Consider the following 57,671-nt stretch of genomic DNA (forward strand, 5'->3'; position numbering starts at 1 on the left):
TCTGAATTTGCGGTGGTTGGCTTGTGGACCAATCCTTTACCCACCTTCCTGATTTTGACCACAACTTTCATGATTAACAGTCGCCACATCATGATGGGTGCAGCGTTTACGCCTTATTTACGTCATTTACCTAAACGTCAATTACTGCCTGCTTTATTTGTAATGGTAGATGAAAGTTGGGCTTTGGGCATGGCAGAAATCAAACGGCGCGAGCAACTCGGTCTACCTGCTTTCAATTTGCCCTATTATTGGGGAACGGCAGCATTATTGTATGCCATATGGATAATGTGTGGCTATTTCGGTTCAATCATTGGTCCCATGCTGGGCAATATAGACCAATATGGTTTTGGTATGGCATTTCCTGCTGTATTTTTGGTGTTGATACGCGGTATGTGGCGCGGTTTTCAGGCAGCCTTACCTTGGCTGATAAGCCTGATTACCGCAAGCATTGTATACTTGCTTATTCCAAATGGTAGCTGGTATGTAATTGCAGGCACGCTGGCTGGTTTGCTGTTTGCTTACTTTTTCCATTGTGAAAAACAAGGAGAAGCTGCATGATAACGTGGACATCGTTTTTAACCATTTGTGGCATGATGCTGGTAACGTACACAACCCGTTTACTTGGTTATTATGCATTGCGTAACCGCAAACTCAGTCGCCGCACAGCCAATATGATGGAAGCTGCACCAGGTTGTGTCTTAATTTCCGTCATCGCACCACATTTTGTTTCCAACAAACCACATGAATTGATTGCCATTTTGGTAACGGTTTTTGCTGCCAGTCGCTTATCCATGATGCCAACGGTATTGTTGGCGGTAGGTACATCAGGGCTACTCAATTATTTGATGTATTGAAAAAACCTTTACACAAATTTTAGACTGCCTGAAAATGTTTTCAGGCAGCCTCAATGATTGTTTCAAATGAACAGTTCAAACATTACCAATATTGCGTGAATTCTGCTGCATCGGTGTTTTTCGGTCTATCTTCATGACAAGTTGCCGTACCCACCATCAATAAAGCAATGATTTTCTCCTTTTCGGTACAAGCAAAGGCTTCTTTCAATAAAGGCGAATTGACCCATAAACCACTTAACCAAACACTGTCAAAGCCTTGTGCTTTGGCTGCCAATTGCGCAGCATAAGCGGCACACCCTGCACTCAAATGCTGTTCCCACTCGGGTTTCTTATTGGCTTTAGGACTGGCAATCACAGCAATAACCATCGGTGCCATATTGCCAACACGCTGTGCTTTTTTCATGGCTTCTTCGCCAAAATTGAATTGGTTTACTGTATCGGTCAAAATGGTACAAAAACGCTGCATACCTGTTTCGCTGCGAATGACCACAAACCGCCAAGGCGTTAAATGTCCATGGTCAGGAACTTGTGTGGCTGCCTGAATAATGGTGTCCAGTTGCAATTCATCGGGAGCAGGTGCTGCCAAATTTTTGGTAGAACGGCGTGTGGTGAGTAAATGTAAGGCATTCATGTTTTTCCCTTTTAAAATGATGATGTGTGTTTTCAGGCAGCCTTGATTGAACAAGCAATCAAGGCTGAAAAACATTTAACGCGCATAATGCGTCAATAAAGTATGCTGCAAGCCAATTTTTTCTGTGCCTTCGGCTACCTGAACGCGTGTGTAACTGCCATCGCCGTGCATTTGCCACGCTTTGCTGTTGTCGGACAATGCCAAAGTTAGACCTTCATACAATACACGGGCTTTGATGGTTTCGTCCTGAATGGGCGTACACGTTTCAATGCGATTGAAAAAATTGCGTCCCATCCAATCCGCGCTGGAAATGTACACATCTTCTGCACCGTCATTGTAAAAATAGTAAACGCGGGAATGTTCCAATAAACGCCCAATAATGGAGCGTACACGAATGTTTTCTGATAAACCTGCTACTTGTGGTCGCAAAGCACACATACCACGTACAACCAAATCAATCTGCACACCTGCTGAACTGGCAGCATAAAGGGCTTTAATCACAGTCGGCTCAATCAGCGAATTCATTTTTGCCATAATTTTAGCTGGTCGACCCGCACGGGCGTTTTCGGTTTCGCGCTCAATCGCTGCCATGACCATTTTATGCAAAGTAAAGGGACTTTGATACAGTTTTTTCAGGCTACTGGCTTGTCCAAAACCCGTGATATCCATAAACAAATAATTCACATCACGCGCTATATGCAAGTCAGCAGTAAACAAACCAAAATCGGTGTAAAGTCGTGATGTACTTTGATGATAATTACCTGTTCCCAAATGAGCATAATGTTTGAGTACATCATTTTCACGACGAATCACCAACGCCATTTTGGCATGCACTTTGTAACCAAATACGCCATAAACCACATGTGCGCCCGCATCTTCCAACTGCGTTGCCCAGCTCACATTATTGGCTTCGTCAAAACGCGCCATCAATTCCACTACCACCGTAACCTGTTTGCCTGCACGTGCAGCAGCCAAAAGTGCACGCCCCAATGCTGAATTTGCGCCTGTGCGGTAAATCGTCATTTTTATGGCGACGACATCAGGGTCTTGTGCTGCTTCTTGGATAAAGCGTACTACGGGGTCAAAACTTTCATAAGGGTGATGCAAAAGAATGTCGTTTTTGGCAATTTCGTCCAAAATGGAATCAGCATCACGCAAATTTTTGGGCAGATGCGGTTTATATGGTTCAAATTGCAAATCAGGACGATTAACCATATCAGGCAAAGACATCAAGCGTACCAAATTCACAGGCCCGTCCACACGGTAAATTTGGTGTGCTTTCAATTTGAATTGTTTGCTCAAAAATGCTTCCAATTCAAGCGGACAATCGTCCACCAATTCCAAGCGCACACCATCACCGTAATCACGGTCAAACAATTCACTTTGAATGGCAGCACGCAAATTGTCCATATCCTCTTCATCTACGGTTAAATCGCTGTCGCGTGTTAAACGGAATTGATGACAACCTGTAACCGTCATGCCACGAAATAATTGATACACAAATTCGTGTAAAATAGACGATAAAAACACAAAAGCATCTTTGCCTTGCGACACATTTTCAGGCAGCTTCACAAGGCGTGGCAAAATGCGCGGTGCTTGTACAATCGCCAAACCCGAATCGCGCCCAAACGCATCTTGCCCTTCCAGTTGCACAATAAAATTCAATGATTTATTGGAAATGCGTGGGAAAGGGTGCGACATATCCAAACCAATCGGCGTTAAAATCGGCAACAATTCACGTTTAAAGTAACGTTCAATCCATTCACGTTGTGCCTCTGTCCAATCGCAGCGGCGCACAAATTCAATGTTTTCGCGTGCCAATTCAGGCAGCAACACTTGATTGAGCAAGGCATATTGGTCACGAATCAAACGTTGTGCTTTCTCGCTGACTTTCATAATGGTTTGTATTGGCGTCATGCCCGAATCAAAAATTTGATTGGGACTTTCACGCTGTGCCCGAATCAATTTTGCCATACGAACTTCAAAAAATTCATCTAAATTTGACGAGACAATGCATAAAAAACGCAGTCGTTCCAATAAAGGCAAAGACACGTCCTGCGCTTGCGCCATCACACGGCGATTGAATGCCAATAAACTGGTTTCACGACAGAGAATGCGGTCGGATTGGGTCATAACATTTCCTCAAATCAAAATCTTATTTTTGTGGCATAAATTCCATAGTAGCACCTTGTTCACCCGATAAAATCAATTTGCCATTTTCAAAATGATACTGCTTCATATTCAACAATTGTTCTGTGAAAGCATATTCAATATCCATGTTCTCACACAACATTCGAGTGCTAAACATATGACTGAATGTGATAGCATGACCCATACCTTGTGTTACCTGAAAACCAATATTGTTGCAGCCCACATAAGCATGACCATTGGGTAAATCACTTAAATCCAAATTGACAGTATGTGAAACATTAACAGGCAATATGGATACAGCATCTGACACACCATCGGGAGCATGATGAGCAAAGTAAGCCTTCTCTAAAATCCAATTTTTCTTCAAATTCAGAGTATTGGGTAGCACAATGCTGCTTTTTTCATAGTCAGGTGAAGCAGCACAAGCTGCCAATGCCAAGATGCTACCGCCAATCCATAATGTTTTTTTCATGTTTCTTCCCGAGAAGACACCAAGCCCAATGCTTTTCAGGCAGCCTCAATCATTTAGGCTGCCTGAAAAGCATCATTCAATGGTCAAAGTAGAAAAAGATTTCACAGTATCATCAACCGCTTTTACACGCACCAAAAAATCTTCCAATAAAGCCAAAGGCAAGGCACTTGGACCATCACAACGCGCTTTATCGGGATTGGCATGACTTTCCAAAAATAAGCCTGCCAAACCTGTTGCCATGCCAGCCAAAGCCAACTCCAACACTTGACTGCGGCGACCACCCGAAGCTGCCGCACCTGCCGCACGTTGCTGTAAAGAATGGGTAACATCAAAAATCACAGGCAAATTACCGCTGACTTTTTTCATTACGCCCAAACCCAACATGTCCACCACCAAATTATCGTAACCAAATTGACTACCACGCTCACACAAAATTACTTGTTCATTGCCTGCTTCTTTGAATTTTTCAATGATGTTGCCCATTTGCTCAGGACTTAAAAACTGCGGTTTTTTCACATTAATCACACGCCCTGTTACCGCCATTGCGGAAACCAAATCGGTTTGACGCGCCAAAAATGCAGGCAATTGCAACACATCGCACACTTGGGCAACAGGCTCACATTGATAAGGCTCATGCACATCGGTAATCACAGACACACCAAATTCACGTTTGACTGCTGCAAAAATCTTTATACCCTCGTCCAAACCAACACCGCGATATGAATGCACAGAAGAACGGTTGGCTTTATCAAAAGAAGCTTTAAATACAAAAGGGATACCCAATTTTTCGGTAACATAAACATAATGTTCACAAGCTTTCAGCGTAGAATCCAAGTCTTCCAAAACATTGATGCCACCGAATAAAGTAAAAGGGAGGTCATTGGCAATATGCTGATTTTGAATAGTAATGTTCATGATTTTTCCTTAATTTTTAAGGTTCCAGGCTGCCTGAAACCGATTATTTCAACCGTTCTGCCAACCACAACACCGCCTGTTTGGCACATTCCTGTTCCGCAAGACGACGACTACTGGCTTGGGCATAAGTGATGTGTCCCAACTCCCCCAAATCACAAGAAACCTTAAACCATGCATCGCTACCTTCTCCTGTTTGTTGCTCAATGCGGTATTTGGGTAAAGCCAAACGATGTGCTTGCAACATTTCTTGCAATTGGGTTTTATTGTCTTTAGCTGTGATTTCAGTATTCACATTAGCAATGCGTGGCGCAAACAGACGAACAATAACCTGTTGCGCCACAGCAAAATCGCTATCTAAACTAATGGCAGCAAACAAGGCTTCCAAAGCATCTGCCAAAATGGAAGCACGGTCGTGTCCGCCACTTTTGCTCTCGCCCGCCCCTAAAAGCAAAGCCTGTCCCAAACCCAATTCCCGTGCAATTTCAGCTAATGTGGCTTCACGCACCAACTGCGCACGCAAGGGCGACAGTCTACCTTCGGGCAGCTTGGGAAACGCATCATACAACATTTTGGCAATCACATAATCCAAAATACTGTCGCCAATGAATTCCAAACGTTCATAATTGTCAGCAGAATGACTGCGATGGGTTAAAGCCTGATTGAGCCAATGACTGTGTTTAAAATGATAGCCCAATTTGTGTTGAAGTTGCTGCACATATTGGTCGCGTGGTTTGTGTCTCATAAAGCTGCCTGAAATATCAAGTATTCAAGAATTATACCATGCACATGGTTTTAAGGCTGCCTGAAAGGTTTCAGGCAGCCTGTTTTTACTTTATTTTAATAACAACATCAATAATAAAATCAAGGCAATGACACCGAGCCACATATTTTGTCTGCGCTGGCTTTGAATCAAATGCACATAGGCTTGGCGCATTTCTTGTTGTTTGTTTTCATCCAATAAAGTATGAATTTTGCGCGGCAATGCAGGCAAAATGTCCGCCCAATCAGGGGCTTCTTCTTTGAGATTTTTCCACAAGGCTTTGGGTCCAACTTGTTCATTCATCCAACGCACCAAAAAGGGTTTAGCGGTATCCCATAAATCCAATTCAGGGTCAAGTTGCCGTCCCAATCCTTCTATATTCAGCAAGGTTTTTTGTAATAACACCAACTGCGGCTGAATTTCCACATTAAAACGGCGACTGGTTTCAAACAAACGCATCAATACCATACCAAAGGAAATTTCCGATAAAGGTTTATTGAAAATGGGTTCACAAACGGTACGAACAGCCGCTTCCAATTCTTCTGCACGCGTGTCGGGCGGTACCCAACCACTTTCAATGTGTGCGGTAGCAACACGGTGGTAATCGCGGTTGAAAAATGCCAAAAAGTTAATTGCCAAATAGCGTTTATCGTAGTCGGTTAAGCTGCCAACTATGCCAAAATCCAACGCGATATAACGACCGTCTGGCGCAACCAGAATATTGCCAGGGTGCATATCGGCGTGGAAAAAACCGTTTTTGAATACTTGGGTAAAGAAAATTTCTACGCCATAACGCGCCAGTTGTTTCAAATCTATACCATTGTTTTTAAGGCGTTCAATATCGGAAATCGGTATGCCGTTCATCCATTCTATGGTTAGCACTTCACGCGAGCAATGGTCAAAAAATACTTTTGGCACAATGAGTTTATCGCTGCCTGAAAAATTGCGTGCCAATTGACTGGCATTGGCGGCTTCACGCATCAAATCCAATTCATCATGCAGGTATTTGTCAAATTCCACCACCACTTCACGCGGTTTCAGGCGTTTGCCATCGGAAAACAGCCGCTCAATCCAAGCTGCGCCAAAACGCATCAATGCCAAATCTTGTTCTATGACTTTTTCTAAATGAGGACGCAAAACTTTAACCGCCACCGTCTCCCCGCTAAATAGCTTAGCACGATGCACTTGTGCAATAGACGCGCTGGCAATTGGTGTACTTTCAAATTCAGCGTACAATTGACCAATGGGCTTACCCAAAGATTGTTCTATTTGATGGCGCGATAAATCGGCATCAAAAGGCGGCACTTTGTCTTGCAATAAAGCCAATTCACGCGCGTATTCAGGTGGCAACAAATCAGGGCGTGTGGACAAAACCTGTCCCAATTTCACAAAAATGGGTCCCAAACTTTCCAAAGCCAAACGCAAACGAACGGGCAATGGTTTATCTTGATGTTGTTTGGACTTGGGCAAAGATTGCAGGAGTTTTCGCACATAAATCGGGCGAACATGGTCAAACACCATATCTGCCAAACCATAACGATAAACAGTTTTGCTGATGACAGTAAAACGGGACAACCATTTCATAATTAAGCATTCACAAAAGGGCAAATAAAGCACAATTATACGGCAAAGCAACAGGCTGCCTGAAAGATTTTCAGGCAGCCTGTTTGGGCTTTAAACCGACATCAAACCTTCGTTTTGCAATAAGGTAAACAATGGTACGTGGTTTTCACGGATTTTTTGTCCGCCGTCTAAATCAGTAAATTCCAAAATCGCACAGGCTTCTACCACATTGCCACCCAATTTGCGAATCAATTCCACGCCCGCCAACATCGTACCACCTGTTGCCACCAAATCGTCCACCAACAACACACGTGCAGCCGGCTTAATTGCATCAGTATGAATTTCTACTGCCGCTTCGCCGTATTCCAATGCATAACTTTGCGACACAGTATCAAACGGTAATTTGCCTTTTTTGCGAATGGGTACAAAACCCACATTCAATTGATAAGCCAACGCTGCACCAATAATAAAACCGCGTGCGTCCAAACCTGCCACCACATCAATGTTTTGCCCCATATAACGGTAAGTGAGTAAATCCACCAATAAACGGAAATATTCGGGACTTTGCAACACAGGCGTGATGTCGTGAAACAAAATACCGTCTTTGGGCCAATTGGGAATTTTGCGGATTTTGGCAGCAAGGGCATCAACGCCCATTACATCAGGGTGAAACAACATAGTGGTTTCCAATTCTCAAAAATGCGGATTTTAGCGAGAATTGCCGAAAAAGGCTATAATTACCCCCTTTCAGGCAGCCTGATACATCACAAATCAAAATTTAAGGAATAAACATGTGCCAACTTTTGGGCATGAACTGCAACACCCCTACCGACATCGTGTTTTCATTTGAGGGTTTCCGCAAACGCGGTGGCTTAACCGACCACCACACAGATGGTTTTGGCATCGGTTTTTTTGAAGAACGCGGTTTGCGTTTGTTTTTAGACGACAAGCCCAGCATTGAATCACCAATTGCCGATTTGGTACGCACCTACCAAATCAAATCCAAAAACGTGATTGCCCACATTCGCAAAGCCACGCAAGGTCGTACCACATTGGAAAACACCCACCCTTTCCAACGTGAATTGTGGGGGCAATATTGGTTATTTGCCCACAATGGCAATTTACGCGGTTTTACGCCCCATATCGGACAATACTATCGCCCTGTGGGCAACACGGATTCGGAATGGGCATTTTGTTTTATTTTGGAACAACTGCGCTTGCATTTTACCGAAAAACCTTCGCATGAAGTATTGTTTGATGTCATCAATGAATTGTGTTGCAAACTTCGTGAATACGGTTTGTTTAACATGATTTTAAGCAATGGCGAAGTGATGTTTGCTCATGCCAGTACGCTGTTGTATTACACCATTCGTCAAGCACCTTTTGGTGAAGCCCATTTGATTGATGATAATGTAGCGATTGACTTTGCCCAAATTACCACACCGAACGACCGTGTTGCCGTGATTGCCACCCTGCCCTTAACCCACAATGAGCAATGGACACAACTGGCATGCAATGAATTACTGATGTTTGAAGACGGTAAGCCCATACGCCAAAGCCTACCTGAAAACCCACAGTATTTAAGTCAAAAAGAAGGTTTAGCAATTGCACGCGCTGCAGGCGTCAGCATTTAATGAAACAAAATTGATGGTTTCCAGGCTGCCTGAAAACCTTTATCCCTGAACATGAAACAGTAATCCCCATACCATGAACACCGAAAATCAAAACACCAATGACACCCCTGAACTTCGCCACCGTAGCATCAAATCTTTTGTGTTGCGACAAGGACACATGACTGCCGCGCAACAAAAAGCGATTGATGACAACTGGACACGCTTTGGCATAGACTTTCAGGCAGCCCTAATGGATTTAAACCAAATCTTTGCTCGTCCTGCACCCAAAATCCTTGAAATCGGCTTTGGCATGGGCGTAGCAACCGCTCAAATTGCACAAAGGCTGCCTGAAAAAGATTTTCTGGCAATAGACGTACACGGACCTGGCGTAGGCAATTTGTGCAAAATCATGGCAGAAGAAAATATTCACAATATTAAAGTGATGCGTCATGATGCCGTTGAAGTGGTAGAACAAATGCTACCTGACAACAGTTTGGACGGCATACACATTTTCTTCCCCGACCCTTGGCATAAAAAACGCCATCATAAACGCCGTTTGATTCAAATCCCATTTGTTGAGAAATTATTGCCCAAATTAAAACAAGGCGGCTACATTCATTTGGCAACCGATTGGGAAGAATACGCGGTACAAATGCTGGAAGTGTTAAACCATTTTTCAGGCAGCCTAAAAAATACCGCCACCGATTACGCCACCACGCCCGATTACCGTCCTGAAACCAAATTTGAAGCGCGTGGCAAACGCTTGGGACATGGCGTATGGGATTTGGTATTCATCAAATTGTGATGATGCTGCCTGAAACCATGCACAACACCCCATATTTTGTTATGATGCCACCGTTTGATTTTTAAGGATTAAGCCATGAATAAAACCTTAACCGCTCTTGCCGCATTCAGCTTACTGCTGTCTGCCTGTTCAGATAATCAAAAAAAACAAGCTGATGTTGCCGCCGCATCCGCCACCGCTATGGCTTTATGTCAGCACAGTACTTTACCCGACCAAGTACGCGCCGCCGTACACAAAGGCATTCGTGAAGCAGGTCATCAAGCTGCCATGCAAGACAACAATCAATGGTTAGACGGTAATCAAAGTGCAGAAATGGCAATGCAAATTGATGTGCATACCCTCAATCAACAAACAGCAGGACAAGCATGTCAAGCCAAAGTCAGCATAGTCTTGCCTGCGGCAGTGTTGGAAAAAGCTGCGGTCAATGCCCCCTTGTTTCAGGCAGCCTTACCGTTGGAACATCTGGCACAACGTACCCAAAATGGTAACATTCAATTTGCCAACAATACCTTAACTTTCCCATTAAATTACATCGCACAAGAACAAAACGGTCAATTCTCGTTCACACCCAATGATGCCAATCTCAATACCAGTATCAAAATATTAAGCGAAGCACTGTTACCTTATGCGGTTAAAGACACCATTATCTTTAACGGACGTAAAATGAGCCGCCAAGCCGCTTTAAAAGAATTAAGTAACCCCAAGCTGATTGAAACCGCTTCTGAACCTGAATCACAAATCGCTGAGGTACCAACCGTTCATGATACTAGCCAAGCAACACCCACTCCAACTGCTTCTGCTCCCATGCCCGAAATGCTGACACCCGAAATCCCCAAAGTACGCATCAGCCGCAACGAATTGGAAGAAGCGCGCAATGCCAACCATGAAGCGGGACAATCCATTAGATCCGCTTGGCGAAAAATTCCTGTTGAAATTCAAGAATCTTTGGTACAAGAACAACGCAACTGGGAAAGCAAAAAACAACAAAACTGCCGTAATGCAGGTGCCAAAGGCAGCGATGCCACCGAACGCCAATATTTGCAAATACAATGCGACACACGCATGACACGCGAGCGCATGCAATACCTCAATGGCTTTTCCATTGAATAAAGCAATTGTGGTTTTCAGGCAGCTTTCATCACATAACAAGGCTGCCTGAAAATGCAAAATACCCATTCACTCAAACCCATCTGAAACCATGTCTGATATTCTCAATCAAATCCTTGCCACCAAAGCACAAGAAGTGGCGGTAGCGCGTACCGTTTTACCCTTAAACGAACTCAAAGCACAAATTACCGATGCACCGCCTGTACGCGGTTTTGTTTCTGCCATTCGTGCGAAACACGCACAAAATCAAGCTGCCTTGATTGCCGAAATCAAAAAAGCCAGCCCATCCAAAGGTTTAATCCGTGCCAACTTTAATCCTGCTCAACACGCCCAATCTTATGCAAGCGCAGGTGCAGCCTGTTTATCGGTCTTAACCGATGAAGTGTATTTCCAAGGCTCGCCCGACTATTTACGTCAAGCACGTGCGGCAGTGTCTTTACCTGTATTGCGTAAAGATTTCATCATTGATGAATACCAAATTTACCAAGCACGTACTTGGGGAGCAGATGCCATTTTACTGATTGCTGCTGCTTTGGAACGCGATGAATTATTGCATTTGGAGCAAGTGGCACACGATTTGGGCATGGACGTGTTATTGGAATTGCATAATGAAACTGAAGCAGAAAAATGTGCAGATATGACCACACCCTTAATTGGCGTAAACAACCGCAATTTACGGACATTTGAAGTGAATTTGCAGCAGACCATCAATTTGTTACCACGCATTTCAGGCAGCCAAAACATTGTGGTTACTGAAAGCGGCATACGCGATTCAAATGATGTCGCATTCATGCGTGCCAATGGTGTACACACTTTCTTAATCGGCGAAACCTTTATGCGTGCCTCCGATATTGCCGCCGAAGTAGGCAAATTGTTTCAGGCAGCATGAACGTGAATAAACCGTTTTACACGCTGTTGCTATCAGGTTTACTGTCTGCTTGTGGTGGCGATAAATCCCAGAGCAACAACCCTAACCCATCTAACGCTTCCAATGTTGCGATTGCATCGGCTGTATTGAATGTGGCACAAGGACAAGACATTTTGCAAAGCAGCAAACAAGCAATGCACAACATCAATGCTTCCGATATTGCCGCTGTTCAACAACAGGCTTCCATGCCCATATTGTCTTTACCCCATAACAGCACATCAGCAATTCAGGCAGCATCTGATACCGAACTACCCAAGCTGCCTGAAAGTTGTGAACGTTATTATCAACGCGTTACCACCTGTTTTACCCAACAAAACGATGCTGCCGCATTATTGGCAATGACCCAAGAACAACGCACTGAATTGGCACACGACCAACCTGATGAAGCCACCTGTCAAACACTCAATAGCAGTTTTGACCGCGTGGCATACCATTTGGCTTGTGAATAACATTCAGGCTGCCTGAAACATCGTTTAACCCAACACGTCCTTTTTCCACTCATCACGCAATGAAATTGGCTTTTTTCATTCTCAAATTACTTTCCCATTTGCCCCACCCCATTTTGCGTGGCATAGCAAAGATCTTGGGTTGGCTCTCTTATCACTTGGTTACTTCACGCACCCAAGTGGGTTTAATCAATTTAGCTGCCTGTTTTCCAGAAAAAAACCTTGCTGAACGCAAATGCATTTTGCGCGAACACTATTATCAAATGGCATTGTCCGTTTTAGAATACAGCCGCTATTGGTATGCCGATGCCCAAACCTTAAAGCAACAAGTACAATACCGCGACAAACATTTTCTTGATGAGACTTTGGCGCAGGGCAAAAATGTAATAATGTTGTATCCCCACTTTACCGCTTTTGAAGCAGCCGTTTATGCACTCAATCAAGATGTACCTTTGATTAGTGTCTATTCCCACCAAAAAAACAAAGCATTAGATGAACAAATTCTCAAAGGTCGTCATCGTTATAATAATGTGTTTTTGGTTGGGCGTACCGAAGGCTTACGCGGCATCATCAAACACATCAAAAACAGCAATGCACCATTTTTGTACTTGCCCGACCAAGATTTTGGTGCAAAAGACAGCGTATTTGTCCCATTTTTTGGCATTCCCACCGCCACCATCACAGGCTTATCGCGCATTGCCAAACTCACACAAGCAGCCGTGATTCCCACTATTCCCACACGTCTGCCTAACGGTACAGTTGAATTGCGCTTTTATCCCGCGTGGGATAATTTTCCCAGCAATGATGTCATCGCAGACACCACGCGCATGAACGCCTTTATTGAAGCGCGTGTACGCGAACAACCAGAACAATATTTCTGGTTGCACAAACGTTTCAAAACCCGTCCACAAGGTATGCCACCGTTTTATGACTGACACCCAAATCCTGATTGTAGAAGACGAAACTGCCATTCAAATTCTGTTACAATTTCAGTTGCAACAGGCAGGTTTTATAGTAAAAACCGCCAACAATCTTGCCCAAGCATGCCGTGATGTGGACGAAAAGTTGCCCGACTTATTGCTCTTGGACTGGATGTTGCCCGATGGCAATGGCACAGATTGGGTCATGCAACTGCGTACCCACTCACGCACACGCGAATTGCCGATTATCCTTTTAACCTCCCGCAGCGAAGAAAACGACAAAGAACACGGTCTCAATCAGGGTGCGGACGACTACATTACCAAACCTTTTTCATCACGCGAACTCATCGCACGCATCAATGCCCTGCTCCGCCGCCGTGCACCACAAAAAACCAGCGAAATCATACAAATCGGTACTTTATCCTTGCTGCCTGAAAGCCGCCAACTCCGTTCAGGCAGCCTAATTGTGGAATGCGGCAACAGCGAATTCAAATTACTGCATTTTCTGGCAACCCACCCCAGTCGCACTTACACACGCCGTGAATTGCTGGATTATGTATGGGGCGACCACGTTTTTGTAGAAGAACGAACCGTTGATGTACAAATCGGACGCTTACGCCGTTTGTTGCAACAACTGAATGCCGAACACCATTTACAAACTGTACGCGGTAGCGGCTACCGTTTCTGCTTGGATTAACCATGTCTGCCCCTAAATTACCAGACCCAATCCGCAGCACATCACTCTACGGACACATCACATCACACAGCATGCTTTGCCTGATGTTCGCCCTATTGAGTTACGCACTCGGTGGCGCAGTCTTAGCGTGGGCAAGTATTGCCTTATACCTTGCTTTGTGGCTTGCACATCATCTGTACCACACCGCCATTTTGCTACACCACATCAACCCAAACACCACACCAAACACCCTGCTGCCTGAAAAAAACACGCTATGGGGCAATCTTTTTGCTGCAATCAATCGCCGTGAACACCATCATCACAAACAACGCCAACGACTGCATCGCACACTCTCTCTGTTTCAGGCAGCCGCAGAAGCCATTCCCAACGGCATCATTTTACTCAACCGCAACCAACGCATAGAATGGCTGAATCACACTGCACTATCCCATTATCAACTTCACCCCCAGCAAGCATTAGGCAGCAGCCTGAAAAAACAATATCCACACCATGACTTATCTGACTTATTGAACAACAGCGACAAGCAAAACGAAATACGCATCAGCCAAATCCAAAGCAATGGCATCAATCAGCATCTTCGTCTGGTTCGCCTTCACCTTCACAATAAAAAACAACTCATCATCAGCGAAGACATCAGCCAAGCCGAACAACTCAATGCCACCCGCACCGCTTTTGTTGCCAATATTTCCCACGAATTGCGTACACCCCTAACCGTTATCAATGGCTTTTTAGAAACCTTGCACGACACCCCAAACCTACCAAGCGAACAACAACAGCAATTCATCGTTTTAATGCAACAGGAAAGTACACGTATGCTGCATTTAATCCATGATTTGCTAACCCTTTCTAAATTGGAAAACCACCAAATTAAACCCGAATTGCGTCCTTTAAATTTAAGCCAAATGGCACAACAACTGCTTCATGCCGCTCAAAATCTTTCAGGCAGCCTACATACCATCACATTGGAAAACGAACACGAAATTTGGATAAATGCCGAAGAACGCACACTCTACCAAGCCCTATCCAATCTGGTTTTCAATGCAGTTCGTTACACGCCACAAGGTGGCACCATTAGCCTGATATTGCAACAGCAAAACAACCCCAATCCCTACAAATTGCCTTTGGTGCGCTTTATCGTTGCCGATAACGGTATGGGCATCGCTGCCGAACATCTGCCCCATTTAACTGACCGCTTTTACCGTGTGGACACAGGTCGCAGTCGCGAAAACGGTGGCACAGGACTGGGTTTGGCGATTGCCAAACACGCTTTGGCACAAAATGGCACGGTTTTGGAAATTCAAAGTGAAGTGGGCAAAGGCAGCCAATTTTCTGCCGTATTTCAAACGATTTTGCCACCCATAAGCAGACAGGCTGCCTGAAAAGTTTTTCAGGCAGCCTGTTTATGGAAATGGTCTCAATTATTGCAATAAGCCGCTCATTTGCGCCAAAAACAATAAAGTAAAGCCCGTTAAAAATACCAAACCAATGTATGCCAACCACAACAACCAAGGCTGAACAGCATGATTGTGTTTGCCTTTAATCGCCAAAGACAAATTCAAATAAGCAAAAATGGGCGTACTAACAAATGACGCTATCATGGCAAATTTCAACATAACCATTACCGCACCTTTGAAAAACAAAATCACCGCCATACCACTTAATGCCGCTGCAATTACCCAAATCATGAATTGACGATTGCTGCTTTTCACTTCTTCACGGCGCAAAATCAAACGCAACGCTTCCATATTGCTGCGTGAATAACCGTCAACCACCGTTAAAGTGGTACCATACATACACGCAAACGCAATAAACGTTACCAAAAAACGCGACCATTCACCAATCGTTGCTGCATACATATCGGTTAATTGCCCAATGTATGCACCACCAGCCATTTTCAATTCGGTACCCGAACCATATTGCACCAATGCACCCAAAGCCAAAAACACAATAGCAAGAATTGCGGTGCTGATGTAACCCACGTTAAAATCAAAAATACCATCTTCGTAGCTGACTTTTTCCAATTTGCGTTTAGCACTAACCCACAACGAATTGATAGCAGAGATTTCAATCGGCGCAGGCATCCACCCCATCAAAGCCACAATAAACGCCAATGCCCCCATATTCCAAGGACTGGGTTCAATAAAATCAGGCTGCATCACCGCACCACGCGATGCCGCAATAGCAACAGCAGCAACTGTCGTAATCGTCAAACTAATCATAATCCATTTAGACAAACTGTCCACAGCACGATACGGTCCAATCAATAAAATCAAAGTAGTAGAAATCAAAACCGCAATGGACAAACCATTCATGGACAAACCCACAGGCAAGATGTAACCCAAAATGGCGGCACACAGCATAGCAACAGCTGCGGTATTAATAACGGTGGCAAACAAATTCAAGATGAAAAATACCCACAAATAAGCCCGACCTTTATCAGCATAGCCCTCAATCAAACTTTTACCTGTTTCCAAAGTGTACTGCGGCCCAAAACGGAAAAAAGGGTATTTAAACAGGTTTACCAAAACAATCAGTAAAGCCAGTTGCCAACCATAAAGCGCACCCGCTTGCGTGGAAGCGATGATGTGCGAACCACCTACGGCCGCCGATGCCATCATGATGCCAGGACCCATTGCACGCAGACGGGTTTTCCAATCAATATGATGCGTGGTGTGTGCTTGTGTCATTTTTTGCCTTTCAGAAATCATGTCAAAAATAATAAAATCAATATTTATCAATAAAATCAAGCCATCAATCTTACGAATACAGGTTTTAAATTGTAAACAGATTTTGGCAGAAAAGAAAAGTTTTGTAAAATAAAATCTTGCTGCCTGAACAGTATAGAACGACTGGCAAACTGCTTCACTTCGGGTTAAGATGTGTTTTTGGTTTATTTTTTGTAAAGACAGATTATGAATCCTTTACCCATGTTGGCTTCTGTAGATTTAGGTTCCAACAGTTTTCGCCTGCAAATTTGTACCAACAACAACGGTCAGCTTCAAGTCATTGAGAACATCAAACAAATGGTTCGCTTGGCGGGTGGCTTGGATGAAAACAAAAACTTGGACGAAGCTTCAAAACAACGTGCTCTAACATGTTTGGCACAATTTGGGGAGCGATTACGCGGTTTTTCGCCTGAAAATGTGCGTGCGGTTGCCACCAACACATTTCGTGTTGCCAAAAACATTGCGGCATTTCATACACAAGCAGAAGAAGCTTTAGGCTTTCCAATTGAAATCATCGCAGGACGCGAAGAAGCCCGTTTGATTTACACAGGCGTGGTACACACGTTCAATGCCAGTGGTCAGAAAATGCTGATTATTGATATTGGGGGTGGCTCAACCGAATTCATCATTGGCAATGCCCTGCAACCCACATTAACCGAAAGTCTGCCTTTGGGTTGTGTCAGTTATTCCAAACGTTTTTTCAGCCAAAAAACCAGTACAAAAGAGTTTCAGGCAGCCATCAATGCGGCGCGTGGCGAAATTCAAAGGATTGCCAAAAGCTACAAACGTGAAGGCTGGGACATTGCTTTGGGTACATCAGGTACAGCAAAAGCCATTGCTGCGGTCATTGCCGCAGAAAATTTAGGACAAGGCATCAGCTTGAATGCCATGAAAACCTTGCAGCACAAAATCATTCATGCAGGTAGTGTGAAAAAAGCCAAATTATCAGGCATCAAGCCCGAACGCATTGAGGTATTCGCAGGCGGTTTAGCGGTTTTAACGGCTGCATTTGAGGAATTAAACATCAAAGAAATGGTGTTCAATGAAGCTGCTTTGCGCGATGGCGTGTTTTACGATTTGATTGGACGCAATTACGAAGACGATATGCGTGAACAAACCGCATTGCAATTTCAAGAACGTTACCACGTTAGCAAAAATCAAGCTGCACGCGTGGCAAAAACCGCAGAACGCTTTTTCAACAGTTTAACTTTGGGTTCAAACACGCAAGAATTAGCAGAATGGCATAATTATTTACGCTGGGCTGCGATGCTGCATGAAATCGGTTTAGACATCGCCCACACAGGCTATCACAAACACAGTGCCTATATTTTGGCACAAGCCGATATGCCAGGGTTTTCACGTGATGAACAAAATACTTTATCGCACTTGGTATTTGGACAACGCGGCGATTTGAAAAAAATGAATGATTTGCCCAAATTAAGTGAAACTGAATGGCATGCCATTTTTGCTCTGCGTTTGGCGGTTTTGTTCCATCGAGCGCGTTTACCCTTAATGCTGCCTGAAAACCTGAAATTGGCATATATCTCAAACGGTGAAACGATTTTGTCTTTACCTAAAACATGGTTAGATGATAATCCACTTACTGCCGCCGCGTTGCAAGCTGAAAATGAACAATGGCAAAAAGTGGGACGAAAATTGATTATGGTTTAAACAAAAAAACATCAGGATACATTCCTGATGTTTTTTTGTTTCAGGCTGCCTGAAAACCCGGAACCTGTATTCTTAACATTAGTAGATGTAGATTGATTTTTCGGGATTTTTTGCGAATACAAGGCAAATTTTCATACCAATAGCGGGACTATTGACATAAAAATACAACGCGAAACGCGATAGGCGCAGAAAAAACAATAAAAGCACACTATCAAGGTTATGAATACAGGTTCTTAAACAACACCCAACAAAGTCATCAACTGCCAAATTGCCCACCCTGCCACCATCGAACCTGCGCAAAAACGCACAATACGCCGATGCAGAAGCGTTTGTAATTGCACCGCAAAAAAACCCATTGCCAACAGATTAGGTAAAGTTCCCAAACCAAAAGCCGCCAAATACAAAGCCCCTTGTATGGCAGAACCGCTCCCCAAAGCATACAGCGAAGCATTGTAAACCAAACCACAAGGCAACCAGCCCCACAATACGCCCACAGCAAAACAAGCAGGTACAGAACGAATGGGCAACAATTTATTCAATAAAGGATTGAATTTTCGCCACAAGGGTTTACCCAAATTTTCTATTTTTGCGGCAAAATGGGATACACCAGCCAAATACAAACCTGTAAACAAAAGCAACAAATCCGCCAATCCCGCCAACCACAGTTGCCAATAATGGGTTTGTTGCAAAATGCCACCTGCTTGCGACACAACCCCCATCAATGTGCCAACCACAATATAACTACACATTCTGCCCACATTCAGCAATAAAATCAGCCAAATGCGCTTGATATGTGGTGGCAGTTGCAAAGCAAATGCAGTACTCAAACCGCCACACATGCCCACACAATGTGTGCCACCAAAAAATCCCAGAATAAACAGCGTAAACAAAGTCATACCGTCTTGCATGCTGCAACACCTATTCTTAAAAAAACACCATTTTACGCCGATTTGTGTATCATAGGTTTTCAGGCAGCCTATCAAAGTAGATGATGTCTTGATGACAAAGATACTGTTACAATTTACCCCTAACTTGGGGCGCGAATATACAAGGCTGCCTGAAAAAGGGTAACTGTTCAAAATAAACGACAATCGGTACAATCACCTTTTTAAACAACATCAAAAGGACAACAAAATGCACCACAAACTGATTATTCTCGGTTCAGGTCCAGCAGGTTATACTGCCGCTGTTTACGCCGCACGCGCCAATTTACAACCCGTCATCATCACAGGCATGGCACAAGGTGGGCAACTGATGACCACTACCGAAGTAGACAACTGGCCTGCTGATGCCGATGGTGTACAAGGTCCTGAATTGATGGAACGCTTTCTCAAACACGCCGAACGTTTTGGCACACAAATCGTGTTTGACCAGATTCATACCGCCCAGCTACAACAACGCCCATTCAAACTTATCGGCGACATGGGCGAATACACTTGCGATGCACTGATTGTGGCAACAGGCGCATCTGCCAAATATCTGGGTTTACCCAGCGAAGAACAATTTGCAGGCAAAGGCGTTTCCGCCTGCGCCACTTGCGATGGTTTTTTCTATAAAGGTCAAGAAGTTGCTGTAGTAGGCGGTGGAAATACCGCCGTAGAAGAAGCCCTGTATTTGGCAAACATTGCCAGCAAGGTAACTTTAATCCACCGCCGTGATAGCTTCCGTGCCGAAAAAATCATGGTGAACAAACTGATGCAACGCGTGGCAGAAGGCAAAATTGAATTAAAACTGAACGCCACGATTGATGAAATTTTGGGTGATGACAAAGGCGTAAACAGCGTACGCCTGAAAAACAACAATGGCAGCCATGAGACCATAGCCGTACAAGGTGTGTTTATCGCAATTGGACACAAACCCAATACCGACATTTTTAAAGGTCAACTGGATATGGACGAAACAGGCTACCTGAAAACCAAAGGTGGCAGTAGCGACAATGTGGGCGCAACCAATATTGAGGGCATTTGGGCAGCTGGCGATGTGAAAGACCACACTTATCGTCAAGCCATTACCAGCGCAGCTTCAGGCTGCCAAGCCGCTTTAGACGCAGAACGTTGGTTGGACAATCAATACTAAAAACCAAATTACCAATAATGGTACAATAAGGCTGCCTGAAAGCATGAGTTCTGTTTTCAGGCAGCCACCTATGCAATCCAATTTATCATACGCCTTATGACCGATATTGAAGCCTTTATCAACCGATTGGGTAAAAATTTAAAACACCAACTCAAATGGGCACGCCGTCAAAACATTGAAGCATGGCGCATTTATGACCGCGATATTCCACAATTTCCCTTTGCCATAGATGTGTATGGTGAACACATTCATTTGCAGGAATACGATACGGGCTGGCTCATGCAGCCAGAAGATTACCAAAAATGGTTGAACGATGTGTGTTCAGCAATTTGTTTTGTCTGCGGTTTTCCACTAGAACATATCCACATCAAACAAAGAGCCAGACAAAAAGGTACGGCACAATATGAAAAAACAGGGCAAACAGGTTTGGATTTTGTGGTAAATGAGAACGGTCGCCGTTTCTGGGTTAATTTAGACAAATATTTGGATACAGGCTTATTTCTTGACCATCGTAATACCCGTAAAAAAATAGGCGATATCGCACAAGGCAAACGTTTTCTTAATCTGTTTGCTTATACAGGCAGCTTTACGGTTTATGCGGCTACGGGTGGGTCAATATATAGTGAAACCGTTGATTTATCTAACACTTACTTGGATTGGGCAAAACGCAATTTTGAACTCAATCATGTGGATTTCACACAACATCACATTGTGCGCGCCGATGTGTTCCAATATTTGCATGAAGCCAAGCAACAAGGCAAACAGTTTGATTTAATTGTCATGGATCCACCTAGTTTTTCCAACAGCAAGAAAATGCAAGATATTTTAGACATTCAGCGCGATCAAACACGTTTAATTGAAGGTGCAATGGCCCTGTTGGATCAACAGGGCGTTTTGTATTTTTCCAATAATTTGCGTGGCTTTACCTTGGATACAAGGCTACCTGAAAAATACCAAATTAAAAACATTTCCACACAATCGGTTCCCGATGATTTTCGCAATAAAAAAATTCATCAATGTTGGACAATCCGCCCAAATTAAGTTCAAGGCTGCCTGAAAATCATTGTGTTAAAAATGGTTCAATCATTTTAATTTATGTCATATTGTTGTCATATTCAGACTTTATACTTCACGCCATTCTGATGTTTAATCCATAAGGAAAAGCTCATGAAGCAAACCAATCAAGTCGCCCCCATGCACAAAACCAATGCCGCTTTTGCCATTTTATTATTTGGCATGGTTGGCTATTTCATCTTTTGGGGCTTGGACTACACCCACCACAATCACAGTATTTTGTTTCTGCTCGCCACCCTGTTTGGTGTGTTTATGGCATTCAATATTGGTGGTAATGACGTTGCCAATTCTTTTGGCACATCGGTTGGTGCAGGTACCCTAACCGTACCGCAGGCTTTATTGGTGGCCGCGGTATTTGAAGTCAGCGGCGCAGTTATTGCAGGTGGAGAAGTAACCCAAACAATACGAAGTGGCATTGTGGATTTGGACAATTTGACCATGCAGCCTTTGGATTTGGTGTACATCATGATGTCGGCACTTTTGGCTGCCGCATTATGGCTTTTGTTCGCCACCAAAAAAGGGCTTCCTGTCTCCACCACACACGCGATTATAGGTGGTATCGTGGGTAGTTCTCTGGCTCTTGGCTTTTTGATTGCAAATAATGGCGAATCACCTTGGGGCTTGGTGCAATGGCATAAAATCGGTACGATTGCAATTTCTTGGGTCTTGTCTCCCTTATTGGGTGGTGCAGTATCCTACTTCTTGTTTTCTCTGGTAAAAAAACACGTTTTGGATTACAACACTGCCGTTGAAGAAGAAATCAAATCCTTAAAAGCCGAGAAAAAAGCCTACAAAGAACAACATCGTCAACGTTTTGAAGCATTAGATGAAGCTGAAAAAATTGAAGCAGCTTCCGCTATGGCGCGTGATGCCCACATTTACGGTGAAGCTGATTTTGACCCCAATGAATTGGAATCCAGTTATTACAAAGGTTTATACGAAATTGACAGCCGAAAAAACAGCATAGATAGCTATAAAGCCCTGTCATCTTGGGTACCTCTCATCTCGGCAACAGGTGGTATCATCATTGCCTCTATGCTGATATTCAAAGGTTTAAATAATTTGAATTTAGGCATGAGTACGCTGACAAGTGGCTTAATCATCATGATGATAGGTGCAATGATTTGGTTGGCAACTTTCATCTACGCCAAAACTTTAAAACGCAAAGACCTTGCCAAATCCACATTCCTGATGTTTTCTTGGATGCAAGTGTTTACCGCAGCAGGCTTTGCATTCAGTCATGGTGCAAACGACATTGCAAATGCAATTGGTCCTTTTGCCGCAGTCATGGACGTTCTGCGTACAGGCGACATTGGCTCATCTGCTGCTGTTCCACCCGTAGTCATGCTGACATTTGGCGTGGCTTTGGTTGTTGGTTTATGGTTTATTGGTAAAGAAGTAATACAAACTGTGGGGTCAGGTTTGGCAGAATTGCACCCTTCTTCAGGTTTTACTGCAGAATTGGCAGCCGCATCGGTTGTAATGGGCGCATCCGTATTGGGCTTACCTGTATCCAGTACACATATTTTGGTTGGCGCAGTATTGGGCATTGGTTTGGTCAATAAAAATGCCAACTGGAAAATGATGAAACCCATTGGCTTGGCTTGGGTCATCACACTACCTGCTGCCTCTGTATTATCTGTAGTGTGTTTCTTGATTTTACGCGCAGCATTCTGATGAACTGTTTTCAGGCAGTCCTCATCATCATTCTATTGATGGCTTGTGGCTGCCTGAAACTTGGTTTCTGTTAAAAAAATCCATAACCGAACCTTCAAAAAAACTTTGTAAAATGGCTTGTGCCGCAACTTGATCTAATACGGCTTTTTGCTTACGACTCGATACTCTGGCTTGTTTAAGCATTTCTTGTGCCAATACAGATGACAAACGTTCATCAGTAAAAAAAATCGGCAAACCAAAACGTCCATTTAAGCGATGACCAAATTTACGTGCCAAGCGGCTTAAATCGTGTTCACTGCCATCAAGATAAGTTGGCAAACCCACAATAAGATATTGCGGCTGCCACTCCTGAATTAAACGGGCAATTTGGGCAAATTTTTCATCATTATTGCTGCCTGAAATTGTGGCAAGTGGTGTGGCAATACCCAAAGCACAGTCTCCTTGTGCCACGCCAATTCGTGTTTCACCAAAATCAAAAGCCAAACAAGCGCCACTTTCAGGCAGCATAATGGTATCAAACATGATGTTTACCCCCTATTGTGATAAGCATTTCAGGACGTATACCCAATTTCGCCAAAGCCACCTTATAGCAATCTTCAGGTGGTGTATGAAATAAAATTTGATGGTCAGCTGGCAGCGTAAGCCAAACATTATTTGCCAATTCTTGTTCCAGTTGCCCAGCGGACCAACTTGAATAACCTATAGCCAAAAAAGCCGCTTCAACTGCATTATCGTCTAACGATATATGTTCAATGATATCGCGTGAGGTTGTAACACCCGTGTGTGCATCCACCATTACAGTGTTATGCCAATGTCCTATCGGCGTATGCACAACAAAGCCACGTTCTATTTCTATTGGTCCACCCAGCATCACATAACGGTTTGCCAAAGATTGACCAATAGTTTGCGGTGCATCAGCAAATACCGTATTCATGCTAATGGGGGTAGGCTTATTGATGATGATACCCATTGCACCATTGACATCATGTTCGCAAATCCAAACCACGCTGTTGCTAAAAAATGGGTCTTGCAATGTGGGCATGGCAATTAAAAAATGATGAGTCAGTTGAGTCATGGTTGTGTTTACACAGCAGTTTAACAATATTTAATGGTTATTCTATACTGTGAATAAGATTAAGTACAGCTTAACCGTCCGATTTAAAACATAAAAATATTAGACCAAACATTAAATTAATAATATAATAATTGTTATTTTATTAATAATTATCATGATAAGAATGGGTATTCTAATATGAAAAATGTAAAACAAATTCGTTTAACCAATTTTGAAACTTTAATTCAAGAAGCAGGCAATGTAGCTGAATTAGCACGTCGTTGTGGTTACGACAAACCTGCCTACCTTTACCAAGTGCGTGCACAAAAAGTCAAGCCCAATGGTAGCATTTTGCAAATTGGTCGCCATATGGCAGCCAAATTGGAACAGGGTATGGGCAAACCAGCTGGTTGGTTGGATCAAGAACACCCAAAAAACCACAACAATGAAGTTATTTTCAGGCAGCCTGAAAACCAGACCGATGCCACATCAAACGACAGCATTCAAACCATCACATTGGCTTTTACTGGCGCTTCAGGTATGCCTTATGGTATGCGCTTATTAGCTTATTTATTATCAGCGGGTAAAACCGTCTATTTGATTTATTCCCAAGCAGCACAAATTGTGGCACAACAAGAAATGGATTTCACTCTACCCACTTCGCCCAATGAAGCACAAAAACAATTATGCAAACATTTCCAAGTTTCGCCAGCACAGTTGCGTGTTTTCGGCAAAAATGAATGGTTTGCACCAATTGCTTCAGGCAACGCAGTTGCCGATGCCATGGTGATTTGCCCAGCCAGCATGGGCACAGTCGCCGCTGTAGCACATGGCTATGCAGAAACCCTATTACACCGAGCTGCCGATGTTTGCATCAAAGAACGCCGACCTTTGGTAATTGTGCCACGCGAAACCCCATTTTCCGCCCTACATTTAGAAAATTTACTGAAACTAGCACAATTAGGCTGCACCATTTTGCCGCCCTCACCTGGTTTTTACAACCGCCCTCAAAACATAACCGATATCATTGATTTTGTTGTTGCACGCATTTTGGATCAACTACACATCAGCCATAATTTAATGCCCAAATGGGGTCATTAACATGGAAGGCTTATACGAACTGGTTTCCTTATTACTGCGTTTTGCTGCATGGCTCATGAAACTGTTCGGATCAAAATAGCTGCCTGAAAACTTTGATACACATCAAAACCCTTTTAAGCAGCCATTTTAAAATGGAACAAGCTACTGATACAATATAACACCCAAATTATCAACCCCCCATTACACAAAGGAAAAATTATGGTGAAAAAAGCCCTATTTACGGTTGTCGCCACACTATTGTGCCAAAACTTATTTGCAGCCGATATTGAAGCAACTAATGCCTATGCACGCGCCACAGTAGGACAAAAACAAAGTGGCGCATTTCTCACACTCAAAAACACCACCCATAAAGATGATATCTTGATTGCCGCCTCGGTCAGTCCAGACATCGCCGAAAACACCGAACTACACACCCACATCAATGATAATGGCGTGATGCGTATGCGTGAAGTCAAAGACGGCATTCCCATTGCCGCAGGTCAAACTCAAGAATTAAAACCAGGTGGTTACCACATCATGTTTTTTGGTTTAAAAAACACACTCACTGCTGGTCAAACCCTACCCATCAAACTCAAATTCAAAAATGGCAGCGAACAAACCGTAGAATTTGAAGTACGCAATATGCAAGCAACTCATCAGCACAAAAACCAGCAGCACAACCATACTCATCATCACCATTGATTATTCAAGCAGCTTGGAATACACATTCAGAACCTGTATTCATCAGATTGATAGATGGATTTATGCGAATACAGGTTCTAAAATATCATGATAAGTACATATTCTTGGCTGTATTGGGTGCTGGGTACTAACTTCTGCCATTTTTACTACCCTAACTCCCTTTTGCCACAGTTGACTTATTTAAGATATCGATTCCAATTTAGCCACTCTCAATCAACACATTCGTCATCTCATTAAGTTTATTACTTATTAACACGGAAAAAGCGACAACGCCCACCGTGTACACCTAGTACATAAGGGCGTTAGCAATTTATAGTATATTTAAAACAACTATACTTATAAACATCTTATTGGATTTGACTACAAGGCACATCATAGTTGGCTTACTCCAATCGCTAAAAATAAACAAAGTCTCACAAACTGCACCCATAAACAAATTCAGTTATTTTTAATTGCCCCATTCCCATCTTATTTCGTAACGAACACCCAAACAAAAATAACCGTACATCAACTTGCTTACCACAAGTGTTTTACCACTGGCATTCAAACTCAAATCATTTAACCATAAATGCTACCTAAAAAGTCCAAGTACATTTTCAGGCAGCACTTCTATCACTTTTGTTATATAGTTGCAAAATTGAAAAAGTACTACGACGTTAACTTACCGCCTTGTATGGCATTTTCACTTCTGCAACTATAATTCATAACTTTTTATTTTTTGAAACAAAATCATGAAACCCGATTTCACCCAAATTCTGTGCAAAGACCGCTATTTTCTGAAAAACGCATTCAGGCAGCCTGAAAAATTCGGCGGCTTGGAAAAAGTGCAACAAAAATACCAAAAATCCCACGAAATTTACCTGAAAAAACACGAAAATCGCCCAAAAGTTGAACTCAATGCCGATTTGCCCGTTTACGAAAAACGCGATGAAATCCGCACCGCCATTGCCGAAAATCAAGTTGTGATTATTTGTGGCGAAACGGGTTCGGGCAAAACCACCCAAATTCCGCAAATTTGTTTGGAAATGGGTCGTGGCATCGGTGGCTTAATCGGGCATACCCAACCCAGACGTTTGGCGGCGCGCTCGGTGGCGGAGCGCATTGCCGAAGAATTGCACAGCGAAATCGGGCTAGCCGTTGGCTATAAAGTGCGTTTTAATGAGCAAACTTCGCCACATTCTTTTATTAAATTGATGACAGACGGCATTTTATTGTCCGAAACCCAATCCGACCGTTTTCTCAATCAATACGACACGATTATCATTGACGAAGCCCACGAACGCAGCCTGAACATTGATTTTCTGCTGGGCTACCTGAAACAGCTTTTGCCCAAACGCCCTGATTTAAAAGTGATTATCACGTCCGCCACCATAGACGCAAACCGATTTTCACAACATTTCAACAACGCACCCGTGATTGAAGTGAGCGGGCGTACCTATCCCGTGGAAATTTTGTATCGTCCCATCAAGCAGTTAGATGAAGATGAAACCGAAATGGCAATCCCAGACGCGATTGTGGACGCGGCAGACGAATTGGCAAATCATGGCGAGGGCGACATCTTGGTGTTTTTGGCAGGCGAGCGCGAAATCCGCGAAGCTGCCGAAGCCTTGCGAAAATCGCCTTTACGCAAAAATGACGACATTTTGCCGCTTTTTGCGCGCTTATCGGCGCAAGAACAGCACAAAATCTTCCACCCCACAGGCACGAAAAGGCGCATTATTTTGGCGACCAATGTGGCGGAAACTTCGCTGACCGTGCCGCGCATTCGTTTTGTGATAGACACGGGCTTGGCGCGCGTCAAGCGTTATTCTGCAAGGGCAAAAGTGGAACAGTTGCACGTGGAGAAAATTTCGCAAGCCGCAGCCAAACAACGCGCTGGACGCTGTGGGCGTGTGTCGTCTGGCGTGTGTATCCGATTGTTTTCAGAAGAAGATTTTTTGCAACGCGATGAGTTTACCGACCCCGAGATTATCCGCAGCAATTTGGCGGCTGTGATTTTGCGTTTGATGGCGTTGGGATTGGGTAATATTGAAGATTTTCCGCTTTTGGATATGCCTGACCCGAGATACATCAATGACGGTTATCAGGTTTTGTTGGAATTGGGCGCGATTGCGGAAGTTTGATTGTTCAGACAGCCTGAAAAGGCTGTTTGCGAACAGGAAATGCTGTCTGAAAATGTTTCAGGCAAGCTAAAAACCAAGAAATAGGTAGATAAAAATGATGACACCAGAACAAAAAACGCAATTGGTGCAGATTGCCCAAGTGCATATCAGTAGGGCTTTTTCAGCGATTAAAAAACGAACCGAACAAGATAAAAAAGACATTGCTGCTTATTATCTCTATTTGGTTGATGACTTTTTCGCAACGGCAAATGCTGCCATTACCCAGCAAGATAAAGAGATTTTTGAGCAAGCAATAGACAAAAAAGCAACGATTTTGGAAGCCATTTGGGACGGTAAATGCGAACTTTATGATGATGAACTCACTTACCACATCAATTCAGATAATTGGCTGGAAAATCAAAGCGAGTTTTACCAATTCGCTTATAAGATGATTGATAACATTGAAGATGAAGAACAATATGAGCAAATCCGCCAAGATTATGAAGCATGTTTAATTCAAGCCTTACAAAAATGCGACCAAGACGGCATTTTTGGCAACCGCGACCAAAACGGAATAATCGTTTTCGCCTTTTACATTGATGATTTTGACGGAAATGGGGAAAAATCATTGCTTTATCGTTCGTCAAACGCACTTAATTCGCCTGATACATATGACAAATTGTAGGCAATTCGGTGCATTTTACCTGATGAAATCATGCTGTTTTCAGGCTGCCTGAAACTTTTATTTCAATTTATTTATTCAAAAAAAATTATGAACAATCAACAAAATATACCGTCTGAAAACCTTTCAGGCAGCCTGAAAACCAAAAAACCGCGTTACCAATTAACCAATCTCGGCAAACAAATGGCAAAACTGCCCATAGACCCCAAAATCGCACGCATTTTGTTAGCCGCACAAGTGCATGATTGTATGGCGGAAATGCTGATTATTGTGTCGGCATTGTCGGTGCAAGACCCACGCGAGCGTCCGCTTGAATTGCGCGAAACCGCCAACAAAGCCCACGAGCGTTTTGCCGACAAGCAATCGGATTTTTTGGCGTATTTGAATATTTGGGATTCGTATCAGCGCGAACGCGACAAAAAAGCCACGCGAAAACAAATGTTTGATTGGTGTCATCAGTATTTTTTGTCGTTTGTGCGAATGCGCGAGTGGCGCGAATTGCACGCGCAACTGACGGATATTGCGGTGGAAATGGGTTTGACCACGCGCGAAAATGCGTTCAGGCAGCCTGAAAATCTGTCTTTGTATCGGGAAATGGAGTTGGACAAAAATGCCGACATTGCCGCGCAAGCCAAGCAAAAACAAATCCACAAAAAAAATCATCGCGCCCAAATTCATGCGAAAAAACAAGCCAGTTACGAGGAAATTCATCGTGCTTTGCTAACGGGTTTGGTGGCGAATGTGGGCATGAAAACGCCTGAAAATCATGATTATATGGGCGCGCGCGGTTCGCATTTTCATTTGTTCCCCACGTCTGCGCTGTTTAAGGCGAAACCGAAATGGGTAATGGCGGCAGAACTCACTGAAACAACAAGGCTTTACGCGCGTGATGTGGCGCAAATTCAGCCCGAATGGATAGAGCAGGAAACGCCCCATTTGGTGCGTTATCACTATTTTGAGCCGCATTGGGAGCGCAAACGTGGCGAAGTGGTGGCGAGCGAGCGCGTAACCCTTTATGGTTTAACGGTTTTGCCGCGCCGTCCGATGGCGTATGGCAAGGTTGCGCCAGCCGAAGCGCGTGAGTTGTTTATTCGTGGCGCGTTGGTGGCGCAGGATTGTGATTTGCAGGCGGCCTTTTTCACGCACAATAAAAAATTAATCAAAGAAATTATTGATTTAGAAAACAAATCGCGCAAGCAAGATGTGCTGGTGGACGATGAGATTGTGTTCGCGTTTTACGACCAAAGGCTACCTGAAGCGTATGTGGCAGGTGCGGACATGGCTGTTGCATCGCCCAAACGGGCTTCAGGTGGCCTTGAAGCAAGTGTGATGTGCTATGTCGATGGTTCGCCGATGCAGCTTGATGACCGTGTTCGCGTGGCGCAAGCATGGCATGGGCGCGTGGTTGCTTTGTTGGCGCAGCAGCAATATGCCGCTGATTTTGCAAAAGATGATTGGCAGACATTGGCAAATGGTGTGTTGGTGCAATTTGATGAAGCGGGTTTGGTGCATTATGACGACAATGAGTTGGCTGCCGAATTGAGCTTGGTGGCGCGTGCCGATAATCCGCCCAAAACGGCTTCAGGTGGCCTGAAAGCGATGCGAAATGCCAAACCCTTGGCCGATTTGCGGACTTTTGGCGCGTGGCTGCAGCAAATTGGCGAGGCTGGTCGCCAAACGCTGTTTCTAAACCGCGATGATTTAATGCAACACGCAGCGGCACACATCACGGAAGAGCAGTTCCCCAAATTTTGGAAAAACGCAGACGGCAAATTCAAATTGTCCTACCGATTTGAGCCGCATCACATCATGGACGGCGTTACGCTGACCCTGCCCTTAACCGTGCTGAACCGCATCAATCCACATCAACTGGAATGGCTGGTGGCTGGCATGGAGCGTGAAAAATTGCAATTACTTATCAAAGCTTTACCCAAACAAATCCGCCGAATTTGCGTGCCTGTGCCTGATTTCATTACCGAATTTTTGAGCCAAAACCCCGACAAATCTGCCCCCATTTTGCCGCAGCTCGCCCATGCCATCGCCAAAAAAGCAGGCGATATGCGCCTTTTGGAACAGATTGATTTGGACGAATGGGCGCGTTTCAGGCTGCCTGAACATTGTTATTTCAATTTGAAAATTGTGGACGATGGCGGTCAAGAATTGGCGATGGGGCGCGATTTAATCCAATTACAACAAGAACTTGGACAAGTTGCCAGTTTATCATTCCGCGACAACACGCAAGAATTTGAGCGCGAAAATCTGAAAACTTGGGACATTGGCACTTTGCCTGAATCCATCAAATTTGCAAGGGGAAAACAACAGCTTACAGGCTATTTGGGTTTGCAAAAAGAGAAAAACGGCAACATTGCCTTGCGCCTGTTTGACACCGCATTGGCGGCGGAAATCGCCCACCGTCAAGGCGTAATTGAGTTGATGAAATTGCAATTAAAAGAACAAGTTAAAGATTTGAACAAGGGCATTCAAGGGTTCACGCAACTGGCGATGTTGCTGAAACATTTGTCGGCAGACGCGCTCAAAGACGACATCACGCAGGCGGTGTGCGACCGTGCGTTTATTGGCGATGACGATTTGCCGCGCGATGAAAAAACCTTTAAAGAACAAATCAAAAGGGCGCGTAGCCGTTTACCAGCCGTGCGCGAGGCTTTGACGCGCTATTTGCAGGACACGGCGGCGGCGTATGCCGAATTGAACGCGAAATTGGCAAACGGCAAGCACCCACTTGCGCCCATTTTGCGTGCGCGTGTGCAGAAATTATTGGGGGAAAACTTTGCCAGTTCAACGCCTTGGGCGCAATGGGCGCGTTTGCCTGTGTATTTGCGCGCGATGAGTTTGCGCATGGACAAATATTCGGGCAACCCCAGCCGCGACATGGCGCGTGAGGCGGACATTCAGCAACTGGAAAACATGTGGTCTGAAAAGGTGGAAAATTTGCAAAAACAGAATATGCCCGTTTCAGGCAGCCTGAAAGATTTTGGCTGGGATTTGGAGGAATTGCGGGTTTCCTTGTTTGCGCAGGAGTTGAAAACGCCGAAACCCATTTCTATTAAAAGATTGTTGAAAGAATGGGAGAATTTAGGGAAATGATTTTCAGGCTGCCTGAAAAAATTGTGTTACACTTAACCAAACGTATCAACAAGGAGTATATACCATGACGCAAGCAACGCTTTTTAAAAGCAATCAAACGCAAGCCGTACGTTTACCCAAAGCCGTTGCCTTTCCCGATGGCGTGAAAAAAGTGGAAGTGGTGGTTTTGGGCAAAACCCGTTTACTCACGCCCAGCGAAAATTTGTGGGACGACTGGTTCGCGCAATTACCGCAAGTTGATTTCCCCGACCGAGAACCGACTTTTCAAGCCGAACGCGAAAGTTTTTAATCATGTTGCGCTATATGTTAGACACCAATATTTGCATTTACACGATTAAAAATAATCCTGCAATCGTGCGTGAAAAATTCCAGCAACATCAACACCATTTATGTATGAGCAGCATTGTGTTAAGTGAATTGTTGTATGGTGCGGAAAAATCGGACACGTCCACAAAATCATTGGCATTGATTGAGGGCTTGGCAGCGCGTTTGCAAGTGCTGGATTTTGATGAGAATGCGGCGGCGCATTCGGCTGAAATTCGTGCGGAATTAGCCAAAAAAGGCACACCCATTGGGCATTATGATGTGCTGATTGCGGGGCATGCACGCAGTCGTGGGCTGGTTTTGGTCAGCAATAATTTGCGTGAATTTGAGCGTGTGGGTGGGTTGAGATTGGAGAATTGGGCGGCAGGTTGAGTTTTCAGGTAGCCTGAAAGATTTTGGGTGGCAAATTGAAGAATTGCGTGTATTCTTGTTTGCACAAGAACTGAAAACGCCGAATCCGATTTCGGTTAAAAGGTTGTTGAAGGAATGGGAGAATTTGGGAAAATAATCTTTTCAGGTAGCCTGAAAATAAATGTAGGAGATTATAATGAACGAAAATTTATGGGAAGATTGGTTTAAAGAATTACCAATGGAAGATTTTCCTGAACACGAACAGGGATTTCAAGAAGAACATGAATCGTTGTTTGATGAAGAAACTATGCCGTCTTAAAGTGTTTCAGGCTACCTGCATTGTTAAAAAATACAGGTAGCCTGAACTTTATTCATAAAATTCTAGTACTGCTACTGCCGTGTCATATAAGATAAAAAGCGAATAGATGAATACCGTTGATAATAAAATTTCTAATCCTGCATTTATCAAAACAGGTTCAAAAGACCAAGTATTTTTCTTGGAAAGAATAGATAAAATTAACGCAGCACCAATTAAAGTAACCTGTTCTCGTACAGATAATAATAATTGTGCTTTTGTACTCTTGAATACATCATTGATTCTTTGATTATACTGCTTACTTATTTCATACAATTTTGACAAAATAACAGCCACCGTAGCTGTATTTATAGCCATCAATGTTATTAAAATGTTTAATAAATTTGAACGCATAAATTCTCCCATAAAATAAACTCCTATAATATATTGAATTAAATATAAAATAAGAGAAATTACGAAAGATTTAGCTGCTGTACTAGTAACAGTATTTATCATAATTTAATCATCTTAATTGAAAGAAATCTTTAATTCTTTCTAGTAAACTCATTGGATAAGCTTCAATTTCGTACTCATCTATAGTAATATGAGAATGTGTATTTGCCATGTCTTTTTTAATCCGAACCCCTTTATATTTAACCCTAATATTCCCACCCCCTTTGCTACTATAATCAACCAAATCTTGTAATTGAGGTAGTTGGGGTGATAAATTCAATTCCCCATTTTCAGGAGCATTCATAGTTAATTCCGTATTTGCCGAATTCGAATATTTGGCTAATGCTTTCAAGTCATCGCTTAATGCCTTTGAAATATTTGCCATATTTGGAGTAACCATTTTAAATTCTATTTGTTCAACTTTTTGGCCTTCTACTAGTTGCCAAAATGATTGTTCATCAAAAATAGGATAAATTTGAACATTTAAATTATGGTTATACAATACTTCATTTAATCTTTTTGTTAGTAAATTAGCCAACGTATTTGTTTTATTAAATGCACTTGTCCGATGTTCTAATACTAATATTTGTTGTTCATCATCATTCCAAACTATCACATGGACACGAGGCCAATCTTCTTCGGACATGGTTTCAAAATTTTCAGTTTCTCTGGTTACAGTTTTACAAGCTGCAACTTTAAATATATAAAATTGATTATGTGCTTTTTCTTGCAAAGGATAAACTTCTTTAATTCTTAATTTTCGACTAGTATCATCTATTTCATCTAACATACTTTGCAACGCAATTTGCCTAAATGCTTCAATAAAAAATTCATTTTTACGCTGGATTACTTCATCAACAGATAATTCGTTTTCTGATAAATAAAGCTTTTCCTGAATACGTTCATTAGGAATAATTTGGTAACGATATAGATGAAAAATTCGTTGAGACATAATAAAATATTTCCTTACAAGATTGTGATTTCAGAATTATATTCCAAAAAACAAAGAAATAATTATTTTATTGTAAAATAAGGATTTTTTCCATGCCCGAACTCCCCGAAGTAGAAACCACCCTACGCGGCATTGCCCCACACATACGCGGCAAAAAAATCGCCCAAACCCTTGTGCGCCAAGCCAAATTGCGCTGGCAAATTCCTGCCGATTTGGCGGAAACTTTGCAGGGGCAAACCGTCCAAAATTGTACGCGCCGCGCCAAATATTTGCTGATTCAATTTAATATAGGCGTGTTGATTGTGCATTTGGGCATGTCAGGCAGCCTGCGGATTTGGCGCGACAACGCCCCCGAGCCGTCCAAACACGACCATGTGGATTTTGTGTTTGATGACGGCACGGTGTTGCGTTATCACGACCCACGCCGTTTTGGGGCGATTTTGTGGCTTGCTGGCGTGGCGGAGCATCATGATTTGCTGAAAAATCTGGGCGTTGAGCCACTTTCCGATGAATTTACCGCGTCATATTTGTTCAACAAAATCAAAGATAAAAATCGCGCCATCAAATTGATGATAATGGACAACGCGATTATGGTCGGCGTGGGCAATATTTACGCGAACGAAAGCCTGTTTCAGGCTGCCTTGCTGCCCAATCGCCCCGCCAAATCATTGAATTTACAAGATTGTGCCAACTTGGTCGCCGCCATCAAACAAATCCTGCAACGCGCCATTGACACAGGCGGCAGCACCCTGCGCGATTTCGTGGACAGCGAAGGCAAAAGCGGCTATTTCCAACAAGAATATAAGGTTTACGGTCGCGCAGGTTCAGGTTGCCTGAAATGCGGCGGTTTGATTGAAAAATCGGTTTTGGGGCAGCGTGGCACGTTTTATTGCCCCAATTGTCAAAAATGATTTTCAGGCAGCCTTTGCTCGGTATCAAAGGCTGCCTGAAAGCATGTTCTTATATTATTATTCCCACTCAATCGTGGCAGGCGGTTTGCCGCTCACATCGTACACCACGCGGTTAATCCCTTTGATTTCATTGATAATGCGATTGGAAACTTTGCCCAACAAACTGTATGGCAATTCCGCCCAATGCGCCGTCATAAAATCGCTGGTAACCACCGCACGGAGCGCGACCACATAATCATAAGTGCGCCCATCGCCCATCACGCCCACCGATTTCACAGGCAAAAACACCGCAAAGGCTTGGCTGGTCAAATCGTACCACGATTCGCCTTTCTCATTGAAAGTATTGCGCAATTCTTGAATGAAAATGTCATCGGCACGGCGGAGCAAATCGGCATATTCGCGTTTCACTTCGCCCAAAATGCGTACGCCCAAACCTGGGCCAGGGAAGGGGTGGCGGTACACCATTTCGCGCGGCAAACCCAATGCCACGCCCAATTCGCGCACTTCGTCTTTGAACAAATCGCGTAAGGGTTCAAGCAGTTGCAATTTCATGTTTTCAGGCAGCCCGCCTACGTTGTGGTGCGATTTAATCGCGTGGGCTTTGCTGTTTTTCGCGCCAGCCGATTCAATCACATCGGGATAAATCGTGCCTTGTGCCAACCATTTGGCATTGGTCAATTTTTTCTCTTCTGCGTCAAAGACTTCAATGAATTCTGCGCCGATGATTTTGCGTTTGCGTTCGGGGTCGGTAACGCCAGCCAGTTTGCTCATAAACTGTTCGCTCGCGTCCACATGAATCACTTTCACGCCCAAGTTTTTGGCGAACATGGTCATCACGTTTTCCGCTTCATTTAACCTTAATAATCCGTGGTCTACGAATACGCAAGTGAGCTGGTCGCCAATCGCGCGATGAATCAAGGCTGCCGCCACACTGGAATCCACACCGCCCGACAAGCCCAAAATCACTTCGTCCGAACCGACTTGGGCGCGGATTTTGGCAACGGCTTCGTCTATGTAATTGGGCATCGTCCAGCTTGGGTTTGCGCCACAAATTTCCAAAACAAAGCGGTTAATCAAGACTTTACCTTGCTTGGTGTGGGTAACTTCGGGGTGGAATTGAATGCCGTAAAATTGTTTGGCTTCGTTTGCCATCATCGCAATGGGGCAAGAATCGGTTTTGCCGATGATTTGGAAGTTTTCAGGCAGCTTCACGACTTTATCGCCATGGCTCATCCACACGTCCAAAGTGTTGGCTTGTTCATCAAAAATGTTTTTTGTTAATTGAGAATCAATGGTTTGCACTTGGGCGTAACCAAATTCGCGCTGATTGCCTGCCGCCACTTCGCCGCCCAAATGGTGCGCCATAAATTGCATACCATAACAAATCCCCAACACAGGCACACCCAAGTCAAACAAGCCAATATCGGCATGATAATTCGCGTCATCGTAAACCGATTGTGGGCTGCCTGAAAGAATAATCCCTTTTGGATTGAATGCCTTAATTTCGCTTAAAGGCATATCGTAGGGGTGCAATTCGCAGTAAACGTGGGCTTCGCGGACGCGGCGGGCAATGAGTTGGGTAACTTGCGAGCCGAAGTCCAGAATCAGGATTTTGTCTTGAGTCATGGTTTAATCACATTTTAAAATGGTTCGTGCAACCTAAATACAGTATACAGTCGTCAAAATACAACACAAATTATGCTTACACAGGTGTTTATTTTACCACATTTTATCCAAGTCTCTTATTTACTTAACCCAAATCATTAAAAACCAATAATTTATTTTATCAAAATAGTAAATTGCTTAAATTATCATTCTAATTGATTAAAGTTGCTTTCTATCAAATGTTTGGTTGATTGACTCAAGTTATTGTCTCCATTTGCCACATTTCTCTCCATAATCACTTCATCAAGCTAACTTTACTAAACAGCACGGATTACTTATAATTATGGTCAGTTTCTAGGCAGCAAAACAAACCAGTAAGCAAATAAACTGGTAAGTGGGAACCTGGTAACCGTTTGGCATTTTAAATTGCCAATGATGTTTACGAGTCACAGGTTTTGACTCAATTTAGTTATTTGTCTAACTTTTAGTTTAGATTTTTAGGAGCCTTAAAATGAACTACGATAAAGTTGTATCTGAAATGTTGAATGTTGATGGTGCGTTAGCTGCTGCCGTTGTTGATTATTCTAGTGGTATGTTGTTGGCTGGTGGTGGTTCTGCTGCAATTGATTTAGAAATTGCAGCTGCTGGTAACACCGAAGTGATGCGTGCCAAAATGAAAACTATGGGTATGTTGGGTCTGAAAGACAATATTGAAGATATCTTGATTACTTTGGGCAAACAATACCACTTATTGCGTCCTTTGGCAAAACATGATGGCTTGTTCTTGTATTCTGTGTTGGATCGTTCTAAATCTAACTTGGCTTTGGCTCGCCGTTCTTTGGTTGACGCTGAAAACAATTTGAATTAATATTTTTAATGATTCCATCAAGCCGAACAGTCTTTTTGTTCGGCTTGATTTTTAATATACTTGTTTCAAATTAAAATAAAACCGACAACACTCGCTGTGTATGAATAATACATAAAGATGTTGGCAATGCTGTACTATTTGTGTTTGAAACAACCATAAATACATTTCTTCTGAATGAAAAACATAACAACCAAATGCACCTTATTGATATAGGGTGCATTTTATTGAGAAGGGATATTGAAGTTATTTGAAGCCCCTCTAAAACCTTTGCAAAACTTGGCTCATAAAACAGTTTCATACCCCATATCCTGTTATAAAAAATGCCATTTTTATCCATAAATAAGAAAAAGGACAGATAAAGTAATCTCTGTCCTTACGTCCATTTAAAAATAAGTTTTTGCAAGATTTCAAGCTACCTGAATCACTTTTCCTTGTTCATCAAATAAATTGGGGCTAGTCTCATTCAAAATGGTTTCTTTCGTTACCACCACTTTTTTGACATTTTTCCAATCTGGCAAACAATACATGGTTTCCAATAGGTTTTTTTCCATAATGGAACGCAAACCACGCGCGCCTGTTTTACGAACAATGGCTTGTTGTGCAATACTGCGTAATGCTTCTGTTTCAAATGTCAATTCAACACCTTCCATAGCAAATAAAGCCTGATACTGCTTAACCAACGCATTTTTGGGTTCGGTTAAAATATTGATCAATGCTGCTTCATCAAGTTGCTCCAAAGTGGTAATCACAGGTAGGCGACCAATCAACTCGGGAATCAGACCAAATTTAATCAAATCTTCAGGCTCTACCGTATTGAAAATTTTACCTACATCTGTACTATCGTCTTTACTGTGTACTTGTGCGCCAAAACCAATACCACCTTGCTCGGTGCGTTGGCGAATTACTTTTTCTAAACCTGCAAATGCACCACCGCAAATAAACAAAATATTGGTGGTATCCACATCAATAAACTGTTGATTGGGATTGCGGCGACCACCTTGTGGTGGCACACTGGCAATCGTTCCTTCAATCAATTTCAATAAAGCCTGCTGAACACCTTCGCCCGACACATCACGAGTAATAGATGGACTGTCGCTTTTACGCGAGATCTTATCAATTTCATCAATATAAACAATGCCTTTTTGGGCTTTTTCCACGTCAAAATCACATTTGCCCAATAATTTGGTAATGATTTGTTCCACATCTTCGCCCACATAGCCTGCTTCGGTGAGCGTTGTGGCATCAGCCATCACAAATGGCACATTCAATTTGCGTGCCAAAGACTGTGCCAACAAAGTTTTGCCCGAACCGGTAGGTCCAATCAATAAGATATTAGACTTTGCCAATTCGACATGATTTTCATCGGTAGCATGATACAAACGCTTATAATGATTGTAAACTGCTACTGCCAAAGCCTTTTTCGCTTTTTCCTGACCGATAACATACTCATTCAACTGCGCCACCAAATCTGCGGGCGTGGGCAATTTTTCATCATGAACGACCGTTTTTTCTTGTTCAGAAACATCGGTTTGAGCTGGTTGCATCAAAACCCGACAATCATCAATGCATTCATTACAAATAAATGCTTGTCCATCACTGTTTTCAACCAAATGCTGAACCTCTTTTTCTTGTTTGCCACAAAAAGAGCAGCAGCGTTCATGTTCGTTCATATTCTTATCTTTCCTGATATTGTGTTTCATTTAAAAATCGCACAAGTATAGCCGTTTGCTACCATGTAAACAACTTTCAGGCAGCCTGAAATAGACTATTTCTACTACGCTTTATACTTATAAACGTTTCAATTCCCATATTGTGCTGTCTTCATGAAAACTCAAATAATACTGTACGCCTACCACCTCTAAAATTGTGGTATGCCAAAAGCGTTTGTTTTGTTTAGGCAAATAAATAAAAGCCACATGATACGGTTCAGTAATGACCGCATTAAGCTGCTGTGCGTGTTGTCGCCACAAAGCCGCATAATCTGCTGCTGCCGCAAAATCCATACTGTTCAAATCAAATAAATGATGATGTAAAAACTGAATATGACTGGCATCTTCTGCTTCCGATGCCCTCCATTGATTGTGTTCAAAAGTGTACAACACCAACGTTTTAGGCAACTTGGGATGCAAAACAAACAATTCAATGCGTGGGCGCGTACCATTAAAAAACGAAATTTTTTCAAATACTTTAATGTTGCTGCCTGAAAACTCGGGCAACTGCTGTAAAGTTCTTTGTGCCAGACTCAAAATTGGTTTGTTTTCCAGAATATCAACATCAAATGTTGTCGCAACAACACTTGATGTGGCATAAGGCAAAAGCACAGCCGTTTTATCCATCACTTGCACCACATTGCTGCATGCACCTAACAAAAACAAGCATAAAACACACCGCAATCGCATTAAAAACATATTGGCAAACCCAAATCCATTTTACTGTTTACACCAAGCTCTTTCAGGCAGCCTGAAACATCAAGTATTGTTCAACAACTGCCGTTCATAAACCGCCTGCGCCAACGTGCCTGCATCAACATATTCCAACTCACTACCCAACGGCATACCACGCGCCAAACGACTGATTTTATAGGGCTGTTCTTTAAATAATTCCAATAAAATATACGCCGTAGCATCGCCCTCTGCTGTAAACGAAGTAGCGATGATGATTTCAACAACAGGGCTGCCTGAAAGCCGAGCCACCAATTTATGCAAATCAATGCTGTCCAAATCCATGTTTTGCGTGGGACTGACCTGCCCCATTAGCACGAAATACAAACCATCATGACAACGTGCCAATTCCATAGCTGGTACATCAGCCGGCATTTGCACAATCATCAAACGCGTAGCATCACGTTTGGGGTCAGCACAAATATGGCAAATTTCATGCTCACAAAAATTATTGCAACTTTGACAATGATTTACTTGTTTCAAAGCCCTATCCAAAGCCATTAACAACTCTGCTGCGCCATCGCGGTTTTGCTGCAACAAAGTATGTGCCATACGTTGTGCGGTTTTCGGTCCAACATTAGGCAAAACTTGCAAACATTTGATTAAATAGGAATAAGCATCAGGATTTTTGGTGGACATGGTTTCAGACTGCCTGAAAGTGAATGGGTTTAGGCTACAATACGATTACACGTTAATACAAATATTTGATGCACAATAATTTGAATATTTAAAGTTGTTTTCGCAGATAGGGGGCTCAACCCCGCCCTATTTTAAAATTACTCACACAATCACGCTTTGGGCAAAGTTACGCCTGTTTGTCCCATGTATTTACCATTACGGTCTTTATATGATGTTTCACAAACTTCATCGCTTTCAAAAAATAACACTTGTGCTACGCCTTCGCCCGCATAAATTTTGGCTGGCAATGGTGTGGTATTGGAAAATTCCAACGTTACATAGCCTTCCCACTCGGGTTCAAACGGTGTTACATTCACGATAATCCCGCAACGAGCATAGGTTGATTTGCCTAAACAGACAGTTAAAACATTACGCGGAATGCGGAAATATTCCACAGTTCGCGCCAAAGCAAAAGAATTGGGCGGAATGATGCAACAATCGTCCTCTACGGTTACAAAATTTTTAGGGTCAAAATTTTTCGGATCCACAATCGTGCTGTTGATATTGGTAAAAATTTTGAACTCATTGGCACAACGAATGTCATAGCCATAACTGGACGTACCGTAAGAGATAATACGCTTACCATCTTGTTCTTTAATTTGATTGGGTTCAAACGGTTCTATCATACCGAATTGCTCCGCCATGTAGCGTATCCATTTATCTGATTTAATTGACATTTTATACTCTTTCTGTATTTTTAAGCTACCTGAATACTGCTTAGGTTATTTGACCAATTTCAAACCTTTCTTCACAACAGGTTTTTCTTCATGGCTTGCCATTTTGATTGTTGTATCTACTGCTGGGGTTTCACTCTTCACATTTTCAGGCAGCCACTCCTCAGCTTCAAAACCCATACCTTCACCTGTTTCACGAGCAAACAAGCCAACAACGTGTCCTATTGGTATCATCACATCTTGCGCCACACCACCAAAACGCGCGCTGAATGTAATCCATTCGTTGTCCATGACCAAATCTTTAACGGCATTCATACCGATATTGAGTACGATTTGATTGTCTTGCACAAATTGACGCGGCACACGCGTATGTTCATTAACCCACACCGCCAAAAATGGCGTGTAACCATTGTCAGCACACCATTCATACAATGCACGAACAAAATAGGGTTTGGTAGATAAACTCATTTTATTTATTGCTCCGTTTTCAGCCATTCAATCACAAAAACAGCATTCATCAAAATCTACAGATAAGTTTTAATTTTAAAATCATACAAATAACGTAAAATCAGAATAAGAAAAAATGAATCAACAGAATAAAAAGCTGCCTGAAAGCAGCGTTTTTCAGGCAGCCTGAATAAAATTACTCAACGGCGCATGGCTTTTTCAGCAGGAGTCAGCGCATCAATAAAGGCTTGTCGTTGAAAAATGCGCTCGGCAGCTTTCAAAATTGGGGCAGCTGATTTGCCCAACTGAATGTCATAGTGGTCAAGTCGCCACAACAATGGTGCAAGTGCCACATCAATCATGGAAAAATCATCACCTAAAACGTATTTGTTTTTCGCAAAAGCAGGCGCAATCATGGTTAAACCTTGCGCAATCGCTTCACGCGCTTTGGTTTGCTCTTTGGACGATGCAACAGTATTTTCCAAAGTTTGCACATGAATAAACAGCTCTTTTTCCAAACGATGTAACACCAAACGACCTCGACCACGCATCACAGGGTCAGCAGGCATCAGTTGCGGATGCGGAAAACGCTCGTCAATGTATTCATTAATGATGTTGGACTCATACAAAACCAAATCACGTTCCACCAATACAGGAACTTGGTTATACGGGTTCATCAAAGCCAAATCTTCAGGTTTATTGAACACGTCCACATCTTTGATTTCAAAATCCATGCCTTTTTCAAACAACACAAAACGACAACGATGGCTAAATGGGCAAGTGATACCCGAATACAAAATCATCATTTGTTTATTCCTCTCATAAATTTCCCAATAAAACGGTTTCAGGCAGCCTGAATTAAGGTTTTAACCATTGAAACAAAATCTTGGGTATTATATTGCTTTTTCATAAACAGGTCTATCAATTACACATAACCCATTGTTTAAATAAAAATTTAATGTAATTTCCACTACTATACCGCAAATACCCCAAATCAACTTAATCAACCATACCAAGCTACCTGAAACTTTTTCCGTTATAATTAACCCAATTTTTTGATGTGAATTTCAGCCATGACCGAACACAAAGCCCGCAAACGTTTTGGGCAAAATTTCCTGCAAGACGCGCGCATCATCAGCGATATTGTGAACGCGGTGCGTCCGAAAGCCGATGATATCGTAATTGAAATTGGACCAGGTTTGGCAGCGATTACCCAACCTTTAAGCCAAAAACTCAATCAATTACACGTTTGTGAAATTGACCGCGACATCATCCAATTTCTGAAAAAACAATCATTTGCCAATAAACTCGTGATACACGAAGGCGATGTGTTGGCATTTGATTTCCGCCAAATTCAGGGGATGAAAAAAATTGTCGGCAATCTACCTTACAACATTTCTACGCCACTTTTGTTCAAATTGAGCGAAGTGGCTCATGAGGTGATTGATATGCACTTTATGTTACAAAAAGAAGTGGTTGAACGCATGATTGCCACGCCCAAAACCAATGATTATGGGCGTTTGAGCGTGATGTTGCAGTATTTTTTTGACATGGAAAACCTGATTGACGTGCCGCCCGAAAGTTTCACGCCTGCCCCGAAAGTGGATTCGGCTGTAGTGCGCATGATTCCTGTGGCAGGACGGATTGGTGTGGCAGAAAATTTCATTTATTTCAGTAATTTGGTTCGCATAGCATTTCAACAACGCCGTAAAACTTTACGCAACAACCTTAAAGAACTGGCGAATGACGATGATTTACTGGCAGTTGGCATTCAGCCCCAGCAACGTGCGGAAGAAATTGCGCCTGAAATGTATGTGAAACTATCTAATTACTTAATAAGCAAATCAAAACAATAATGTTAACTTCTGATAACCAAAAATTTCAGGCAGCCCCTAATCAAATAGAAAAACAATCATGAAGCCAACAAGCCAACAAGACTTTAAAATGCAAATTAATGAAAGTAAAGCTGTTTTGGTCGCAGGAAACGGACCGAGTTTGACACAAATTGATTACAATTTATTGCCCCAAGACATTGATGTGTTTCGCTGCAATCAATTTTATTTGGAAGAACAATATTATGTGGGTAAAAAAATTAAGGCTGCGTTTTTTCATCATGGTTTGTTTATGGAACAACAGGCAACAATGTCTATTTTATTGAGAAATCAAGAATATGAATGTGAACATATTGTTTACTCAGATTTAGAAAGTCAGTTATCGCAACCCGAACTTACACAGGATTTATTATATTGGTTTCCTGATACATTAAACGCTTTCACTCTTTATCGTGAAAAGCTGCCTGAATTAGCCAAATACACACAACAACTTGCTTTATTTGAGAATAAAATCTTGACATCAGGTGCCATTATGGCTGTCATTGCTGCAGCAATGGGCTATCAAAACATCTATATTGCAGGTATAGATTTTTATACAGGAAATCAGATGTATGCTTTTGATAATAAGAAAAATAATTTATTAAAATTGGTACCTGAATTTAAACAAGATACCATAACGCCCAACTGGCACGACGCAGAAACCGATTTATCAGTTTTAAAAATGTTACAAACACTTTATGGCATACAGATTTACACAATTTCGCCATCATCACCTTTAAGTACACATTTTCCATTGGCACCTCAAACACAATATGGTAAAGAAAATCGCACAAAACTTGCTTTTGCCAAAGCTGAAAACGCCTTAAAAGACATTGCGATTCCCAACTCCTATTTGTATAGGTATTTACGCAATAAGTATTTTCCAGCAACCGACAAACCTGCGCTCAAAAACAATTTATTTTACCGTTTCTTTCATGATTTATTTCATTTGCCCAGTGATATTCGTAAATACATACGCCATAAGCGAAAAGGAAAACAATCATGAAAAAAATCCTCTGCATCACAGGCACCCGTGCTGATTTTGGTAAAATGAAACCCCTATTAAATCATTTAGAACAAAGCCCTTTATTTGAGTTGCATTTGCTGGTAACAGGTATGCATATGCTCAAAATCTATGGCAGCACACACCTTGAAGTTCGCAAAGTGGGTTACAAAAATTGTTATTTGGTTTCCAACCAAAGTCAAGGTGAGGCAATGAGTGCCGTTTTGGGCAATACCATTACTTTATTGTCGCGCTTGAACGATGAGATTGAACCTGATTTGATTTTAGTACATGGCGACCGCATTGAAGCATTGGCTGGAACAATCGTTGGCGCATTGAGTAATCGTCTGGTTTGCCATATTGAAGGTGGCGAATTATCAGGAACAATAGACGATGCCATTCGCCATGCCATCAGCAAAATGGCGCACATTCATCTGGTTGCCAATGAAGAAGCACAAAACCGTCTGCTGCAAATGGGTGAACAGGCCACGCACATCCACATTATCGGCTCGCCTGATTTAGATGTGATGCGCTCGGACAAACTGCCTGAACTCTCTGCCGTGAAACAACACTACGGCATTGATTTTGACGACTACATCATTTCCATGTTTCACCCTGTTACCACCGAAGTTGCACAAATAGCAGATTACACAGCGCAGTATTTTCAAGCATTGAAGCGAAGTGGCGAAAATGTGGTCGCCATTTACCCCAATAACGATTTAGGCAATGATGCCATCATCAGGGAACTGCAAACCATACAACAAAGCAACAACCCTAGATTTAAAATTTTCCCGTCCATCCGATTTGAAGCCTTTTTAACCCTGCTCAAACACGCCAAAATGATGACGGGCAATTCCAGCGCAGGCATACGCGAAGCACCGTTTTACGGTGTCCCCAGCGTGGATGTCGGCACACGCCAAAGCAACCGCCACCGCGCAGCATCCATTATTCATTGCGATTACCATACCGAAGCGGTGCTATCAGCCGTCAAACAGGCCAATCAAGCCTCTTTCAGGCAGCCTGATGCCGCCTTTGCCGCACAACAAAGCGACAGCACCACCCTATTTGCCCAATTGCTGCAATCCCCAAACTTTTGGCAAACACCGATTCAAAAAACCTTTTGCGACTTAACTTTATGAACACCGCCATCATCACCGCCCGTGCCAACTCCAAAGGCATACCGCGCAAAAACCTGCAAACGGTTGGCGGTATTTCCCTACTGGCACACACCATCTTGGCAGCACAGCAATCGGGAGTGTTCCAACGCATCATCGTCAGCACCGATGGCGAAGAGTTGGCACAACACGCTTTGCAGTATCAAGCAGAAGTCATTATCCGTCCTGACGAATTGGCAAGCGACAACGCACGTTCCATTGATGCCGTCTGCCATGCGCTGCAACAAGCCGATATCCAAACAGGTACCGCCACTCTGTTGCAGCCCACTTCCCCCCTGCGCCGCGCACATCACATTCAGGCTGCCTTCCAACTGTATGACCCTGTTGCCAAAGGCTCGGTGGTTTCCGCCTGTATCGCCGAACATCATCCCTATAAAATCCTGCTTGCCGAAAACGGCAGCTACCGTGCCGTGCGCCAAACCGACGACTTGGAAAGCCCGCGTCAGGCATTGCCTGATGCCTATCGTCCCAATGGTGCGATTTATATCAACGACACCGCAAAACTGCTACAATACCGCCGCTTTTTCCTAGACCCCGTGCAGCTTTATCTGATGAACGAAACCGATTCATTAGACATTGATAATGCGGCAGATTTAGAACGTGCCAACCATTTATTGAAACAGATAACCTAATTTCAGGCTGCCATCTGTCCAAAATTTTAATTTTGGCAACAGATGTGCGTGCCTGTGGTGCTGCCTGAAATGGTTTTCAGGCTGCCTTTATTTTTCCCCAATACAGAGACCCACCATGAACCCCAACCAAGAATTCGAAATCGCTGGCCGCAAAATCGGCTACCGACACGAACCCCTCATCATCTGCGAAATCGGCATCAACCACGAAGGCAGCCTGAAAACCGCCTTTGAAATGGTCGATGCCGCCCATGCCGCAGGTGCGGAAGTCATCAAACACCAAACCCACATCGTTGAAGACGAAATGTCGGACGAAGCCAAAAGCGTCATTCCCGGCAACGCCGATGTATCCATTTATGAAATCATGGCACGCTGCGCCCTGAATGAAGAAGACGAAATCAAATTAAAACAATATGTTGAAAGCAAAGGCATGATATTCATCAGCACACCGTTTTCCCGTGCTGCCGCCTTGCGTCTACAAAAAATGGATGTACCCGCCTACAAAATCGGTTCGGGCGAATGCAACAACTATCCGTTGATTAAACTCGTGGCCTCATTCGGCAAACCGATTATCCTCTCCACAGGCATGAACAGCCTCGCCAGCATTCAAAAAAGCGTGGACATCATTCGCGCGGCAGGCGTGCCTTATGCCCTGCTGCACTGCACCAATGTGTACCCCACCGCCTACGAAGACGTGCGTTTGGGCGCGATGAACGAATTGGCAGCCGCCTTCCCTGATGCCGTCATCGGCCTGTCCGACCACACACTCGACAACTATGCCTGCTTGGGTGCAGTAGCTTTGGGCGGCAGTATTCTCGAACGCCACTTCACCGACCGCATGGACAGACTCGGTCCCGACATTGTCTGCTCCATGAATCCCGAAACCTTTGCCGACTTAAAAAAAGGCGCACAAGCCCTGCAAAAAGCACGCGGCGGCCACAAAGACACCATCATTGCCAGCGAAAAGCCCACCAAAGACTTTGCTTTCGCATCAGTGGTGGCCGATAAAGACATCAAAGCAGGCGAAGCATTGAGTGCAGACAATCTTTGGGTCAAACGCCCTGGTAACGGTGATTTTTCCGCCGATGATTACGAAAGCCTGTTCGGTAAAATTGCCGCACACGACATCAAAAAAGGCAAACAAATCAAAAAAGAAGACGTATGCTAATCCCTAATTTCAGACTGCCATCTGTCCAAAATTTTAATTTGGCAAAGTAGGTCGGGCATTTATGCCCGACACAACTGACTGAAAGGCAGCCTGAAACCGCAAAGGAGCATAAAATGAGCAATGTTTATTATACTTTTCAACTGGATAACCCATTTGAAACAAGCCTTTTTCAGGCAGCCAAACAAGCCAATCGCAGCAGCGCAGAATTATTGCGTGAATTGATGCAAGATTTTGTCCAAAAACAAGCTATTGGAAAACAAAAAATCAGTTTAGCTGAAAAATTAAGCACTTACCCACATCAAGCGGCTGATGTGGATTTTGAATTTGAGCGCAAAAAGTAATTTTCAGGCAGCCTGAAAAGGAAAACCCCAAATGTCTTTGATTAAAAACCTGTTTCCCAAAAAACAAACCGTGATGAATTGGCGTGAATTTGCCGAATATTTTACCGAAGAAATCCAGCAAAATATTGACGGCACAGCCGAAATTGAATGGGGCGATGATTTGGAAAACACCACTGTTCATCTGAATTTGAATAATGGCTCAACGGCGGAAATGTATTTGGGCAACCATTTTGCGCGTTATCAGCAAAATCCCGATGATTTGCCTGAAATCATCGCGAAAACGCTTGCGGCGGTCGCCCATTTAGGAAAAGATGAAACGCAAGAGATTGAACGTGAACAGATTTTCCCGACCATTAAATCGGCTGAATCCCTGAATTATTTGGTGCAAATGCATCAAAAAGAAGGCAAAAATCCGACCGAGCATTTGTGTATTCGTCCATTGGCTGGCGATATTACCTTGATTTATATGGTGGATACGGGTGATTCTTTGAAAAGCCTGAACCACGATGATGTCGCGCAGTTGGGCATTGAAAACGATGAAATGTTGCACCAAATCGCACTGGAAAATTTGGAAAATTACTTGCGCGAAAGCGAAAATTTGGGTTATCGCCAAAGCGAAAACGGTTTGTATCAGATTTATTTGGACGATGTGTTTGACGCATCTCTGATTTTATTACTGGAAAAAATCGTGGAAAGGGCGGAATTGGATGTTGCGCCTTATCCTGTTTTTGCCGTGCCTGCGCGTGATATGTTGCTGGTTTGCGCGGCGGACAATCAGGCAGCTTTGGCGCAAATGCAGGAAATCATTGATGATGTGATGCAGGATTCATCTTATTGTATTTCCGCGCAAAAATATTGTCTGAAAAATGGGCACATGGCTTTATTTAATGTGAATTGATTTTTTTCAGGCAACCTGAAAGGATTTTTTCATGATGATTCAAAATTTATCAGATTTGCAACAAGCCCACCAACAAGGTAAAAAATTCAAATATTTGCCTTTTTGGGGACACACGCCCAAATCAGACAATCAAATTGACAAAGCGGTTTTCAGTCAATGGTTTCCGCGAGATTTTGTGGTGGACAATATTGTTTACCCCACCGCCGAACATTTTATGATGGCGAAAAAAGCGGAATTATTTGATGATAATGTGATTTTGGCGCAAATTCTTACCAGCAAACACCCAAAACAAGCCAAAGATTTGGGGCGGCAAATTGCCCATTTTGATGAGCAAATTTGGTCTCAACATCGTGAAGACATTGTCTTTCAGGCAAATTGGGCGAAATTTTCACAACACGAAGATTTAAAAGCCTTTTTATTAAACACGGGCGAGCGCATTTTGGTGGAAGCCAGCCCTGTTGATAAAATTTGGGGCATTGGTTTGGCGCAAGACAGTGCATTTTTGGAAAACCCATTAAAATGGCAAGGTTTGAATTTATTGGGTTTTGCGTTGATGAAAGTGCGCCAGCAATTATTGTTATCCCATTAAGAAATTAAGAAGATTGTTTCAGGCAGCCTGAAACTTTTAAAATTGTGAATACAAACGAAAAATTACCCGAACCACAAAATTTACATTGGGCAAGAAATGCCCCCAGCTTGGCATACCAAACCGCCCGTTCCGAAAATCACAACACGAGAAACAAAATGACCATAACCAACCCCGATAAAATCATGGTGAGCTTTAAAAACGTTCACAAACATTTCAAAGATTTACACGTTATCAATGGCGTGAATTTGGACATCAAACAAGGCGAAGTGGTGGTGGTGTGCGGACCTTCGGGTTCGGGCAAATCCACGCTGATTCGCACGGTAAACCAACTGGAAAGCATACAGTCGGGCGAAATTTGGGTGGACGGCGTGAACGTTGCCGACCCCAAAACCGATTTGAACAAAATCCGCACCGAAGTGGGCTTTGTGTTCCAACATTTTAATTTGTATCCGCATTTGAGCGTGTTGGACAACATCACGCTCTCGCCCATTCAAGTGAAAGGCATGAACAAGGCAGACGCGGAAAAATTGGCAACTGAATTGTTGGAAAAAGTCGGTCTGGCGCACAAAAAAGACGCGCTGCCCACTCAATTATCGGGTGGACAACAGCAGCGTGTGGCGATTGCGCGTGGTTTGGCAATGCAGCCGCGTGTGATGTTGTTTGATGAACCCACGTCCGCGCTTGACCCCGAAATGGTGGGCGAAGTGCTGAAAGTGATGAAAGATTTGGCACAGTCGGGCATGACCATGATGTGTGTAACACACGAAATGGGCTTTGCGCGTGAAGTGGCTGACCGCATTATTTTCGTAGACCACGGGCAAATTTTGGAAGACCGCGACCCCGATGAATTTTTCCAAAACCCCGAAACGGAACGCGCGAAACAGTTTTTAAGTCAAATTATGTCGCATTAAAACTGATAAACACACCAATCTTTTCAAACAGCTTGATTTTGATACATTAAGCTGCTTATTATTACCCAGTCCTGTCGCGTAAGCCACAGAAGAATGTTTCAGGCAGCCTGAAAACATTATGGAGCAACCCAAAATGAGCAAAAACAAACAGCCTCAATCCAAACGCCAATTCCGCGATGGCATCAGCCAAAAGCCGAAAAAACCGCGTTCAACCGCCCAAAAAGCCGTTTCAGGCAGCCTGAAACGCCCAAATCGCCAAGAAAATGAATGGACAACATCCAAACCGCGTTCACAAAATGGCGCAGCCCGCGCTGAAAACCGCGACAATCGCCCCATTTTCGAACCCAAAGAATATGTGAAACAACGCGCCAGCAAAGCCAAAAAACTGGTCGTGCGCGCCCCCAATCAAAAAATCCAAGAACGCGCCCAAGAATTGCGCGAAAAGCGTACCGATTTATCGCGCATTGAACCCGAACGTTTGCAAAAAGTGTTGGCGGCAAGCGGTGTCGGTTCGCGCCGTGAAATGGAAGAGTGGATTGGCAACGGTTGGGTGTTGGTAAACGGCAAAGTGGCGCATTTGGGCGACAAGGTTTCGCCCGATGACCAAGTTACCGTAAAAGGCAACGCGATTAAATTGAAATGGGCAGACCGCCTGCCACGCATCATTTTGTATTACAAACAAGAAGGCGAAATCGTATCGCGCGATGACCCACAAGGTCGCGTGAGCATTTTTGACCGCCTGCCACAAGCCGCCAGCAGCCGTTGGGTGGCGATTGGGCGTTTGGACATCAACACGAGCGGCTTGTTGATTTTGACCACTTCGGGCGAATTGGTGCAGCGTTTCGCCCACCCCAGCTTTGAAGTGGAACGCGAATACGCCGTGCGCGTGTTGGGCGAATTGAGCCAAGAACAAATGTCCACGCTCACCACCGAAGGCGTGATGTTGGAAGACGGCTTGGCGCGTGTGGAACGCATTTATGCACAAGGCGGCGAAGGCGCAAACAAATGGTACAACGTCATCATCAAAGAAGGGCGCAACCGCGAAGTGCGCCGCATTTTTGAGGCTTTGGGTTGCACGGTCAGCCGTTTGGTGCGCGTGGGATTTGGCCCGATTGGCTTGCCCAACCGTTTGAAACGCGGACAATTTTACGAATTGAACCCTGCCGAAGTCGCCAATATCGTGAAATGGGCAGACATGGCTTTACCAGGGGAACGCAAACGCCGAAAATCTTAATCCCAACGTTTTCAGAGTACACAACAAAAAAATGTTCAGGCTGCCTATAACCCATCTTCTCTCTTGCTAGCGGGGGAGAATTAAGGTTCAGATGTGCCAAGTTCTTCGTAGGTCAGATACGGGTATCCAACATTTTCCGATTAAAGCACCATATTTGTCGGATACAAGTATCCGACCTACTCAATTTTAAATTTGAGTACTTGGCAGGACAGAGGAAAGGACAGATGTGTAGCAATTAAAAAAATGTTGTGTACTGAACGGCTGCCTGCCCCTATTCTCAAGGACAAAATCATGCAAAAAATTACCCTAATTGCCGCAATGGCAGAAAATCGCGTTATTGGGGCAAACAATGACATTCCTTGGTACATTCCAGAAGATTTTGCATTCTTTAAGCAATATACTACTGGCAAACCTGTAATCATGGGACGCAAAACGTGGGACAGTTTGCCACGTAAACCACTACCTCATCGCCGTAATCTTGTGATTACACGTCAAATCAATTGGCAAGCCGATGGCGCAGAAAATTTTACAGATTTTCAGGCAGCCTTAAAAGCGTGTGGCGATGCACCTGAAATCATCATTATGGGTGGGGCGCAGATTTATGAGCAAGCATTGGATTTTGCTACGGATTTGCGTTTAACCGAAGTGCAATTGTCGCCTGATGGCGATGCATTTTTTCCTGAATTTTCAATGCAATTGTGGCAAGAAGTTGAACGCAGCAATCACATATCCAACAAAGGGATTAAGTTTGATTTGGTTCATTGGCAACGATGTGATTCGGTTTTTGAATCATAATGCATCATCAAAAATACCACCCCAACAGCATTGGCTCGCCTTACCGTACTACTCATAATATCGGCGACTCATTGCCTTATCTGATTTTACTTCTGCAATACTGCTTTCAGGCAGCCTGCATTCATGTAGGCTGCCTGAAAAACTTAAAACCTGTATTCACAATCTTAAATAGTGGCTTTCTGTCAATCTTATGAATACAGGTTCTTAAAGAATAATTTTTTTTATTGTACGGCGTATTCATTGCGTACTGCATTAACCACATCTGCACCAAATAAGGCATTGATGTCGGTCTCATCAAAAGTGTAATGTGCATTACAAAAATCACAATCTACCGTGATACTGCCTTCTTCAGCAACCACTTTGCCCACTTCTTCGCCTCCCAACATCAACAACATATCGCTGACTTTACCATGTGAACAAGTACAAGCAAATTCCAAAGTATCGGCTGGGAACACACGTGGCGGTGTTTCATGAAACAGACGATACAGCAGATTTTGCGCATCTAAATGGTTCATTTCAACGGCAGTTAAGGTCTGTGCCAAAGTGCTAACGTGTTGCCAAGCATTATCGTCCAATTCTTTTTCAGGCAGCCTTTGTAACAACAAACCTGATGCGCTGTGTTCATCTGATGATAAAGTGATGTGGGTTTGCAACTGCTCGGAACGTGCCATGTAATTCATCAGCATTTCGGCTATGCTGTTGCCTTCCAATGGTACAACGCCTTGCCATTGCTCACCATCATTGGGTTGCAAGGTCATCACGAACATACCATTATTACCCAACATTTCATTCAAATCGGCATCATCAGTAATCAAGGCTTGCTTGTCCCAACGTGCTGTGGCACGTACGGTTTGACTTGATGTCGCTTCTACCACCAATAATTTCAATGCGCCCTGCCCTTGTACTTGTACAATCAAGGTGCCGTCTAATTTCAAATTGCTGGACAATAATGCACCTGCCGCCAGCAATTCCCCCAAAGCACGGCGAACAGCTTTGGGGTATTTTTTTTGTTCTACAATGTGTCGCCACACGTTTTCCAAACGCACATGTAAACCGCGTACAGGCATATCATCAAAAATAAAACGGGTTCTTTGGTTTTCCATGGAGAGTTCTTTCCAAAACAATTTTGAATTGTATCTATATGGTAACAGGCTACCTGAAAATCAAGAGTGGATTTTCAGGCAGCCTGAATGAAGCCTTTATAAAACTTTGCACATAGGGATAGATTTCATATCTGCCCTATTTTAGATTGTAGAAAGTTTCATTTTTATGAATAAATTGGGAAAAGGACGGATATACCCCCTGCTTTCCTTTTTAAATGTATTTGGCAAAGTTTTCAGCCTACATTAAGACACACTTGTGATTAAGCAAACACAATAAACAGCACCACCGTGGCAATTACCACAAGCGCAGTTAAAATCCACCAGATTGCCAAATTGTCGCTCTTTGCTGATGCAATCAGCTTTTTAGCTGACTGAACCTGTTCTGCATAAGCACGCAATACCACCAACACGCGATTATTTTCTTCGGGTGTACCTATGGTTAAACGCAAACAGTTTTCTAGCAAAGTATGGCTGCCTGAAAGTTGTTTTACCCAGATTTTCTCGGCTTTTAAGGCTTCAAACGCTGTGGGCGCATCGGGCAAACGCACGGTAATGAAATTGGCTTGACTGACAAACACTTGGCTTTCAGGCAGCATCGCCAATTCGCTTGCCATGCGTTCGCGTTCGGCTTTCAAAATATCAATATGGGCGTTTACTGCGTCCATGTGCTGTAAGGCAAATGTGGCTGCGGTTAAGCTCAATGTGTTCATATTGTACGGTGGCGTGATTTTTGCCAGTTCGTTCATTAAACTTGGATCACCTGCTGCATAGCCAATTCGCAAACCCGCAAAACCAATTTTGCTTAATGTACGCAACACCACCAAGTTTTCAGGCTGCCCTGCTTGCGACAAAAAACTGTCATCACTGAATGCACCATATGCTTCATCAATAACAATAATGCCTGTGGCTGCCTGAATAATGGCTTCTACATCCTCACGGTTAAATGGCACACCTGTCGGATTATTGGGATAAGCCAAGAAAATCAATGCAGGTTGATGTTCAATAATCGCGTCCAGTACGGCTTGACGATTGAGCGTTAAATCAGGATTAAGTGGCACACCAATGTGTTTCATGCCAAATAGAGCAGCATTGTGACGATACATCACAAAACTGGGCTCAAGCGACAACATGACCGCATCAGGTTTTGCTACCAACATCGTTAAAAGTTGAATTAATTCATCTGAACCATTGCCCAATGCGATTTGCGCTTTATCGGGAATGGCAAATGTACTGCGTAAAGTCTCTTGCAAACCGCTTCTTGTTGGATTGGGATAGCGGTTAATCGGAGCATCAACCAATTTTTTTGCCAATGCTTGACGCAGATTTTCAGGCAGCGAATACGGTACTTCCATTGCATCAAGTTTGATACAATCTTCTGACACATCGGCAACATGATAAGCACTCATGGCGCGAATTTCTGGACGAACAAGTTCTAAAATCATGCTGTTTTCCCTTTAAATACAAAAATGAAAGGCTACCTGAAACTGAAACAGTTAATCACAAACTGCCGTAAGAATGCAAACCTGTTAAAAACATATTCACGCCCACAAAAGCAAATGCAGTAATGAACAAACCAATAATCGCCCACCATGCCAATACTTTACCTCGCCAACCTGCTACCAAACGCAGATGCAGCCAAATCGCGTAATTTAACCACACAATAAACGCCCATGTTTCTTTTGGGTCCCAGCTCCAATAGCGTCCCCACGCATCAGCTGCCCATAATGCACCCAAAATGGTGGCGATTGTGAAAAACAGGAAGCCAACCGCAATGGCTTTATACATCGCTTCTTCAATCAAAGCAGGTTCAGGTAAGAAACGGCGTTTACCTTTGACTTGACTGCGTAAAGCCAACAATTCAGCAGTACCAAATGCTGCGGCCATACAAAACGCGCCATAGCCAATGAAATTAGCTGGCACATGAATTTTCATCCACCACGATTGCAAGGCAGGAATCAAAGGCTGAATTTCGTGTGCGCCACGTTCTAGGCTGTACCACAAAGTAAATGCCACCAAACCACACATCAAGGTGTACACAAACACGCCCAATTTGTACATGGCGAATTTGCGCTCATAGTAAAGGTACATCAAGCCTGTGATGACCATAAACAAAATAAACACTTCATACAAATTGGATACAGGAATATGCCCTGCATCAGGGCGCAACAAATAACTTTCGTGCCAACGCACCAATAGACCAACAAAACCCGCAAAAGCCGCAGCCCAAGCCAAACCCGATGCCATACCAAGCAGCGTATTGGGTTTAGAGCGACCTAAAACCGAAGTAGCACTTTCAGAAGGCAGCCTTTTTTCTTGTTGCCAAGCAGTCAGCGTACCCAAACCATACATGACAAAGGCAAACACAGTCAGCGCAGCTTGCCACATGATTGCTGATTGGCTGCTCAATAAATAACGCAACAAAAATTTGCCATGTGGCTTGTCGCCCGAATGCAAAATATTGCCGTCATACAGACCCACCGCCAAATAAGCAACCGCCACGCTACCCACAATAAACCAACGCAAGGGTTTAAAAAACCAACCCAATCCAATGGCAGCAGTCGCACTTACCCACAAAATCACAGTTTCATAAATATCCATGTGATGTGGCAATTTGATGTGTACCATCATCGCAACCGCAATAATCATGGCAGCAAACAACCAATCAGTCAGCAACAGCTTTTTCAGCCACGATTTTTCTTGCAGCAATTCATGTTGTGGCACAGTTCGGAGAGCAATATTGTCAGTTGCTCTGGTGTTTTTTTTATTTTCAGGCAACCTATCTGTAATAGGAGTAATGTGTTCACTCATTTTTATAACCTTACAATCAGGGTATTTGAATATTTTATTTTAATCGTTGTTTTCAGTTGAGGTATTTGAAAAAATTGATGTGTTTATTTTACTGCGTGTTCAGGCAGCCTGAAAAACCAACAAACAAACTTGCACATCATAATATTCAAGTTTTTATATGGCCAAATCACACGCCAACATTTCCAATTTTTGCAGATGTTCAGAAAATTCATGGTTTAAATCACGCTCATGGCGGCTGGACGACATGGCAAAGCGTATGCCATTGTTGTCAAACAATAACCATGCACGTTTTTCACGCACATAAAACATGAAAATTGTACCCAAGACCAAAAGCATTGAGCCAATGTAAACCAATGTCGCACCTGGAGATTTGGTCATTTGTAAACCCGACATATTGACCTGTTTGAAACTTTCCAACTGCAACAAAATAGGTGCATTCATGCGTGTGAGTGCAGTGTAACCGTCCATGCTGTTGAGCAAAAAGGTATTACGTGTTTCTCCTGCGACAATTTCAGGTAGCCCCGCATCTTTGAGTGCCTTGTCCAAAACAATACCCATTGCACCATACAAAATTTGGTACATAAATTGCCCTGTTTTTTCCTGTTCGGCTTTTGGAACGTTGTTTTTAATGTGTTCGTTAATCGCCACATAACCGCCTTCGGCAAATTGACGCAACAGGTTGTCCACCGCCAATTTGAATTGCGGGCGCATTTTTTCATCCACCGTTAAAATTGCTTGTTCCACAATTTGTGTGCGTTTTTCAGGTTGCATCAAGAACTGGCGCAACGCCATAAAACTGTCCACTTTACCATTTGGGTCGGCAGGCAACATCAGCCAACGATAAGGTTCATTGACATCACTGCGTTCGCCTGTGGCAAAAAACAATGCACCTTCACGTTGCAAAGGCAACATATAACTGACGTATTCACGCGCTTGTCCTGCGCTGTCGCGCAATTTGTAAGTAATAGTAGGACCTACGTTTTGGAATTTTTTTTCTTGATTGACGCTGCGGACTTCGTGTAAACGGTTGCCATTTTCCGCTTCTTGTTCGTTCAAGTTTTCGACATTGAACACACGCAATTCGCCAAATTCAAGGCGATATTGCCCAACAGTTCCCAAATCAAGCGGAAATTGGCGTTGCGATACAGCATTCATGGTAACAGGCGCACCAATACCACGTAAGTTCCAGCTTTTTAAGGCAATGTCCGAACCACCATCACCATAACTGGATTGATAAATCGTGATGCCTTTGTGGGTTAAAGGATGATTCACGCGTATGGTTTTTTCAATTTTTTCGCCTGTTTCTTTATCGGTAACTACAATGTCGCTGGCAAAA

General features: G+C 43.3%; 60 protein-coding genes (1 of these 60 cut by a window edge). 36 read left to right on the forward strand and 24 right to left on the reverse strand.

Annotated elements, in window-relative coordinates; translation table 11 throughout:
- Together Q4B82_RS01770 and Q4B82_RS01775 are read left to right on the forward strand one after the other, a co-directional pair.
- Positions 1-558: AzlC family ABC transporter permease (locus tag Q4B82_RS01770; RefSeq protein ID WP_303064712.1), on the forward strand; the 558-nt coding region annotated here is incomplete at its 5' end.
- Entirely contained in the window at positions 555-854 is a 300-nt protein-coding gene (locus Q4B82_RS01775) for an AzlD family protein (protein WP_303064713.1), read from the forward strand. The genes Q4B82_RS01770 and Q4B82_RS01775, both read left to right, overlap by 4 nt.
- Before the next feature lie 82 nt (positions 855-936).
- Here Q4B82_RS01775 and Q4B82_RS01780 read toward each other — a convergent pair whose 3' ends face one another.
- The 7 genes from Q4B82_RS01780 to Q4B82_RS01810 form a co-directional block, all read right to left on the reverse strand.
- On the reverse strand, positions 937-1,485 hold the full coding sequence (locus Q4B82_RS01780) for a nitroreductase family protein (protein WP_303064714.1): 549 nt from the start codon (positions 1,483-1,485) through the stop codon (positions 937-939).
- 75 nt (positions 1,486-1,560) lie between these two features.
- Positions 1,561-3,618, reverse strand: coding sequence for a polyphosphate kinase 1 (ppk1, locus tag Q4B82_RS01785; RefSeq protein WP_303064715.1), 2,058 nt, complete (start codon positions 3,616-3,618; stop codon positions 1,561-1,563).
- A gap of 22 nt (positions 3,619-3,640) precedes the next feature.
- Positions 3,641-4,108 (reverse strand): META domain-containing protein, encoded by a 468-nt coding sequence (locus tag Q4B82_RS01790; RefSeq protein ID WP_303064716.1) that lies wholly within the window; start codon positions 4,106-4,108, stop codon positions 3,641-3,643.
- A 72-nt stretch (positions 4,109-4,180) separates the two neighbouring features.
- Positions 4,181-5,023: a 3-deoxy-8-phosphooctulonate synthase gene (gene kdsA / locus Q4B82_RS01795; RefSeq protein WP_303064717.1), complete on the reverse strand. Its 843-nt coding sequence runs from the start codon at positions 5,021-5,023 to the stop codon at positions 4,181-4,183.
- Between the two features lie 43 nt (positions 5,024-5,066).
- A complete protein-coding gene (gene rnc / locus Q4B82_RS01800) occupies positions 5,067-5,765 on the reverse strand; it encodes a ribonuclease III (protein WP_303064718.1) in 699 nt (232 codons plus the stop codon).
- A 90-nt stretch (positions 5,766-5,855) separates the two neighbouring features.
- On the reverse strand, positions 5,856-7,367 hold the full coding sequence (ubiB, locus tag Q4B82_RS01805; RefSeq protein WP_303064719.1) for a ubiquinone biosynthesis regulatory protein kinase UbiB: 1,512 nt from the start codon (positions 7,365-7,367) through the stop codon (positions 5,856-5,858).
- A gap of 90 nt (positions 7,368-7,457) precedes the next feature.
- Positions 7,458-8,024, reverse strand: a complete 567-nt coding sequence (locus Q4B82_RS01810; RefSeq protein ID WP_303064720.1) for an adenine phosphoribosyltransferase — start codon at positions 8,022-8,024, stop codon at positions 7,458-7,460.
- 113 nt (positions 8,025-8,137) lie between these two features.
- On the opposite strand from Q4B82_RS01810, the gene Q4B82_RS01815 reads away from it, so the two are divergent.
- The 8 genes from Q4B82_RS01815 to phoR all read left to right on the forward strand — a co-directional run bounded on the left by Q4B82_RS01815 (position 8,138) and on the right by phoR (position 15,241).
- Complete coding sequence (locus Q4B82_RS01815) at positions 8,138-8,980, forward strand: class II glutamine amidotransferase (protein ID WP_303064721.1); 843 nt, start codon at positions 8,138-8,140, stop codon at positions 8,978-8,980.
- Positions 8,981-9,053: 73 nt separating this feature from the next.
- A complete protein-coding gene (trmB, locus tag Q4B82_RS01820) occupies positions 9,054-9,764 on the forward strand; it encodes a tRNA (guanosine(46)-N7)-methyltransferase TrmB (RefSeq protein ID WP_303064722.1) in 711 nt (236 codons plus the stop codon).
- 75 nt (positions 9,765-9,839) lie between these two features.
- A complete protein-coding gene (locus Q4B82_RS01825) occupies positions 9,840-10,874 on the forward strand; it encodes a lysozyme inhibitor LprI family protein (protein ID WP_303064723.1) in 1,035 nt (344 codons plus the stop codon).
- Between the two features lie 88 nt (positions 10,875-10,962).
- On the forward strand, positions 10,963-11,760 hold the full coding sequence (gene trpC, locus Q4B82_RS01830) for an indole-3-glycerol phosphate synthase TrpC (RefSeq protein WP_303064724.1): 798 nt from the start codon (positions 10,963-10,965) through the stop codon (positions 11,758-11,760).
- The gene (locus Q4B82_RS01835; RefSeq protein WP_303064725.1) at positions 11,757-12,248 is read left to right on the forward strand and encodes a hypothetical protein; all 492 of its coding nucleotides are present in this window, start codon (positions 11,757-11,759) and stop codon (positions 12,246-12,248) included. Before trpC ends, Q4B82_RS01835 begins: the two co-directional genes overlap by 4 nt.
- Before the next feature lie 59 nt (positions 12,249-12,307).
- A complete protein-coding gene (locus tag Q4B82_RS01840) occupies positions 12,308-13,180 on the forward strand; it encodes a lipid A biosynthesis lauroyl acyltransferase (RefSeq protein ID WP_303064726.1) in 873 nt (290 codons plus the stop codon).
- Positions 13,173-13,862: a response regulator gene (locus Q4B82_RS01845; RefSeq protein WP_303064727.1), complete on the forward strand. Its 690-nt coding sequence runs from the start codon at positions 13,173-13,175 to the stop codon at positions 13,860-13,862. The genes Q4B82_RS01840 and Q4B82_RS01845 overlap by 8 nt, the downstream gene beginning before the upstream one ends.
- Positions 13,863-13,864: 2 nt before the next feature.
- Positions 13,865-15,241, forward strand: a complete 1,377-nt coding sequence (gene phoR / locus Q4B82_RS01850; RefSeq protein ID WP_303064728.1) for a phosphate regulon sensor histidine kinase PhoR — start codon at positions 13,865-13,867, stop codon at positions 15,239-15,241.
- Positions 15,242-15,280: 39 nt separating this feature from the next.
- Here phoR and Q4B82_RS01855 read toward each other — a convergent pair whose 3' ends face one another.
- Positions 15,281-16,549, reverse strand: a complete 1,269-nt coding sequence (locus tag Q4B82_RS01855; RefSeq protein ID WP_303064729.1) for an NRAMP family divalent metal transporter — start codon at positions 16,547-16,549, stop codon at positions 15,281-15,283.
- 225 nt (positions 16,550-16,774) lie between these two features.
- On the opposite strand from Q4B82_RS01855, the gene ppx reads away from it, so the two are divergent.
- Positions 16,775-18,259 carry an exopolyphosphatase gene (gene ppx, locus Q4B82_RS01860; protein ID WP_303064730.1) on the forward strand — a complete coding sequence of 495 codons (1,485 nt, stop codon included), beginning with the start codon at positions 16,775-16,777 and terminating at the stop codon, positions 18,257-18,259.
- A gap of 233 nt (positions 18,260-18,492) precedes the next feature.
- On the opposite strand, the gene Q4B82_RS01865 is transcribed toward ppx, so the two are convergent.
- The gene (locus Q4B82_RS01865; protein ID WP_303064731.1) at positions 18,493-19,167 is read right to left on the reverse strand and encodes a sulfite exporter TauE/SafE family protein; all 675 of its coding nucleotides are present in this window, start codon (positions 19,165-19,167) and stop codon (positions 18,493-18,495) included.
- Between the two features lie 226 nt (positions 19,168-19,393).
- Between Q4B82_RS01865 and trxB the strand changes: the two genes are divergently transcribed.
- From trxB to Q4B82_RS01880, 3 genes are all read left to right on the forward strand, one after another.
- Positions 19,394-20,335, forward strand: coding sequence for a thioredoxin-disulfide reductase (gene trxB, locus Q4B82_RS01870; protein WP_303064732.1), 942 nt, complete (start codon positions 19,394-19,396; stop codon positions 20,333-20,335).
- Between the two features lie 96 nt (positions 20,336-20,431).
- Positions 20,432-21,376 (forward strand): class I SAM-dependent methyltransferase, encoded by a 945-nt coding sequence (locus Q4B82_RS01875; protein WP_303064733.1) that lies wholly within the window; start codon positions 20,432-20,434, stop codon positions 21,374-21,376.
- A 126-nt stretch (positions 21,377-21,502) separates the two neighbouring features.
- On the forward strand, positions 21,503-23,086 hold the full coding sequence (locus tag Q4B82_RS01880) for an inorganic phosphate transporter (protein WP_303064734.1): 1,584 nt from the start codon (positions 21,503-21,505) through the stop codon (positions 23,084-23,086).
- A 27-nt stretch (positions 23,087-23,113) separates the two neighbouring features.
- Here the strand turns inward: Q4B82_RS01880 and ruvX are convergent, their stop codons facing one another.
- Both ruvX and Q4B82_RS01890 read right to left on the reverse strand, forming a co-directional pair.
- The gene (gene ruvX / locus Q4B82_RS01885) at positions 23,114-23,608 is read right to left on the reverse strand and encodes a Holliday junction resolvase RuvX (protein WP_303064735.1); all 495 of its coding nucleotides are present in this window, start codon (positions 23,606-23,608) and stop codon (positions 23,114-23,116) included.
- The gene (locus tag Q4B82_RS01890) at positions 23,601-24,161 is read right to left on the reverse strand and encodes a YqgE/AlgH family protein (RefSeq protein WP_303064736.1); all 561 of its coding nucleotides are present in this window, start codon (positions 24,159-24,161) and stop codon (positions 23,601-23,603) included. The genes ruvX and Q4B82_RS01890 overlap by 8 nt, the downstream gene beginning before the upstream one ends.
- 177 nt (positions 24,162-24,338) lie before the next feature.
- Here Q4B82_RS01890 and Q4B82_RS01895 point away from each other — a divergent pair, with 177 nt between their 5' ends.
- From Q4B82_RS01895 to Q4B82_RS01935, 9 genes are all read left to right on the forward strand, one after another.
- A complete protein-coding gene (locus Q4B82_RS01895; RefSeq protein WP_368501321.1) occupies positions 24,339-25,241 on the forward strand; it encodes a flavin prenyltransferase UbiX in 903 nt (300 codons plus the stop codon).
- A 198-nt stretch (positions 25,242-25,439) separates the two neighbouring features.
- On the forward strand, positions 25,440-25,922 hold the full coding sequence (locus tag Q4B82_RS01900; RefSeq protein WP_303064737.1) for a copper chaperone PCu(A)C: 483 nt from the start codon (positions 25,440-25,442) through the stop codon (positions 25,920-25,922).
- 728 nt (positions 25,923-26,650) lie between these two features.
- Complete coding sequence (gene hrpA, locus Q4B82_RS01905) at positions 26,651-28,045, forward strand: ATP-dependent RNA helicase HrpA (RefSeq protein WP_303064773.1); 1,395 nt, start codon at positions 26,651-26,653, stop codon at positions 28,043-28,045.
- Between the two features lie 94 nt (positions 28,046-28,139).
- Positions 28,140-28,709, forward strand: coding sequence for a DUF4303 domain-containing protein (locus tag Q4B82_RS01910; protein ID WP_303064738.1), 570 nt, complete (start codon positions 28,140-28,142; stop codon positions 28,707-28,709).
- A gap of 87 nt (positions 28,710-28,796) precedes the next feature.
- Entirely contained in the window at positions 28,797-31,811 is a 3,015-nt protein-coding gene (locus Q4B82_RS01915) for a DUF3418 domain-containing protein (protein ID WP_303064739.1), read from the forward strand.
- Between the two features lie 64 nt (positions 31,812-31,875).
- On the forward strand, positions 31,876-32,100 hold the full coding sequence (gene vapB / locus Q4B82_RS01920) for a type II toxin-antitoxin system VapB family antitoxin (protein WP_097114620.1): 225 nt from the start codon (positions 31,876-31,878) through the stop codon (positions 32,098-32,100).
- A 2-nt stretch (positions 32,101-32,102) separates the two neighbouring features.
- Positions 32,103-32,507, forward strand: coding sequence for a tRNA(fMet)-specific endonuclease VapC (vapC, locus tag Q4B82_RS01925; protein WP_303064740.1), 405 nt, complete (start codon positions 32,103-32,105; stop codon positions 32,505-32,507).
- 13 nt (positions 32,508-32,520) lie between these two features.
- The gene (locus Q4B82_RS01930) at positions 32,521-32,643 is read left to right on the forward strand and encodes a DUF3418 domain-containing protein (protein WP_303064774.1); all 123 of its coding nucleotides are present in this window, start codon (positions 32,521-32,523) and stop codon (positions 32,641-32,643) included.
- Between the two features lie 39 nt (positions 32,644-32,682).
- Complete coding sequence (locus tag Q4B82_RS01935) at positions 32,683-32,805, forward strand: hypothetical protein (protein WP_303064741.1); 123 nt, start codon at positions 32,683-32,685, stop codon at positions 32,803-32,805.
- A gap of 48 nt (positions 32,806-32,853) precedes the next feature.
- On the opposite strand, the gene Q4B82_RS01940 is transcribed toward Q4B82_RS01935, so the two are convergent.
- Both Q4B82_RS01940 and Q4B82_RS01945 read right to left on the reverse strand, forming a co-directional pair.
- Complete coding sequence (locus tag Q4B82_RS01940) at positions 32,854-33,297, reverse strand: hypothetical protein (protein WP_303064742.1); 444 nt, start codon at positions 33,295-33,297, stop codon at positions 32,854-32,856.
- Positions 33,298-33,304: 7 nt separating this feature from the next.
- Positions 33,305-34,186, reverse strand: a complete 882-nt coding sequence (locus Q4B82_RS01945) for a hypothetical protein (RefSeq protein ID WP_303064743.1) — start codon at positions 34,184-34,186, stop codon at positions 33,305-33,307.
- 92 nt (positions 34,187-34,278) lie between these two features.
- Here Q4B82_RS01945 and mutM point away from each other — a divergent pair, with 92 nt between their 5' ends.
- Positions 34,279-35,097: a bifunctional DNA-formamidopyrimidine glycosylase/DNA-(apurinic or apyrimidinic site) lyase gene (mutM, locus tag Q4B82_RS01950; RefSeq protein WP_303064744.1), complete on the forward strand. Its 819-nt coding sequence runs from the start codon at positions 34,279-34,281 to the stop codon at positions 35,095-35,097.
- A 57-nt stretch (positions 35,098-35,154) separates the two neighbouring features.
- On the opposite strand, the gene guaA is transcribed toward mutM, so the two are convergent.
- A complete protein-coding gene (gene guaA / locus Q4B82_RS01955; protein WP_303064745.1) occupies positions 35,155-36,723 on the reverse strand; it encodes a glutamine-hydrolyzing GMP synthase in 1,569 nt (522 codons plus the stop codon).
- Positions 36,724-37,213: 490 nt separating this feature from the next.
- Here guaA and Q4B82_RS01960 point away from each other — a divergent pair, with 490 nt between their 5' ends.
- Positions 37,214-37,570, forward strand: coding sequence for a hypothetical protein (locus tag Q4B82_RS01960; protein WP_303064746.1), 357 nt, complete (start codon positions 37,214-37,216; stop codon positions 37,568-37,570).
- A 407-nt stretch (positions 37,571-37,977) separates the two neighbouring features.
- Here Q4B82_RS01960 and clpX read toward each other — a convergent pair whose 3' ends face one another.
- The 6 genes from clpX to Q4B82_RS01990 form a co-directional block, all read right to left on the reverse strand.
- Positions 37,978-39,240 carry an ATP-dependent Clp protease ATP-binding subunit ClpX gene (clpX, locus tag Q4B82_RS01965; protein WP_303064747.1) on the reverse strand — a complete coding sequence of 421 codons (1,263 nt, stop codon included), beginning with the start codon at positions 39,238-39,240 and terminating at the stop codon, positions 37,978-37,980.
- Between the two features lie 117 nt (positions 39,241-39,357).
- Positions 39,358-39,978 (reverse strand): hypothetical protein, encoded by a 621-nt coding sequence (locus tag Q4B82_RS01970; RefSeq protein WP_303064748.1) that lies wholly within the window; start codon positions 39,976-39,978, stop codon positions 39,358-39,360.
- Between the two features lie 60 nt (positions 39,979-40,038).
- A complete protein-coding gene (gene recR, locus Q4B82_RS01975) occupies positions 40,039-40,650 on the reverse strand; it encodes a recombination mediator RecR (protein WP_303064749.1) in 612 nt (203 codons plus the stop codon).
- A gap of 149 nt (positions 40,651-40,799) precedes the next feature.
- On the reverse strand, positions 40,800-41,366 hold the full coding sequence (gene dcd / locus Q4B82_RS01980; RefSeq protein WP_303064750.1) for a dCTP deaminase: 567 nt from the start codon (positions 41,364-41,366) through the stop codon (positions 40,800-40,802).
- A gap of 45 nt (positions 41,367-41,411) precedes the next feature.
- Positions 41,412-41,831 (reverse strand): ClpXP protease specificity-enhancing factor, encoded by a 420-nt coding sequence (locus tag Q4B82_RS01985; RefSeq protein ID WP_303064751.1) that lies wholly within the window; start codon positions 41,829-41,831, stop codon positions 41,412-41,414.
- A 179-nt stretch (positions 41,832-42,010) separates the two neighbouring features.
- Complete coding sequence (locus tag Q4B82_RS01990; protein ID WP_303064752.1) at positions 42,011-42,616, reverse strand: glutathione S-transferase N-terminal domain-containing protein; 606 nt, start codon at positions 42,614-42,616, stop codon at positions 42,011-42,013.
- Between the two features lie 267 nt (positions 42,617-42,883).
- Between Q4B82_RS01990 and rsmA the strand changes: the two genes are divergently transcribed.
- The 11 genes from rsmA (at position 42,884) to Q4B82_RS02045 (ending at position 52,424) form a co-directional block, all read left to right on the forward strand.
- Positions 42,884-43,666, forward strand: a complete 783-nt coding sequence (gene rsmA / locus Q4B82_RS01995; RefSeq protein ID WP_303064753.1) for a 16S rRNA (adenine(1518)-N(6)/adenine(1519)-N(6))-dimethyltransferase RsmA — start codon at positions 42,884-42,886, stop codon at positions 43,664-43,666.
- A gap of 88 nt (positions 43,667-43,754) precedes the next feature.
- Positions 43,755-44,687, forward strand: a complete 933-nt coding sequence (locus tag Q4B82_RS02000) for an alpha-2,3-sialyltransferase (RefSeq protein ID WP_303064775.1) — start codon at positions 43,755-43,757, stop codon at positions 44,685-44,687.
- Entirely contained in the window at positions 44,684-45,823 is a 1,140-nt protein-coding gene (gene neuC / locus Q4B82_RS02005; RefSeq protein ID WP_303064754.1) for a UDP-N-acetylglucosamine 2-epimerase, read from the forward strand. The genes Q4B82_RS02000 and neuC overlap by 4 nt, the downstream gene beginning before the upstream one ends.
- Positions 45,805-46,491: an NTP transferase domain-containing protein gene (locus tag Q4B82_RS02010; protein ID WP_303064755.1), complete on the forward strand. Its 687-nt coding sequence runs from the start codon at positions 45,805-45,807 to the stop codon at positions 46,489-46,491. Before neuC ends, Q4B82_RS02010 begins: the two co-directional genes overlap by 19 nt.
- Positions 46,492-46,606: 115 nt before the next feature.
- Positions 46,607-47,656, forward strand: coding sequence for an N-acetylneuraminate synthase family protein (locus tag Q4B82_RS02015; protein ID WP_303064756.1), 1,050 nt, complete (start codon positions 46,607-46,609; stop codon positions 47,654-47,656).
- 113 nt (positions 47,657-47,769) lie between these two features.
- Positions 47,770-47,997 (forward strand): hypothetical protein, encoded by a 228-nt coding sequence (locus Q4B82_RS02020; protein WP_303064757.1) that lies wholly within the window; start codon positions 47,770-47,772, stop codon positions 47,995-47,997.
- 31 nt (positions 47,998-48,028) lie between these two features.
- The gene (locus Q4B82_RS02025) at positions 48,029-48,895 is read left to right on the forward strand and encodes a DUF1444 family protein (protein ID WP_303064758.1); all 867 of its coding nucleotides are present in this window, start codon (positions 48,029-48,031) and stop codon (positions 48,893-48,895) included.
- 31 nt (positions 48,896-48,926) lie between these two features.
- Complete coding sequence (locus Q4B82_RS02030; protein ID WP_303064759.1) at positions 48,927-49,484, forward strand: NADAR family protein; 558 nt, start codon at positions 48,927-48,929, stop codon at positions 49,482-49,484.
- Between the two features lie 182 nt (positions 49,485-49,666).
- On the forward strand, positions 49,667-50,395 hold the full coding sequence (locus tag Q4B82_RS02035; RefSeq protein WP_303064776.1) for an amino acid ABC transporter ATP-binding protein: 729 nt from the start codon (positions 49,667-49,669) through the stop codon (positions 50,393-50,395).
- A 133-nt stretch (positions 50,396-50,528) separates the two neighbouring features.
- Complete coding sequence (locus tag Q4B82_RS02040; RefSeq protein WP_303064760.1) at positions 50,529-51,629, forward strand: pseudouridine synthase; 1,101 nt, start codon at positions 50,529-50,531, stop codon at positions 51,627-51,629.
- A 291-nt stretch (positions 51,630-51,920) separates the two neighbouring features.
- The gene (locus Q4B82_RS02045) at positions 51,921-52,424 is read left to right on the forward strand and encodes a dihydrofolate reductase (protein ID WP_303064761.1); all 504 of its coding nucleotides are present in this window, start codon (positions 51,921-51,923) and stop codon (positions 52,422-52,424) included.
- Between the two features lie 221 nt (positions 52,425-52,645).
- Here the strand turns inward: Q4B82_RS02045 and hslO are convergent, their stop codons facing one another.
- From hslO to Q4B82_RS02065, 4 genes are all read right to left on the reverse strand, one after another.
- The gene (hslO, locus tag Q4B82_RS02050; RefSeq protein ID WP_303064762.1) at positions 52,646-53,527 is read right to left on the reverse strand and encodes an Hsp33 family molecular chaperone HslO; all 882 of its coding nucleotides are present in this window, start codon (positions 53,525-53,527) and stop codon (positions 52,646-52,648) included.
- Between the two features lie 260 nt (positions 53,528-53,787).
- Positions 53,788-54,969: a histidinol-phosphate transaminase gene (hisC, locus tag Q4B82_RS02055; RefSeq protein WP_303064763.1), complete on the reverse strand. Its 1,182-nt coding sequence runs from the start codon at positions 54,967-54,969 to the stop codon at positions 53,788-53,790.
- 55 nt (positions 54,970-55,024) lie between these two features.
- Positions 55,025-56,335, reverse strand: coding sequence for a c-type cytochrome biogenesis protein CcsB (gene ccsB / locus Q4B82_RS02060; RefSeq protein WP_303064764.1), 1,311 nt, complete (start codon positions 56,333-56,335; stop codon positions 55,025-55,027).
- Positions 56,336-56,488: 153 nt separating this feature from the next.
- Positions 56,489-57,671, reverse strand: partial view of a cytochrome c biogenesis protein ResB gene (locus Q4B82_RS02065; RefSeq protein ID WP_303064765.1) — the 3' portion only. Its footprint extends 833 nt past the window's final position; only the last 1,183 of its 2,016 coding nucleotides appear in the window; its start codon lies off the right edge, out of view — the gene reads right to left on this strand; it ends in the stop codon at positions 56,489-56,491.

This window comes from Alysiella sp. (assembly GCF_030525755.1).
Lineage (GTDB): Bacteria > Pseudomonadota > Gammaproteobacteria > Burkholderiales > Neisseriaceae > Simonsiella.

Coding starts and splice junctions, on each gene's coding strand:
- Q4B82_RS01775 (WP_303064713.1), top strand. CDS start 555: ATGATAACGTGGACATCGTTTTTAACCATTTGTGGCATGATGCTGGTA.
- Q4B82_RS01780 (WP_303064714.1), bottom strand. CDS start 1,485: ATGAATGCCTTACATTTACTCACCACACGCCGTTCTACCAAAAATTTG.
- ppk1 (WP_303064715.1), bottom strand. CDS start 3,618: ATGACCCAATCCGACCGCATTCTCTGTCGTGAAACCAGTTTATTGGCA.
- Q4B82_RS01790 (WP_303064716.1), bottom strand. CDS start 4,108: ATGAAAAAAACATTATGGATTGGCGGTAGCATCTTGGCATTGGCAGCT.
- kdsA (WP_303064717.1), bottom strand. CDS start 5,023: ATGAACATTACTATTCAAAATCAGCATATTGCCAATGACCTCCCTTTT.
- rnc (WP_303064718.1), bottom strand. CDS start 5,765: ATGAGACACAAACCACGCGACCAATATGTGCAGCAACTTCAACACAAA.
- ubiB (WP_303064719.1), bottom strand. CDS start 7,367: ATGAAATGGTTGTCCCGTTTTACTGTCATCAGCAAAACTGTTTATCGT.
- Q4B82_RS01810 (WP_303064720.1), bottom strand. CDS start 8,024: ATGTTGTTTCACCCTGATGTAATGGGCGTTGATGCCCTTGCTGCCAAA.
- Q4B82_RS01815 (WP_303064721.1), top strand. CDS start 8,138: ATGTGCCAACTTTTGGGCATGAACTGCAACACCCCTACCGACATCGTG.
- trmB (WP_303064722.1), top strand. CDS start 9,054: ATGAACACCGAAAATCAAAACACCAATGACACCCCTGAACTTCGCCAC.
- Q4B82_RS01825 (WP_303064723.1), top strand. CDS start 9,840: ATGAATAAAACCTTAACCGCTCTTGCCGCATTCAGCTTACTGCTGTCT.
- trpC (WP_303064724.1), top strand. CDS start 10,963: ATGTCTGATATTCTCAATCAAATCCTTGCCACCAAAGCACAAGAAGTG.
- Q4B82_RS01835 (WP_303064725.1), top strand. CDS start 11,757: ATGAACGTGAATAAACCGTTTTACACGCTGTTGCTATCAGGTTTACTG.
- Q4B82_RS01840 (WP_303064726.1), top strand. CDS start 12,308: ATGAAATTGGCTTTTTTCATTCTCAAATTACTTTCCCATTTGCCCCAC.
- Q4B82_RS01845 (WP_303064727.1), top strand. CDS start 13,173: ATGACTGACACCCAAATCCTGATTGTAGAAGACGAAACTGCCATTCAA.
- phoR (WP_303064728.1), top strand. CDS start 13,865: ATGTCTGCCCCTAAATTACCAGACCCAATCCGCAGCACATCACTCTAC.
- Q4B82_RS01855 (WP_303064729.1), bottom strand. CDS start 16,549: ATGACACAAGCACACACCACGCATCATATTGATTGGAAAACCCGTCTG.
- ppx (WP_303064730.1), top strand. CDS start 16,775: ATGAATCCTTTACCCATGTTGGCTTCTGTAGATTTAGGTTCCAACAGT.
- Q4B82_RS01865 (WP_303064731.1), bottom strand. CDS start 19,167: ATGCAAGACGGTATGACTTTGTTTACGCTGTTTATTCTGGGATTTTTT.
- trxB (WP_303064732.1), top strand. CDS start 19,394: ATGCACCACAAACTGATTATTCTCGGTTCAGGTCCAGCAGGTTATACT.
- Q4B82_RS01875 (WP_303064733.1), top strand. CDS start 20,432: ATGACCGATATTGAAGCCTTTATCAACCGATTGGGTAAAAATTTAAAA.
- Q4B82_RS01880 (WP_303064734.1), top strand. CDS start 21,503: ATGAAGCAAACCAATCAAGTCGCCCCCATGCACAAAACCAATGCCGCT.
- ruvX (WP_303064735.1), bottom strand. CDS start 23,608: ATGTTTGATACCATTATGCTGCCTGAAAGTGGCGCTTGTTTGGCTTTT.
- Q4B82_RS01890 (WP_303064736.1), bottom strand. CDS start 24,161: ATGACTCAACTGACTCATCATTTTTTAATTGCCATGCCCACATTGCAA.
- Q4B82_RS01895 (WP_368501321.1), top strand. CDS start 24,339: ATGAAAAATGTAAAACAAATTCGTTTAACCAATTTTGAAACTTTAATT.
- Q4B82_RS01900 (WP_303064737.1), top strand. CDS start 25,440: ATGGTGAAAAAAGCCCTATTTACGGTTGTCGCCACACTATTGTGCCAA.
- Q4B82_RS01910 (WP_303064738.1), top strand. CDS start 28,140: ATGATGACACCAGAACAAAAAACGCAATTGGTGCAGATTGCCCAAGTG.
- Q4B82_RS01915 (WP_303064739.1), top strand. CDS start 28,797: ATGAACAATCAACAAAATATACCGTCTGAAAACCTTTCAGGCAGCCTG.
- vapB (WP_097114620.1), top strand. CDS start 31,876: ATGACGCAAGCAACGCTTTTTAAAAGCAATCAAACGCAAGCCGTACGT.
- vapC (WP_303064740.1), top strand. CDS start 32,103: ATGTTGCGCTATATGTTAGACACCAATATTTGCATTTACACGATTAAA.
- Q4B82_RS01935 (WP_303064741.1), top strand. CDS start 32,683: ATGAACGAAAATTTATGGGAAGATTGGTTTAAAGAATTACCAATGGAA.
- Q4B82_RS01940 (WP_303064742.1), bottom strand. CDS start 33,297: ATGATAAATACTGTTACTAGTACAGCAGCTAAATCTTTCGTAATTTCT.
- Q4B82_RS01945 (WP_303064743.1), bottom strand. CDS start 34,186: ATGTCTCAACGAATTTTTCATCTATATCGTTACCAAATTATTCCTAAT.
- mutM (WP_303064744.1), top strand. CDS start 34,279: ATGCCCGAACTCCCCGAAGTAGAAACCACCCTACGCGGCATTGCCCCA.
- guaA (WP_303064745.1), bottom strand. CDS start 36,723: ATGACTCAAGACAAAATCCTGATTCTGGACTTCGGCTCGCAAGTTACC.
- Q4B82_RS01960 (WP_303064746.1), top strand. CDS start 37,214: ATGAACTACGATAAAGTTGTATCTGAAATGTTGAATGTTGATGGTGCG.
- clpX (WP_303064747.1), bottom strand. CDS start 39,240: ATGAACGAACATGAACGCTGCTGCTCTTTTTGTGGCAAACAAGAAAAA.
- Q4B82_RS01970 (WP_303064748.1), bottom strand. CDS start 39,978: ATGTTTTTAATGCGATTGCGGTGTGTTTTATGCTTGTTTTTGTTAGGT.
- recR (WP_303064749.1), bottom strand. CDS start 40,650: ATGTCCACCAAAAATCCTGATGCTTATTCCTATTTAATCAAATGTTTG.
- dcd (WP_303064750.1), bottom strand. CDS start 41,366: ATGTCAATTAAATCAGATAAATGGATACGCTACATGGCGGAGCAATTC.
- Q4B82_RS01985 (WP_303064751.1), bottom strand. CDS start 41,831: ATGAGTTTATCTACCAAACCCTATTTTGTTCGTGCATTGTATGAATGG.
- Q4B82_RS01990 (WP_303064752.1), bottom strand. CDS start 42,616: ATGATGATTTTGTATTCGGGTATCACTTGCCCATTTAGCCATCGTTGT.
- rsmA (WP_303064753.1), top strand. CDS start 42,884: ATGACCGAACACAAAGCCCGCAAACGTTTTGGGCAAAATTTCCTGCAA.
- Q4B82_RS02000 (WP_303064775.1), top strand. CDS start 43,755: ATGCAAATTAATGAAAGTAAAGCTGTTTTGGTCGCAGGAAACGGACCG.
- neuC (WP_303064754.1), top strand. CDS start 44,684: ATGAAAAAAATCCTCTGCATCACAGGCACCCGTGCTGATTTTGGTAAA.
- Q4B82_RS02015 (WP_303064756.1), top strand. CDS start 46,607: ATGAACCCCAACCAAGAATTCGAAATCGCTGGCCGCAAAATCGGCTAC.
- Q4B82_RS02020 (WP_303064757.1), top strand. CDS start 47,770: ATGAGCAATGTTTATTATACTTTTCAACTGGATAACCCATTTGAAACA.
- Q4B82_RS02025 (WP_303064758.1), top strand. CDS start 48,029: ATGTCTTTGATTAAAAACCTGTTTCCCAAAAAACAAACCGTGATGAAT.
- Q4B82_RS02030 (WP_303064759.1), top strand. CDS start 48,927: ATGATGATTCAAAATTTATCAGATTTGCAACAAGCCCACCAACAAGGT.
- Q4B82_RS02035 (WP_303064776.1), top strand. CDS start 49,667: ATGGTGAGCTTTAAAAACGTTCACAAACATTTCAAAGATTTACACGTT.
- Q4B82_RS02040 (WP_303064760.1), top strand. CDS start 50,529: ATGAGCAAAAACAAACAGCCTCAATCCAAACGCCAATTCCGCGATGGC.
- Q4B82_RS02045 (WP_303064761.1), top strand. CDS start 51,921: ATGCAAAAAATTACCCTAATTGCCGCAATGGCAGAAAATCGCGTTATT.
- hslO (WP_303064762.1), bottom strand. CDS start 53,527: ATGGAAAACCAAAGAACCCGTTTTATTTTTGATGATATGCCTGTACGC.
- hisC (WP_303064763.1), bottom strand. CDS start 54,969: ATGATTTTAGAACTTGTTCGTCCAGAAATTCGCGCCATGAGTGCTTAT.
- ccsB (WP_303064764.1), bottom strand. CDS start 56,335: ATGAGTGAACACATTACTCCTATTACAGATAGGTTGCCTGAAAATAAA.